Here is a 56914-nt window from a genome sequence, read left to right as displayed (position 1 = left end):
CTATTTGCCCCAGTGGAACCTCATCGTCGGCCAGATGCAATTCGACATGTTCCACGCCTACACGGTCGATGAGCACACCCACCGGCTGCTCAAGAACATCCACCAGTTTCCCAATCCGGCCAGCCGCCAGACCCACCCGCTCTGCCACGAGGTGTTCACCCGGCTGCGCAAGCCGGAGCTGCTCAGCATCGCCGCCCTGTTTCACGACATCGCCAAGGGCCGGCGCGGGGATCACTCAGAACTCGGCGCCGTCGATGCGCTGGAGTTCTGTCAGCTGCACGGCCTGGATCGCTACGAGAGCCGGCTGGTCGCCTGGCTGGTGCGCCACCACCTGCTGATGTCGGTCACCGCCCAGCGCCGCGACATCTACGACCCCGAAGTGGTCACCGACTTTGCCCAGAAGGTGCGCGACGAGCAGCATCTCGACCTTATCTACTGCCTGACGGTGGCCGACATCTGCGCCACCAACGACACCCTCTGGAACGACTGGAAAGGCACACTGCTGCGCGAACTCTACTTCGCCACCCAGAAGGCGCTGCGCCAGGGGCTGGAAAACCCGCCCGACATGCGGCTGCGCATTCGCGAGAACCAGCGCCAGGCCAAGCAGATCCTGGCTCAACGGGACGTACCGGAAGAGGCCATCAACCAGCTGTGGAGCGACTTCAAGGCCGACTACTTCCTGCGCCACAGCCCGGAGCAGATCGCCTGGCACTGTCGCAAGATCATCGAGCATGGCGACAACCCGGCCCCGCTGGTGATCATCGGCAAGCATCCGACCCGGGGGGGCAGCGAGGTGTTCATCTACTGCCGCGACACTCCGAATCTGTTCGCCACCGTGGCCTCGGCGCTGGATCAGAAGAACCTCAACATCCACGATGCCCAGATCATGAATTCGCGCAGCGACTATGTGCTGGATACCTTCGTGGTGCTGGAGCCAAGCGGCGAGCCCATCAGCCCCAACCGCACCGCCACCATCAAGAAGGCTCTGGAGAAGGCCTTGCAGGAGCCGGGCAAGCTGGTACTGCGCAACAAGCCGCTGTCACGGCGCCACCGCCAGTTCAGCGTACCAACCCGGGCGGTGTTTTTGCCCCACAAGGGGGAGACCCGCCACACCCTGCTGGAGCTGACGGCGCTGGATACCCCGGGGCTGCTGGCCCGCATCGGTGCCGTGTTCCAGCAGTGCGGCCTGTCGCTCCATGCCGCCAAGATCACCACCATAGGCGAGCGGGTAGAGGACTTCTTCAGCCTCACCACTCTCGCGGGCGAACCCTTGACCAAGGACGAGCAGCTCGCGCTGGAAGAGCGGCTGGTAAATCAGCTCAATCCCCAGGAGTCGGCCGATGAGGAGGGCAGCGACAAGCCGGCGAAAGGCCTCACAAGGCGCCTTTCATCATCCTGATTTATCAAGCAGAACAAATGGTTGGACCACTCAAGCACAATAAATCAGCGTTCCCCCGAAGAAATCGGCTTGAGCCCTTAAAAACAATTGGAAAAGTGTGATACAACAAACGGAATTTTTTAAAGGAAACCTGTCATGACCGAGTTGCAACAGATCATCGAAGCGGCCTTCGAGCGCCGTGATTCCATCACTCCCGGCTCAGTCGATGCCGCCACCAAGGCCGCCATCCTGCAAGCCATCGACCTGCTGGATTCCGGCAAGGCCCGTGTCGCCGAGAAGATTGCCGGCGAGTGGGTGGTACACCAGTGGTTGAAGAAAGCGGTACTGCTCTACTTCCGCATCAATGACAACGGCATCATCAAGGGCGATGATGCCCAGTACTACGACAAGGTTCCCCTCAAGTTCTCCGACTACACAGCCGAGCAGTTCAAGGAAGCGGGTGTGCGCGTGGTGCCGCCGGCAACTGCCCGCAAAGGCTCCTTCATCGCCCCCAATACGGTGCTGATGCCCTCCTACGTCAACATAGGCGCCTTCGTTGACGAAGGCACCATGGTCGACACCTGGGCCACAGTGGGCTCCTGCGCCCAGATCGGCAAGAACGTACACCTCTCCGGCGGCGTCGGCATAGGTGGCGTACTGGAGCCGCTGCAGGCCAACCCGACCATCATCGAAGACAACTGCTTCATCGGTGCCCGCTCAGAAGTGGTTGAAGGGGTTATCGTGGAAGAGGGCTCCGTCATCTCCATGGGCGTCTTCATCGGCCAGTCCACCCGCATCTATGATCGCGAAACCGGCGAAATTCACTACGGTCGCGTACCGGCGGGTTCCGTGGTCGTCTCCGGCTCCCTTCCCTCCAAGTGTGGCAAGTACAGCCTGTACGCCGCCGTGATCGTTAAGAAGGTGGATGCCAAGACCCGTGCCAAGGTAGGGATCAACGCCCTGCTGCGCTCCATCGACGAGTAATGGCCAACTGCTTGCTGCAAGGGCGCCTCGAGGCGCCCTTTTTTATGATTGCATCGACACCCTGATGATAGGAATGTCCTGCGGCCCAGGCTGTCGGTAACAGCGCCCTGCTGCGCGCCATCGATAAGTGATCGACCAGCCATCATGGTAAAGGGGCCTTTTGGACCCCTTTTGATTTTGGCGCCCCTGTCACAGGCAAGCCACACAGACTCGGTTAAGATAGATGGGTCAGGATCGTTTCAAACCGAGGAAGCCCGATGTACGAGAATCTGAAGAGCCTGGGGATCCAGGAACCCACCTCAGTGGACAGCTATACCCTGCGCCAGGAAGCCAATCACGACATCCTCAAGATCTACTTCAAGAAGCAGAAAGGCGAGTTCTTCGCCAAGAGTGTCAAATTCAAATATCCCCGCCAGCGCAAGACCATGCTGGTCGACTCGGGTACCCATGAGTACAAGGATGTCACCGAGATCAACGCCAATCTCAAGTACGTGGTGGATGAGCTGGATAACCTGACCCAGGGCGTACACGTGCAGGCCGACCCGGACATCAAGCAGAAGATACTGCGTGACCTGCGCCACCTGGAAAAAGTGGTGCAGAACAAGATCTGTGAAATAGAGCGGGATCTGGAGAAGTTGTAAGCCCGATCCGGCAGCAACGAGGGCGCCCGTCAGGCGCCCCTTTTCTTTGTGCGGGATCCGCATGCCATGGGCGGGCCAACATGTGGTGAGGGAAGCAGGCCATAAGTTGCCCCCGCCCCCATCCCTTTGGATCAGAATGAGCAACTCGACGGACCCGGTCCCTGCCCGTCATTCCCCTGACACTCGCCCAGCAAAAAGGGAGGCTTTCGCCTCCCTCTTCAAGAACTCTGATATTCAGGCAACAGGATTAGTTGCTCTTCATCCAGATATCCATGTCGGTTTTCAGGTTGTCAGACTTGGTACCGAAGATGGCTTGTACGCCGGAGCCAGCAACCACCACACCGGCGGCGCCCAGCTTCTTCAGACCAGCCTGGTCAACCTTGGCCACGTCTTTCACGCCAACCCGCAGACGGGTGATGCAGGCATCCAGAGAGGCGATGTTCTCTTTACCACCGAAGGCAGTGACCAGGGCAGCGGACATCTCGTCCTTGCTTTGGCTGACGGTCTCTTCAGCAGTCTCGTCTTCACGACCCGGAGTTTTCAGGTTCATGGCACGGATTACGAAGCTGAACACTACGTAGTAGATGACCGCGTAGACCAGACCCAGACCCACCAGCAGCAACATGTTGTCGGCACGGGGTGATTGCACCACGAAGTCGATGAAACCGTTGGAGAAGGTGTGACCGTGTACCACGCCCAGGGAGTTGGTCAGCACATAGGCCAGACCAGCCAGTACGGCGTGAATCGCGTACAGCACAGGAGCGATGAACAGGAAGGAGAATTCAATCGGCTCGGTGATACCGGTCAGGAAAGAGGTCAGGGCGGCAGAGGCCATGATACCTACGATCTTGGCGCGGTTTTCCGGCTTGGCGGCGTGAGCGATGGCAAACGCAGCAGCAGGCAGACCGAACATCTTGAACAGGTAGCCACCGGCCAGCTGACCGAAGCCGTTACCGGCAGCGCGGGAAGCGTCATCGGCAGTCAGGAAGCAGGTCATGATGCCGTGAACAGTTTCACCGGCGCCGTTGACACAGGTACCCGCCTGATAGAAGAAAGGCACGTTCCAGATGTGGTGCAGACCGAACGGGATCAGGGAGCGCTCAACCACGCCGTAGATACCGAAGGCCAGTACCGGGTTCTGGTTGGCAGCCCAGTCGGAGAAGGCACCGATGGCGGAGCCAACTGGCGGCCAAATCACGGACAGGATCACACCCAGACCGATGGACACGAAACCTGTGATGATGGGCACGGCACGCTTGCCGGCGAAGAAGCCCAGATACTCTGGCAACTGGATCTTGTAGAAACGGTTGAACGCCCAGGCAGCCACACCACCGGCGAGGATACCGCCCAGTACGCCGGTCTCGATGGTTTCAACACCCATCACAGGTGCCATCACCTTCAGAGTAGCGGTCATGATGCCGTAGCCAACGATGGCTGACAGACCGGATACGCCGTCGTTATTGGTAAAGCCGAGGGCAACACCCACTGCAAACAGCAGGGCCATCTGACCAAATACGGAACCACCAGCTTGCTCCATCAATTGGGAGACAATTTCTGGCAACCAGCTGAAGTGAGCGGCGCCCACCCCCAGCAGAATACCTGCAACTGGCAAGACCGATACTGGCAGCATCAGCGCCTTACCGACCTTTTGCAGATTAGAGAAAGCATTTTTAAACATGTGTGCGCTCCTGAATGAATTGTCTTCCCGTAAACGGTTCAGTCCAATTGATAGACGATCACGAGCATCATCTTCATCGGCATGAATTCGATTGGGGGTTGTTTATTTTGACCTGTTGAATATAACCCAGCAGATCGGAAATTTCTTCCATCAGGCGCAAGGGAATAAAAAATTTGGAGGGGAGATCACAAGATAATTCTGAGGGGAAATTCGGGGAGGTTTCAGACATATTTCGGCATTTTCATGCTACGCCATAAATATGAAAAGTGCTGTTTCGCATTGTATTTTAACCAATCATAGCAATGCCAAAAGAAACGCATTGTAACTTAATGTAACCATTTGCTGTTTTTTCTATTTTAGAATACCGATTAAAAAGGCCTCCAACAAGGGAGGCCTCAAATAAATATTATCTTTTAAAGGCTGGGCAATATTCAGTCTTTCTGCGAACGCTTGACCGCGTCAATAAAGACGGATTTCGCCTTGGTCGAGCCGGCACGCTCGGCCTCATTGACCAGTTGCATCGCCTTGTCGATATCACCGGCTTTCACCGCTTTCTCGATCTGGGACTGATAGAAGGCCTCGGTTTCGGTCAGCATGGCGGGTGCGGGTTTGCTGGGCACAGCAACGGCTGCAGCCGTCACAGTACCAGCGGCCACGGCGGCGGTCGCCGGTGCGGCCTGGCTCATCGCCACCTTGTCTGCATACTCGGGTTTGAAGACGGCCTCAAGACCCTGCCCCTTGGCCATGTCGACGACTTCGATCTGCACAAGGCCCCATGGGGAGTGCGGGATCACGGGATCCTTGATATCCGGCTCAACCGTGCTATTCGCACGGGCGAACGCCTTGGAGGGATGCAATATGGTGGTACTGCCCGCCAGCTGGTTGGCCGGGGCATAGACAATCATGTAGGTTTCAGCCGCCAGGTTGCCCGGCATGCTGCGATCGACAAACACCTTGCCTTCGATGCGATCGTTGTCCAGCAGATGGGCTGGCTGGTAGCTGAATACCGACTCACCCAGCACGCGAGTCACCTTGAACTGGGCATCCAGCATGATGACCTGAGGCACCAGTACTGTCTTGCTCACCTGGGAGGCGACCTTGATGGCCAGGTTGCCGGTGTTGGTGGGCAGGCGATAAGCCGCGAAATAGCTCATCCCCTCGTCAAACTGAAAGCTGGGTTGCTTGCCATCGAGAGCCAGCAAGGTATCGCCTTCCGGCAGGCTCACATAATTGAAATCGTTGAAAGCAGCGCAGCAGCTGGTTGCCTGTGAGAGCGCCTGCTTGGCCTGTTCGGCATTACTCAGGATGGATGCGTGATCCTGCACGGGGATCAACATGCTACCGGAACAACCGGCCAACAGCGCAGTAACCACGGCTGCGATAGACATCTTTACCAGTTTCATTCTTCTTATCTCCATAACCCGGTTGCCGTTACCCGGCGAAACAAAACTGCCCCCATACGGGGGCAGTGACTAACTTAACTGAAAGAAGTGCTTACCACCAAGCTTCCGCTTGAACACCGAAGTTCCAAGTGTCGTCGGCAGTACCGTTATTAAATGCATTGCCTTTCATCTCTTGCTTGTCTTGCGCAAGATAGGAAGCAAATACTCGGATTTCCGGGCGTGCCCAGAAGCTGGAGCCAGCAGACCAAGCCTGAGACAAGGTCAGCTTGTAACCAGAATCCTCAAGGGAAGAACCGTTGGTGGACTTGTTCTTGTCCTTGAAGTAGCCGCCTTCGAAGATGGTCTTGTTGAAATCATCCCACTTGTACATAGGGCGAGCAACGACAGACATGGTTTCCCATTTATCATTGCCAACCCACATCTCGTTGCCTACACCGTAGACCAGCTGATGGCCCATCTCCCAAGAGTTACCCATCGGGATCACACCATGGTTGATGATACGGAAACCATCGGCGCCATCTTTGGCTTCAGCACCATACCAAGAGCCATCGCCCCAGAAGGCAAATGTCTTGGAATAACCTTCAGTACCATACTGCAGCACAGTTTTGTTGAAGCCACCCAAGATACCCTGAGTCAGCTCGGCGGTGAGCATGACACCATCTTTGGCATTCTTATATTGTGCATTAGTCGAATCTTTTTGGGCATCAGATGGATTAGCAATGGCGTAATCGACCCCAACTTCCAGTGAACCGTCTTGCCACAGAGGGATACCTGCATAGCGCAGATCCAGAGTGTTGACGTTCATTTCATCATTGTAAGTCCACCCATCATTGGTACCGCTACGATCATTACGGACCCAAGCGAAAGAGACCTTGCCAGGACCGGCCTGGATGCCTTCGATACCGGCACCGGCACCAGAGATGTTCCAGTAGTAGAAGTCTGAGATGTGGATGTCGTGACGTTGGTAGTAACGCTTACCGGCCCACAGGGTGGCTTCCGGTGCGAAACCCAGCAGCCCCTTGGCCTGCACGTTAAATTGACGCAGCGCAAAGGTTGCGTCTTCCTTATTTTCACATCCATCCAATGTAGTACCATTGGCAGAGGTACATTTGAATTTAGACTCAGTAGATTCCCAATCATTGGAGCCATTGGAAGTCATTGCCACCATAGAATCAACATAGAAGGTCTTACCATCTTTGTTGAAAACCTCAGAGCCCAATTGAATTTCACCATAAGTGTCAGCCTCATTGCCTAGGCGGCCTACTTTCTGCTTAGCATTATCTGACAAACCAGTCTGCATGCTGCCATCGGTAGAAACGCCAACACCTGAACGGAAGTAGCCGTGGAAATCAACGGCGAAGGCGGCTTGGGAAGCCAGGGCTGCGGTTACTGCTGCAGCGATCGGGAGCCACTTTGCTTTCATTTTCATTTTCCTTATTCCCGCTGAGAGGAGTGTGATCCTGAATATCCAAGTTCTTATCACCATAAAAACGTTTAGGTGATAACCGAGGCCGATTATAGGTAGCCAATTTCGGGACAAACATGAGCTGATTCACAAAATGGCGACAAATCGCCCACTCCACAGCGGAGAGGGTTTTATAGGGCATAATAAGCAATAAATTAGCAATAACTCACCAATTAAAAACACAAACAAGCAAAAAACATAGCTTGAAATCGCTACCAAACATTAATTCGCTTCGCTGATTAAGTTGAAAATGCCCAAATCAATGACAAAAATATGACTGAAATCGCTTTCAATGCGGAACTTTTAATTTTCTTGCATGTCGGTCATGACAGAAATAAATGCTCGGCCAAACGAAGGGATGCCAGAAAAATAACCGGATAAAAAGTGGGAAATATGGTCAGTTGAGACTGGTCTGGCCCGGAAATAAACATCCCCCATGGGCAAACCAACGGGGGACAAATAAAGAACACAAGGAGGGGAAAACTAGAGTGTATTTTCCCAGCCGGTTAGCCAGGCCAGCGCCACTTTTTCCGGTTCATCGTCGACGGTGGCATCTATCTCCAGACGGGGCAACAGAGCCCTGGCCCCCAGCTCCTGCAACAGGCCGTCAAGCTGACGGCCGGCACCGCAAAAGTGCTCATAGCTGCTGTCACCCATGGCGATGAGCGCATAACGCCACCCTTTCATATAGGGAGCCCGATCGGCCAGGGCGGCGGCGAAGGGTTGCAGATTGGGCGGAATATCGCCCTGCCCCGTGGTGGCGGTGATCACCAGCAGGAAGCGGGAGGCGTCCAGGTCTTCCAGCACGGCCTCATCGAAGATCTGGCACACATGTCCGGCCTGCTGCAACTGCGCTGACAGCGTCTCGGCAACCAGCATGGCCGCGCCATAAACGGTTCCCACCACTATATCTATCTGAGCCATAACGGATTCCTTTGACTGGCGTGGCTTTACAGCATGCCACAACCCGGTCGAAGGCGACACCCGACCGTGAGTGAGCAGGCCAGGTGAAGATCAGTAGTCGCTCTCGCTGGCGGGCCAGCCCAGCTCGGCAAACAGCTGCAAGACGTCCGGCCCCAGCGGCGCCTGGATCCGCAGCGGGACTTTGAGGATCGGGTGCTCGAAACTGAGTCTGCGGGCCACCAGCAGCAGGCGTTCGCACCCCAGCTGCTCGCGAAAGAAGCGGTTGTGGCGGCCATCACCATGGCTGGTATCCCCCACTATGGGGTGGAACAGGTGGGCCAGATGGCGGCGCAGCTGATGCTTGCGACCGGTTTTCGGGAACAGCCTGACCAGGCTGTAACGACTGGTGGGGTGCTTCTTGGAAACCGCATGGGGCAACTCGACCTGGTGCAGGCGATGAAATGCGGTGACCGCCTCCTGAGCCGGACGATCCGGGGAGCTCATGGCATCGGCTATCTTGTCCAGCTGCTCCTTGAGGGGGTAATCGATCACCCCCTGTTCCGGGGCCCAGCCCCGCACCAGCGCCAGATACTCCTTGTGCACCCGACGGGCGGCAAACGCCTCGGTCAGGGTGCGGGCAACCGCAGGATCGAGCGCAAACAGCAGTACGCCCGAGGTAGGGCGATCGAGGCGATGCACGGGGTAGACGTGGCGGCCGCCGATGAGATCCCGGGTCATCTGCATGGCGAAGCGGGTCTCGGCCTTGTCGAGCCAGCTGCGGTGCACCAGCAGGCCCGACGGCTTGTTGACCGCCACCAGCCAGTCATCCTGATAGAGAAGAGTCAGCTTCATCACGCCGCCGTCTTTAGTACGGCAACCATTGGGGCTACCGCCAGCCGGCGTTTCCTTCTGATAGGGCAGGGTCAGTTGCAAGGCGTTCTCTTCCTTTGCCTGCTCACTCATCATTGCTCAACCACTTTGCCGGAGAGCAGCAGATCGAAGCGGGCGATCAACCGCAGCAGGGCTTCCACGTCGGCCAGCTCTTCTTTGTAGACTTCACTCGCCATGGGATAGAGGGAGACGCTGGTGGGCAGCGGCGCTTGCAGCATGACCAGTTGCTCCATGCGCGGGATCAGCACGAACTGCAGCCACTGATCGAAGCTCAGGGTATCGACACAGAACGGCAGCTCGCTCGCCAGGGCCTCTTCACCCGGATGCTCATCTTGCCAGCGCTCCAGGCGCTGCAACTCGGCGGTGAGTTCACCCAACAGGCCGGCTACCAGCAAATATTGATTCATCTCGTCGTCCTCTTGCTCATGACCACATACCGGTCAGCCTCCCCGGTAAAACGGGCACAGGCTGGCCGGGCTCATCAAAAAAGGGCGCTACTATACACCGTCCCCCTCCCCCTCTGCCATGTTCCATTGGCAGGCTGGACGCAGAGCCGAGCCCCCACAGGCTATCTGATGCAACCGCTTTATACAGATTGACCCGCAGCGCCCTTCTCAGCTTGTAACAAACCCCCTTGGCACCCCCACTGACTACCTGATGCAACCGCTTTATACAGCTTGACCCGCTGCGCCTGTAATAAAGCGCTCTTGGTACCCCTGCTGGCTATCTGATACAACCGCTTTATAATCGGCCCGCATCACCCTTAGCCGGATCACATCATGTCTACCATCAACACGCTGACCGAGTTTCTGACCCAGGCCGATACCCAGTTTCAACTGTTCGACATGGGCCGCCAGGTGCGGCCGCTGGCGAGCGATACCTTCGTGCGCATCGAGCAGCAGCAAGAACCCTATCCCTGGCCCCTGCAACAGCACGCCTGGCTCGGCGTCCATTTCTTCCAGCCGGCGGAGTCCAGACACTATCTCTGGTTCCTCAAGTTTGCGCTCGATGAGCGCGGTCTGCTCATCGGCAGCGGCCCCAAGCTCTTCATGGATCAGGTGGTCGAGACCCTGGGCTACAAGCTGACCGGCGATCTGGATGAAGAGAAGGCCCAGCGACTGGCCGACAACCCCTACACCTTCCGCCCGGCCGAGGCCAAGATGGCCAGCCTGCATGCCAAGCTGGCCCGCCAGCTGGAACAGGCCCCTTCCGCCTACTACGACGCCCTGTGCCACTATCTGGCGGCACCAGGTGATGAAGGCTGGCAGGCGCTGGGCCTGCAAGGCTTTGCCGACATGGCCGAGCGGCTGCAGGACGAGCGCAATCTGGCGCTGGTGTGCAAGGCGTTGCCAAGGCTGCCCCAGGCGCCGCTCTACGCCCTCTGCCAGAGCCTGGAAAATGTCCCGCTACCACCGGCCATGCAGGGTGCCCTGTTCGAGCGCATCGGCAAGGAGCAGGAGAGCGCCGAGCCCAACCCGGAAACCCTGGCCTACCTGTGCCGGGCGCTGGCCACTTGCAACGGCAATGCCATGCGCACCAACAAGCTGCTGACCCTGCTGCAAACCCAGCCGAGCCCGGCCCTGCTGCTGGCCATCGCCGGTCGCCTCTGGCCCGATCTGAAGGAGCCGAGCCTGCTCGGCCTGTTCCTGGAGCAGCTGGCGCTGCAACCGACCCAGTTCTTCAATCAGGTGTTTGCCGAACTGGTGACCCTGCCGGCCCTGCGCGATGATATGCTGGCCAGATTGCGGGATCCGGCGCGCAGCGATGCGCTCGGTCAGGCCATAGGCCGTCTGTTTGCCGCGGCGTAACATCTGATGGAATAACGGCCGGGTGGCTCGCCACTCGGTCCACACAAGGCCACATCACAAGGAAGGAGCCCTCGATGGGTGAAATGCTCGGTATCTTGCTGCTTATCCTCATCGGCGCTGCCTTCTGGCATCAGCGCCGCCAGGCCGAACTCGCCTGGCAATACATGCGCCGCTACTGCCAGCATCACGATCTGCAATTGCTGTCGCTGGCGCGCAGCCACCGTGCGCTGGCCCATCAGCCACTGCGACTGTTGACCTACTACGAGTTTGAATTTTCCAGCGATGGCGAGAGCCACTATCAGGGACAGTTGCGCATGCAGGGACTGCACATAGTCGGCGTCGATCTGCCACCCCATCGCATGCCATCCCAGTAAGCCAGCCAGCGCGACTCCCGCTGGCCCCAGACCACCTCAGGCCAGCTACCCCGCATCGTGCCCATGCCATCGCAATAGCAAGCCGGCACGGATCCGGGCCTATAATTTTCAGGAATGTCCCCTGGGAGAGATGAGATGGAATTCCTGACCCACGACCTGTCCGCCCTGTTTGCCCAGCTGGGTCTGGCCAACGACGAGCTGAACCTGCACCGCTTCATTCACGAACACAGGCTGGACAATCAGACCCTGCTGCCCGAGGCCGCTTTCTGGACCCAGTCCCAGGCCAACTTCCTGCGCGATGCGCTCTGGGATGATTCGGACTGGTCGGAAGCCATCGATCAGCTGGATGTGCTGCTGCGCCAGACCGATTGAGCCTCCTCCTCTCGCCAGCCCGCTTTCCAGACGAAGGCGGTTTGGTTAAGCTCTGTGCCCCGTCCAGCCCGTATCACCGTCATCCTGCGCAGGAGCCCCCATGTCCGCCCAAGAGATCATCCGCATTGCCAACGAACTGGCCGCGAAGGGGATCGCCCCCTCCACCGCCATGGTCAAGGCTCGCCTCAGCCAGCCCGTGCCCATGGCCGAGCTGCTGAAAGTGCTGAGCCAGTGGAAACAGCAACCCCAGCCCACAGAATCATCCGAGGCCACCACGCCTGTGGTTGCCAAGCCCGAGCTGGCGGCCGATGCCGTCAGCCTGCAGCAGTTGAGCGAGCAGCTCAACCGGCTCGAGCAGAAGGTCGATCGCCTGACCGCCCTGCTGCTTCAACGCCAGCCGGACTGAGCCCCCATGTACATTCTCGAACTCAGCTTTGAATGCTATCGCGATACCTCCCTCGGTGAGGCCGAGCGGGCCATAGTCAACTATCTGGACATGCTGCGCTATCAGGGCCAGATCCTTGGCCGGGAGTTTCCCACCAGCATGCAGCAGGGGCAGTTCATCAGCCGGGTGGTCTGCCCCGAGCAGGACAGCCTGCACCCGGACAACCAGAGCGAACAGGTGGCACTGGCTGAACAGCAGCTCAATCAGGCGGGACTGCTCGCGCCAAAACTCCAGCTGCAAGGGGTGGATCTGCTCTCCGACAGCACGGATCCTTGCGGCCATACCGACGAGCGGCCAAGCTGGATGCTGCTCTACACCAGCTTCCTGCACACCTGCTCGCCACTGCGCTGTGGCGACCACTTCGCCCCCATACCGCTCTACCGGCTGCCGGCCATCGCCAACGGCGACCACAAGCAGATCATCAAGTGGCAAGAGGATTGGGAGGCGTGTGATCAGCTGCAGATGAACGGCTCCATCGCCGAACACGCGGCATTGCACGAAATCGGTGAGGTAGGCAGCCGTCTGCAACGCCGTGGCAGCGATCTCGGCAAGCGGCTGGAGGCCCTGAGCGGCATTCCTACCTATTACTACCTCTATCGGGTCGGCGGGCTGAGCGCCGCCGAAGAGAAGGCTCGCCCCTGCCCCGGCTGTGGCGGTGAATGGGCGCTAACCGAACCGCTGCACGAGATCTTCGACTTCAAGTGCGATCCCTGCCGGCTGGTCTCCAACCTCTCCTGGGACTTCAAGGACTAGGTGCCACGCCAGCCGTGATAAAGGGACAATGAAAAAGAGCCTTGCCACACGGCAAGGCTCTTTTCGTTCGGGTTTGTGCAAGGTCCCTTATTGCGGCAATGTCTCCAGCCGCGCAAGAAAATCGGGCAGGGAGGGCGCCAGCGCCAGACGGCGACCCGAGTCGAGCCACTCCAGCCACACCTGACCACTCTCGTTATCAAGGGAAATAAGCGTCATCTCGTTGCGGGTGGTAGCGATGAAGATAGATGGCGCACGCTTCAACTTGCGCAGCATCAGCAGGTGGCCGATGAGGTTCTCCCTCAGCAGGTCCAGATCCGCCTCGTTCCACGGCAGGATCAACTCAAGGCGCAACCCCTTGTAGGAACAAGGGATGGGGCGGCTGAACCAGTGGCCAAACAGGGCAAGGGCAGCGGGATGCAGCACCAGCTCCAGCGCATCGGCCATGGCCGTGAAGTCTGCGGGCTCACTGCGCTGCTGCGGACGCCAGGCGACCCGTCCCTCTCTGGGCTCATCCAGCTCGCAAGGGGAGCGCCAGTCAGCCTCCCATTCACACAGGGGCAGTCCCCGCCTTGCCTCGCCATCACGCTGCCAGCGTAAAAAAAAGTGTTCCAGGGCAGACAAGACTTGATCCGACATCGAAATTCCCCACAATTGCTGCCAAAGTCCGCTATTGCACCATCAAAGCCGTGAGCAGACAAGGTGAAGCGCGAGACGTCGCCACTGGGTGGCTATTCTCCCGCAACGCCGACCTGGGGCAAGGGCCCCAGCCGCTGCCAGCGCAATGGCCCATTCAACGTCCGGATCATCAAACACATGAGCAAACAAGAGAGATACGCAGGTGCCAGCGCCTTGCAGGGGCTGAGCCTGGGCCAGCAGTCCGCCTACATCAGCCAGTACAGCCCGGCCCTGCTGCAACCGGTACCGCGCAGCCTGAACCGCGACGACCTCGGCCTGACCGGCACGCTGCCGTTCCTGGGTTGTGACATCTGGACCCTGTACGAGCTCTCCTGGCTCAATGCCAAAGGCAAGCCCATGGTGGCCGTCGGCGAGGTCTCAGTCCCGGCGACCAGCGCCAACCTCATCGAATCCAAGTCGTTCAAGCTCTACCTCAACTCCTTCAACCAGACCCGTTGCGACTCGCTGGAAACGGTACAGGCGCTGCTGGTCAAGGATCTGAGTGCCTGCGCCGGCAGCGATGTGAGCGTCACCCTGTTCCCGCTGACCCAGGCGCCCCACCACATTGCGACCCTGCCGGGGGAGTGCATCGACGAGCAAGACATAGAGGTGGACTGCTACGAGTTCGATGCCGAGCTGCTGCAGGGGGCAGCGAGCAACGAGGAGGTGGAAGAGACACTGCACAGCCACCTGCTCAAGTCCAACTGTCTGGTGACCAGCCAGCCGGACTGGGGATCCGTGGTGATCCACTATCGCGGCCCGCGCCTCGATCGGGAAAAACTGCTGCGCTACCTCATCTCGTTTCGCCAGCACAACGAGTTCCACGAGCAGTGCATTGAGCGGATCTTCACCGATCTCAAGCACTTCTGTCGCCCGAGCCAGCTGACCGTCTATGCCCGCTATACCCGCCGTGGCGGACTGGATATCAACCCGTTCCGCAGCGACTGGGAAGTTCCCCCCGCCAACCTGCGCCTTATCCGCCAGTAAACGCCGGGCGCAGTTGACGGGAAGGAGCCTGGATACCGAGCCCCTCCTCTATCTCTGCCAGTAAACGTCGAACGCGGCAGACAGGAAGGGCTTGATACCAGGCCCCTTCCCCTGTCACTGCCAGTCAACGCTGGACGCGGCTGACAACAAGGGGCTTGGATACCAGACCCCGTCCCCCATCCCCGCCAGTAAACGCTGGACGGGCAGGGGGGGGCTTGGATAACATGCCCACACCCCTGTGCTGTCCTTAATCCAATGAATCAACTGTTTTTTCTGGCAATGATGATGTCCTCCCTGTCGGCTCCTGATCTGGATCTGGCCAAGGAGCAGTTGTCTATCGATCTGCAGCAGGCCCAGACCCTGGTGCTCACCGATCCTGCCAGATGTGTCCAGATCACCTCGGCCTTCCTGACACGCACAGCCAATAATCCCAAGCAAATCATCAGCAATCGCCAGGAGTACGGCTATCGCGAGCCATTGCTGAGCTATGGCACGGCCGCCCAGGCCACAGGTGCTCACCTGCTCAAGGGGGAGTGCCTGCTGCAACTGGGCCAGTTCCAGGCGGCACAGAAGTCGCTCGATCAGGGCATCGCCATGGCCGCCAAGGAGCAGCAACTGGAGTTGCAGGCTCACGGCCTCTATCTCAAGATCCGCAGCCAGAATCTGCAGGATCACTCCCATGGCTCCAGCGCCGGCCTGCTCGGCCAGCTGGAGACCCTGCTCAGCAATCCCAGCCTCAAAGAGAGCCAGCTGCAGGTCTACAGCCGCTTGCTGCGCACCAACGCCAGCATAGAGGCGCACCAGTTCGACGAGGCCAAACGCCAGCTGGCCGAGGCTAGGCGCTGGGCGAACAAGACCAAGGAGCCGCTGGCCAGCGCCTGGGTCAGCGCGGTGAGCGGCGATCTCTACCATGCCCTCAGGCAGCCCCAGCTCTCGCTCGGTGACTACATAGACGCCCAGCAACAGGCCAGGGGACTGCAGGATCCCCTCTTCCTCGGGCTGCTGTCGAACCAGATAGTGAACCTCTATCAGGCGGAGCAGGAGCCACAGAAGGCGCTGCAATACGCCAATGAGGCCGCCAACTACTTCCATGCCCTCGGCAACCCCTCCCTGCTCAGCGATGCGCTGATCGTGCTCGCCCGCCTCAACCGGGATCAGGGCGAGATGAACATGGCGCTGGTCTACTTCTTCAATGCGCTGGATCTGCTGGACGAGGGCAACAATCGCACCCGCATCGCCAATCTCAAGTACGAGATAGGCAAGACCTATCTGCAAACCGGCAACCTGACCCTGGCCCGCAACTACCTTACTGCGGCCCGCCAGTCCCACGAGCTGGGCGACGACAAGGAGCCGCTGATCGACACCCTGCTGCTGCTGGGTGAGCTGCACCTCAAGCAGAAGGAGGGCGGCATCGCCATCCTGCAGCTGGAAAACGCGCTCGCGCTGGCCAACCAGATCGGCGATGCCCAGCGCCAGTTCGAGATCTTCCGGCTGCTCTCTGTGGCCTACGAACAGAAGGGCTACCTCAAGCAGGCGCTGGACAGCTACAAGAATTTCCACCAGCGCAGCGAGCAGGTGCGCCAGCAGCAGGTCGATCTGGAGCAGGAGGCGATCCGCGACAACTATGTCCAGGTGGAGCGGGAGCAGCAGATCAAGGAGCTGGAACAACAGCTCGATACCAGCCGGCATCAGCAGGATCGCTACCTCTGGTCGAGCGTCATCACGGGCCTGCTGCTGACCCTGTTCATCTATCTGTTCTTCACCCTCTGGCTCAAGCTCAGGGTCGCCCGCCTGCAAGGCAAGCAGCTGGGTGAGGCCATCTTGATCGAGCCGCGCACCGGCCTTGCCAACTGGCAGCGGCTGATGAGCCGCTGGCCGCGCGAGATGGCCAGACGCCAGCAAAAATCAGAACGCTGGTATCTGAGCGAGCTGCCCACCAGCGAATTTGACGACAAGCTGCACTATCTGCTGTTTCGGGTGCCCTTCCTGGTCAACAGCCTGGAGCAGCACGGCTATCAGGTGAGCCGCGAGATAGAGCAGGCCTTCGGCAGCTATGTCAACGGGCTGACGCCGCAGGATGGGCGCATCTACGATCTGCGTGAAGGCCACCTGCTCTACGTGGTGCCCCAGCGCCATGTGGAAGACCTGCACCGGCTGGCCCAGGATCTGCTCGCGGCCTTTGCCGCCTTCCCCTGCCAGCACCCGCTGGATCGCCACATCAGCCTCGGCATCGTCAGCCACCCCTTCCTGCCCAAGGCGGCGACCGCCCTCGATCACCACGGCCTGTTCGATCTCTGTTATCTGGCACTGGCCGGAGCCATTCAGCTCAGTGAAAAACACCAGCAAAGTGTCTGGCTGGAGCTGGCCGCCATCGATTGCCAACAGGCCGCGTTTTTTAATGGGGATGTGTGGCAATGCTGCTTGATGGCAATTGACAAGGGACTGGTAAAAGTAAATTCTTCTCATGAAAAGCAATGGGTTAATTGGCTTCGACTTTCACGGACGAAAGCGCCGGATGACCAATGACGATATAGATAATCAACTGGGTCTGGAACTGGGTTCGACCGCCGTTGCTATCCAACACAAAAACGATAATGACAACAGGGCGACCTGAATAATGAATGATATCGCTGCCGTAGCAGGACAATTGGCCAGACTCAGGGAATCCCTTCAGCAAAAGCAGCTGGAGCTCGACGGCATCGTCTCTTTCTCCGACACCGAGCGCGCCCGCAACATCCAGTTCATCGGCAAGTTGATGCAGGCCTGTCGCGGCCACGATCGCGAGCTGGACAACAAGCTCGCCAAGCTCAAGCAAAAACTCGATGGCAATCCGCCGCTCTCCGCCCTCGACGCCGATCTCGCCGTCATCGAGAAGCTGTTGCAGCAGCACGGCAACGCGCTGGAAGAGTCCATCACCCTGACCAAGTCCGCCATCGACCTTGGCTCCAAGCAGCTCAAGTCCATCAAGGGCTTCCCGGAGGATACCCGCAAGTCCCTCAAGGAGTTTCTGGCGAGCCCGGATGGCTATGGCATAGGCGATCATCAGAAGAAGGTGATCCGGCTGCTGGAGTTCTACCAGCAGGCCATCAAGATCCAGCTGCTGCCGACCCAGCCCCTGCTGGCGCAGGCCCCCGTTGCCAGCACGCCGGCCGTGGCCATAGCCGAGCTCTCGTCCCCCGAGCCAACCATCCCGTTTGATGCCAAGACCCACGCCCACATAGCCGACGAGTTGCAGCGGCTCATCACCGAGCTGGACTTTGCCGGTGCCGTCGGCGAGAGCCTGGCGGATATCCGTCGCCAGCTGCTGAGTGGCATCACGCCGCCGCTGCTGGCCGAGATCTGCCTGCAGATCATCGAGCTCATCATAGAGGGCACCCGCGAGGAGCGAAAATCCTCCCAGGCGTTTCTCAGCACCCTCAACGAGAGCCTCTCGGCTGTGCATTTCAGCTTCACCGAATCCCTCGACGAGGGGCGCGCCCTGCAAAGCGCCACCCAGGATACCCGTCAGGCCATCGACAAGGAGCTGAAGGCCATCGATCATACCCTGGCCAGCCACGACTCCCTCGATGAGCTCAAGGGCGCCATCTCGGGCCACATGGGGGCCATCAACCTGCTGTTGCAGGACAGGGAAGCCATGGCCGCCCGCGAGCGCCACCTGCTCACCCGCCTCTCCACCATGGAGGCCAAGCTGCGGCTGATGAAGGAGGAGACCGCCGAATACAAGAAGCGCCTTACCATCCAGAAGCACAAGCTGTTCCTCGACAGCCTGACCCAGGTGCACAACCGGGCGGCCCTCGACGAGCGGCTCGAACTCGAATACAAGCGCTGGTTGCGCTACAGCACGCCGCTGTGCCTGGCCATCATCGACATAGATCACTTCAAGAACATCAACGACAACTACGGCCACATGGCCGGTGACAAGGCGTTGAAGGTGGTTGCCAAGGCGCTGCAGGGGGCTCTGCGTGACACCGACTTCATCGCCCGCTTCGGTGGTGAGGAGTTCGTGGTGCTGCTGCCGAACATCAACCCGGACAAGTACCAGAAGCCGCTGGAGACCCTGCGTCAGACCATCAAGAGCATTCCGTTCCGTTTTCGCGATGCCAGGGTCGAGATCACCATCTCCATCGGTGCCACCCTGTTCCGGGAAGGGGATCACACCACGGATGCGTTCGAGCGGGCCGACAAGGCGCTCTACAGCTCCAAGAACTCGGGCCGGGATCAGGTCAACCTGGCCTGATGGCAGGCTAAAAAAGCAGCAAACGCACTTCTCCCCTATTCCCCTGCCCCACCGCTTACATCTACTATCAAATTCAAGGGATGCCACAGGGCATCCCGTTTTCTCCCCAGGGAAAAGCACAACGATAACAAGCGAGTGAAAGGGGAACCTATGATTACGCATATCAATCCTGTCGGCAGCATGGACTTGCTGTCACAACTCGAGGTGGATCGCCTCAAACAAACAGCCTCCAGCGATATCTATCAACTGTTTCGCAACTGCTCGCTGGCAGTGCTCAACTCAGGTAGCCATACCGACAGCTCCAAAGAGATACTGGAGCGCTTCAAATCCTTTGATATTCATGTGATCCGGCGCGAGCGCGGGGTCAAACTCGAACTGTTCAATGCCCCCGAACACGCCTTTGTGGATGGCGAGATCATCCGCGGCATTCAGGAGCACCTCTTCTCCGTGCTGCGCGACATCCTCTATGTCTCGACCCAGCTGGAGTCGAACCGGCTGGTCAACCTGACCAGCTCCACCCACATCTCCAACGTGGTATTCGCCATACTGCGCAACGCCAAGGCGATCCTGCCGGGCGCGGATCCCAACCTGGTGGTCTGCTGGGGCGGCCACTCCATCAACGAGATCGAGTACCAGTACACCCGCGCGGTGGGCAGCGAGCTGGGGCTGCGCGAGCTCAACATCTGCACCGGCTGCGGCCCGGGTGCCATGGAAGGGCCCATGAAGGGTGCCGCCGTCGGCCACGCCAAGCAGCGGGTGCGCAACGGCCGTTACATAGGCCTGACCGAGCCGTCCATCATAGCCGCCGAGCCGCCCAACCCTATCGTCAACGAGCTGGTGATACTGCCGGACATAGAGAAGCGGCTGGAGGCCTTCGTCCGTCTGGGCCACGGCATCATCATATTCCCGGGCGGAGTCGGCACAGCCGAAGAGCTGCTCTACCTGCTTGGCATCATGATGCACCCGGCCAACGAGCGGCAGCCCATGCCGATCATCCTGACCGGTCCGAAGGAGAGCGCCGATTACTTCCGCGCCATCGATGACTTCGTCAAGGCGACCCTGGGCGAGCCTGCCACCAGCCTCTACCGGATCATCGTCGGCGATGCGCCGGAAGTGGCCCGGGTGATGAAGGAGGCGATGCCCAAGATCCGCGAATATCGCAAGTCGGTCGGCGATGCCTACTCCTTCAACTGGTCCCTCAAGATCGAGCCCGAGTTCCAGCTGCCGTTCGAGCCGGATCACGCCAACATGGCCAGCCTGGATCTGCACCGCAACCAGCCGCCCCAGCTGCTGGCGGCGAACCTGCGCCGAGCCTTCTCCGGCATAGTCGCCGGCAACGTCAAGGAAGGGGGCATTCGCGCCATCGAGAAGAAGGGTCCCTTCAAGCTGCACGGCGACAAGGAGCTGATGCACCTGATGGACAAGCTGCTGGAGAGCTTCGTCAAGCAGCAACGGATGAAGCTGCCGGGCAGCCAGTACGTGCCCTGTTACGAGATAGTGCGCTAAGGCTGGCATCGCGATACGAAAATAGGGGGCGCATTGGCGCCCCTTTTTTACCGGCCTCTGGCCCGCAAATGCCATCAATCCCCCATCAGGCCGGCCTGTTTGTTACAATGGCGCGTCTCGACCGCCAAGAGTGTCCCATGTCAACTATCAGGCCGCACCTGCTCATCATAGATGCCCTCAACCTCATCCGTCGTCTGCATGCGGTGCAAGCCCAGCAGGCGCTGACCCCGGCCCAGGCGCTGATCGCCACCCGTGCCAACCTCATCAACACCTGCCGCAAGCTGCTGGCCGGCAGCGAGCCGACCCACGCCATAGCGGTATTTGACGGCGAGGTGCACAGCTGGCGCAAAGAGGTCTATCCGGCCTACAAGGAGGGGCGAACCCCCATGCCGGTCGAGCTGCGCGAAGGCTTGAACAGCTTGCAGGATGCGTTCTGGGAGTGCGGCGTGGATGCCCTGCTCTCCCAGACCGACGAGGCGGATGACCTGATCGCCACCCTGGCCACCGGCATTGCCCAGCACGGGGCCAGGGCCACCATCATCTCCACCGACAAGGGATTTTGTCAGCTTATCTGCCCGCAGATCCAGATCCGCGACTACTTCAACAAGCGCTGGCTGGATGCCGCCTTCGTCGAGCAGCAATACGGGGTGGCGCCGGCGCAACTGGTGGATTTCTGGGCCCTGACCGGCATAGCTGGCTCCAACATCAAGGGGGTGCCCGGCATAGGCCCCAAGACAGCGACCCAGTTGCTGCAACAACATGGCAGCTTGTCGGCCCTGCTCGCAGCCTGCCAGCAGGAGGGTGCCGGCAAACCCTTGCTCAAGCTACGCCAGCACCAGGATGAGGCCCTTCTGGCCCAGCGGCTGGTGCAGCTGCAGCGGGACATTCCGCTGGGGTTCAACCTGCGGGAGATACGCTATCCTCCTGTGCCAGACAGCGAGGCCTGACGGGCCTCCACCATGCTCCAGCAATCCTGCCAATCATGACGGGACTCACCCTTGCTGTTGACAAAAGCAGATAGAATGTAAAGAAACATGGAGGGTTAGGTGTAGAAATGGTATAAAACGGCCGAATCCTCCCCCTCTGTTCCCTAGAAGTGGATACCTCTCATGTCAAAAAGAAAAATTACCGTCATCCCGGGCGACGGCATTGGCCCCAGCATCATAGAATCCGCCATCCAGATCCTGACCCACGCCGGTTGTGACTTCGAATACGAATATGCGGATGCCGGTCTGGTCGCGCTGGAGAAGCACGGCGAGCTGCTGCCCCAGGCCACCCTGGATCTGATCGAGAAGAACAAGGTCAGCCTGAAAGGCCCGCTCACCACCCCGGTCGGCGGTGGCTTCACCTCCATCAATGTCTCCCTGCGCAAGAAATTCAACCTCTACGCCAACGTCCGCCCCGTCATCTCCTTCAAGGGCACTCGCAGCCGTTACGACAACATCGACATCATCACGGTACGGGAGAACACCGAGGGCATGTACTCGGGCGCTGGCCAGAAGCGCAGCGATGACAACCAGAGCGCCGAGGCGATGAGCATCATCACCCGCGATGGAGCCGAACGCATCGTCAAGTTCGCCTTCGAGCTGGCCCGTCAGGAAGGGCGCAAGAAGGTCACCATCATCCACAAGGCCAACATCCTCAAGTCCACCTCGGGCCTGTTCCTGGAAGTGGCCCGTGAAGTGGCGGCCCGCTATCCGGATATCCAGAGCGAGGAGATGATCGTCGATGCCGCCTGCATGAACCTGGTGATGTACCCGGAGCGGTTCGACGTCATGGTCACCACCAACCTGTTCGGCGACATCCTCTCGGATCTGTGCGCCGGTCTGGTGGGTGGCCTCGGCATGGCGCCGGGCGCCAACATAGGGGATGGCGCCGCCATCTTCGAAGCGGTGCACGGTTCGGCACCGGATATCGCGGGCAAGAACATCGCCAACCCGACCTCGGTGATCCTCGCCTCCATCCAGATGCTGGAATATCTGGGCATGCAGGACAAGGCTGAACGCATCCGGGAAGCGGTGCGCGCCACCATAGAATCCGGCGATCGGGTCACCCGGGATCTGGGGGGCACGGCCTCCACCAGCGAGTTCACCCAGTCCATCATAGAACGGCTGTAATCTAGTCTAATGTATTGATTTTAAAGGGGAGCCTCGGCTCCCTTTGTTTTATCTCGCGGCGCGCTATCCCCCTCATCGATTGGCTACTATGTTCAATAGATAAGGGATAAGGAGATCCATTATGCGCGCTATTTTCAGCCTGCTGCTCATCAGCAGCAGTGTCATGGCAGTAGACAGACCGGTCGACAATGCCTGGAAAGAACTACCGGCATCCGGCACCCAGCAAGCCAGCCAGGTCTGGCGCTCCACCATGGATACCAACGAGCTGCTCAAGGCGCCCAAACCGCTCTCCTTCGGGGTGGACATAGTGACCGACAGCAATGGTAACAGCCAGGTCACCCCCTATCAGAAGCTGAACCTGACCGCCGAGAAGAGCGTGAGTCTCTCCTTCGAGCAGCACAAACCCAGGATCAAGTTCAAGGCCGGTGGCATGAACACTTCCATCAAGTTGCGCGGCAACGGGGTCAAGCTGGAGTTCAGCCCGACCGATCGATCCATCCCCCTCGACATAGAGCTCAAGCTCACCGACGGCGAGTCCTCCCTGCGCTTCGACTATCGCTTCTAGGCCTGCATAAACGACAGGACCGACAGCATCTCTGCTGTCGGTCCTGTTTTCCGTTCACGGCAAGGCGCCGGACGTCAGTCCTTGGCTTCCAGCTTGGAGACCCAGTACTTGTTGTAGACGTGTACCGTGATCTCTTCGCGATCGTGGTAGAGCTGCTTGGCCTGGATGACAAAGGCGTTGTCGATCTCCTTGAGCAGGCCGCGCAACACCTCTATGTTGTGCACAGCTTCGGCGTAACGCTTCTTCATCGGCAGCTTGAGGTTGAACACCGCCTCCTGGCAGTCGTTCTCGCGGAACCAGTCGGCAATCATGTGAACAACCCGTGCCGGCTTCTCTACCATGTCGCACACCAGCCAGTAGATGTTCTTCTTGCTGGGACGCCACACAAAACCGTCGTCACGCAGGTGCTTCACCTGGCCTGTATCCATCAGGGAGGGGGCCATGGTGCCGTTATCCACCGCGGTCACCATCATGCCGCGACGCACCAGCTGATGCGTCCAGCCACCCGGGCAGGCACCCAGATCGACCGCCTTCATGCCGGAGGTGAGACGCAGGTCCCACTCTTCCCGTGGCACGAACACGTAGAAGGCCTCTTCCAGCTTGAGGCTGGAGCGGCTCGGGGCATCCGGCGGGCAGCGCAGACGCGGGATGCCCATGTGGAATTCGGAGTTGTTGAACGAGTAGGAGTAACCGATCAGCAGGTGATCGTTGGCCATGAAGAAGGCGTGGAACACCGGACGGTGCGGCGTCTCCTTCTTGGTCAGCAACTCGTTGCTGCGCAGCGCCTGACGAAGCGGCACTGTGAACTTGCGGCAGAAGGCCGACAGCTCTTTCGCCTCGTTGGTGTCGGCTGTCTCCACCCGCAGATCGCCGCAGATGGTATAGCTGGCGGCCGCCTCCAGGATGGGAGAGATCCGGTCGGAGAGATCCAGATCCTTCAGCTCATGGGTCACCACCAGCATCTGGCGGATGAAGATGAGCTCCTTGAACGGCAGCTTGCGGGCCAGCAGATCGGCCTGCTCCTCGTCATACAGCTCGAATATCACATAACCGCTGTCGTCCTTGACCCGGGCGAAACCGTAACACTGCATGTTACTGGCACGTTCGGTGATCTCTGCCGCCGCCTCTTTCTCAAAACCGGGGCGGCAATAAAGCAGCAGATTATTCATTTTTTCCTCCAAGACGACAGCCAGCCCATATCAGAGCCGCCCATCCCAACATAAAACAGAGGCCACCGGCCGGGGTAATGAGCCCCAGCCCCTTGCTGCCGAGCAGCACCATGGCGTAAATACTGCCGGAAAATCCGAGGATCCCCAGCACAAATGCGAAGCCCGCAAAGGTGATCACCTTGCTGCGCACACCGCACCAACCCAGCACCAGCAGGGCCAGTGCGTGAAAAAACTGATATTGCACGGCTGTGTTGAACGCCGCCAGCAGCGAAGGCGTGATGCCGCTCGCCGCCAGGCCGTGGGCACCGTAGGCCCCCAGCAGGGTGGCCGTCAGGCCAAACAGGCCCGCCAGCACCAACCAATGCCGCTGAAACTCTCGCTGGATCTGCATCCTTGGCTCCTCCTTGTCTCGCTCACCAGCGTCAGGCCTCAGCCCGAGTGGCAGCGATAAAGCTCTTTATCCGATCGGCCGCCTGTTGCAGGTTCTCCTGCTCGCTCACCCCACTCGCCTTTCGCGGTTTGAAGCCATGGTCACCATCGGTCAGCCAGTGGACCGATACGTGGGGTGAGAAGGGAAAATCTGCCAGTTCGGCGCGCGTGCCGAAGGTATCGCGCTCCCCTTGCAACAGCAGGGTCGGCGTCTTGATCTGCTTGAGCACTTCGCCCCGCCAGCTGTCGGGCTTGGCCGGGGGGTGGAAAGGATACCCGAGAATGAGCAATCCTGCAGCATTCATCTCGTCCTCTCCTTCGCGATACAGCTCTGCCGCCATGCGTCCCCCCATGGACTTGCCCGCCAGAAACAGTCTTGGGTGGGCAAACTCGCGGGTCATCTGACGCCAATGGTCGAGCAACACGGGCGCTCTGTCCGGCGGCCTGCGCTTGCCATCCTGAGCCCGCTTGCTCATGTAGGGGAAGTTGAAACGCACCACCTCGATATCGGTGCCCGCCAGCAGGCGTGACAGCTCGGCGAGAAAGGCGTGTTCCATGCCGGCACCGGCGCCGTGGGCCAGCAAAATGCGAACGGGGGCATCGCTTGCCCCCTCCCTTATCACCTCAGTCATGACGTCCTCTCTCACGCAATCACCTCAGTGCCTCATGCATCGGCGAGCCGTGCCCGGCGACGGGCCTCCTCCTGCTCCACCAGCTCCAGCATCCAGTCGCGAAAGGCCACTATCTTGCCCTGATCCGACTGCTGCTCCTGGCACACCAGGTAGAAGGCGTTCTTGCTCACCAGCACCTGTTCGAACGGGCAGATGAGCCGGCCCGCTTCGATCTCGGGCTGGGCCAGCACGCTGTGGCCGAGCGCCACCCCCTGACCGTGGATCGCCGCCTGGATCACCATGGTCGAGTGGCTGAAGATGGGCCCCTGATTGACGTTGGGGGCATCTATGTCGAGCTGGCGAAACCAGGCCTTCCAGTCACGGCGGGAGGTATCGTGCAGCAGGGTATGACGGGTCAGATCATCCGGGGTGCGCAGCGGCTTGGGGCCGGTCAGCAGCAGCGGCGAACAGACGGGGATCAGGTATTCGGTGTGCAGCTTGTCGGATCTCAGCCCGGGCCAGTTGCCACGGCCGTAGTAGATGGCCACGTCCACATCGTCGGTCAGCGACCCCTCGTCCATGTCCACCGCCTTGATCCGCACATCTATGTCCGGATGGCGTTCGCTGAACTTCACCAGCCTGGGCACCAGCCACTGGATGGCAAAACTCGGCTGCAGAGAGACGGTGAGCGCCCCCTTGGCGCTGCGGGCCAGCAGCTTGTCGGTCGCCTCCGAGATGGAGCTGAAGATGTCCTTGATGTCGAGGAAGTAGCCCTGCCCCTCTTCGGTCAGCAGCAGCGAGCGGTTCTTGCGGCGAAACAGCTTGATGCCGAGATACTCCTCCAGCGCCTTGATCTGGTGACTGATGGCAGCCTGGGTCACGAACAGTTCTTCCGCAGCCCGGGTGAAGCTTAAGTGACGAGCCGCGGCTTCGAATGCTTTCAGTGCATTGAGCGGGGGTAAACGACGAGACATGAGACCAGCCGACGATGAGTTTTTCTAATGGGCCGCATTATAATTTGTCGGTTGCGGGCCGACCAGTGAATAAACATAATTCGCTTCGCAATCCGTTGTCATATGGCTCACTTTTTCTCTTCCATGTTGGTTTACATGTGATTTTTGTGAGTCAGTGGTCTGCGATTGTGGTGTTGTGTTTCTTCCTCTGCGGGAAGAGGGGCTTAAATCGGACCGATTTAACCCAGTCTGTCATCTGAATGTGTTTGGCGCCTCCGGTTGGATGGCGCCTTTTTTCTTATCCCTATACCTTGAACTGCCCCACCAGCTGCTGCTGTTTGTCCGCCAGCACCGACAACTCGCGCCCGTTTTCGGCGGAGGTCGCCGCCTCGGCCCGTATGGTGTGGCTCACATCGCGAATGTTGCTGACGTTGCGATTGATCTCGTCCGCCACCCCGCTCTGCTCCTGCGCCGCCCGGGCAATCTGCTCGTTCATCTGATGTATGGTCGCCACCGCATGGATGATCTGCTCCAGCACGCTGACCGACAGATCCACCTTTGTCAGCGTCACATCCGCCTGGCTGTGGCCCGTCATGATCGCCTTGACCACGGCCTGGGTACCGGATTGCAACTGCCCTATGAGGGTCTGGATCTCGACGATGGCGTTCTGGGTACGCCCCGCCAGATTGCGCACCTCGTCGGCCACCACGGCGAAGCCACGGCCCTGCTCACCAGCCCGCGCCGCCTCGATGGCCGCGTTCAGCGCCAGCAGGTTGGTCTGCTCGGCGATCCCCTGGATCACCACCAGGATGTCGTTGATGTTCTCGCTGTTGGCGGAGAGCCGCTCCACCACCGGCTTGGCGTCGCTGATCACCGCCATCAGCTTGCGCATCGCCTCCTGGGTATCGGCCACCACGTACTTGCCCTCCTGCGCCGAGGTATCGGCCTGGTTGGCTGCCGCCACCGCCGAGTTGGCGTTGCCCGCCACCTGCAGCGCGGTGGCGCTGAGCTCTTCGAAGGCGGTCGCCACCAGATCCACCTCCTGATACTGGGCCTGCATGCCGGCGCTGGTGCGCTCGGCAACCTGGGCCGCCTGCTCAGCGCTGGCGCGGGTGCCGGCGACCGTGTCTATCACCTGACTGATGGTGGTCTGCAACTTGTTGAGGAAGCTGTTGAACCACTTGGCCAGCTCACCAATCTCGTCATCGCGATGCAAGTCGATGCGCTGGGTCAGGTCCCCCTCCCCGGTGGCTATGTCCTTGAGGCGGGCCACCACAGCGCGGATGGGCGCCACTATCTGATGAGCCATCAGCCAGATGCAGAGCAGCCCGATCGCCGAGATCACGCCGCCTATCACCAGCTGGGTGACCACGCTGCGATTGGCCTGGCTGGAGAGATCCTCTTGCAACTGACGGGCCGAGGCCAGCACCACACTGCGAGGCAGCTCGATATAGATGCCCCATGTTTGCGCCGTGCCACGCATCCTGACCGGCACGAAGGTTTGCAGCAAAGAACCGTCCGGGCTCCAGCGGGTCATGGTCTGCCCCTGGCCGAGCCAGCCGGTCAGATCGCCGGCCAGCGCCTGGTATTGCTGGCCCAGCGGGCTGCCCAGGGTCACGTCAAAACCATCCACCCCGGCGGCGCGCCCTTCGTGACTGACCAGCAGCACCTTGCCCTGACCGTCATAGAGCGCCTGATCCATCTCTTTGACCAGGTTTTGCAAGGTGGCCAACGAGATATCGACCCCGACCATGCCAAGCAGGGTCTCCTGCTCCAGCAGGGGGACTGTCACCGAGGTCATCAGCACCTTCTGCGACCCCACATCGTCGAGATAAGGTTCGAGCAGACAGAGCGCCTTGCTGCGGATGCTGCAGCGATACCATTCGTTCTCCACCCCGCCGGCCGCCGTCGGACTCTCGTCCGCCAGCACGGATTCGTTTTGCACCTCGGGTTCTATCTTGCCGTCGACCCGGGCCCAATAGGTGGAGAAGCGCCCCTTGTCGTTGGCCCCAAGCGCACTTGAGCCATGGTAGTTGCTGTCTTCCCCGTCGAGCTGATCCGGCTCGAACACCGCATAGACACCGAGCAGATTGGCCGAGGAGGCCGCCGCATCGTGCAGTTGCTGATTGACGGCGCCACGCAGTGTCTCGGAGGAGCCGAAGTTGTCGGCCGCATTCTTGCGCTGGAACAGGATCCCCTGCGCCAGCAGGGTGGTGCGGAAATAAGCTTCATCCAGATAACTGGTGACCTTGGCCGCCTGCTCGGATCCCATCGCCTTCATCCAGTTTTCGGCCGAACGCTGCGCCTCCTCAGTGGTGGAGGTCAGCACCTGATCCTGCATCCGGGCGGCGCTATAGAGAGAAGAGGCGACCAGGGCACCGGCACTGGCCAACAAACAACAACCGGCGATCAGGGTAATGCGCCCCTGAACAGAAAGAGAACTCATGCCACCATTCCTAACTTCGTACAGATGTGCTCAGTGTATCGGTTTTGGAAACAAAAACTTAACCTATCAGGCGAAATCCAGGCTGAGCTGGTTAACTTCTCCGTCACGGGGCAGCCCGACCACCAGCCCGAGCAACCGGATCGGCTTGCCCTGTGCCCGCAGCAGCCCCTCATGGAGCAGATCGTGAAACAGCTCGGGCTGATAACCGCCACGACGATAGACTGTGGTCTGCTGAAAATCGGCAAACTTGAGCTTGATCCCCTGCCCCATCAGCGCCTCTGCCGGGCAAGCCTTGGCAAAGCGCAGCTCCAGCTCGGGAATGAGCTGGCTCAGCACCTGCCAGCAGGCGGCCTCATCCAGCACGTCGCTGGCCAGCGTAGTCTCCACGCCTATGGTCTTGCGCACCCGCTGGGCCTGCACGGGCTGATCGTCATGGCCCCAGATCCGCCCCGTCAGCATCTCTCCCAGCTTGCCGAATCGGGCGATCAGCTCCTCGCTGCTGAGCACTCTCGCATCCTCGCAGGAGTAAAGCCCCTGGGACTCCAGCCGATCGGCCGTCTTGCGCCCAATCCCCGGCAGCTTGGCCAACGGCAGCTGGCGCACGAACTCATCCACCTCATTCGGCTTTATCACGAACAGGCCGTCGGGCTTGCGCTGCTCCGAGGCCAGCTTGGCCAGAAACTTGTTCGGTGCCACCCCGGCCGAGGCGGTCAACCCGAGCTCGGTCACTATGGCGTGACGGATCTCGGCCGCCATCAGGGTGGCACTGCCGCCACAGCAGGGGCTGTCGGTGACGTCGAGATAGGCTTCGTCGAGGGAAAGCGGCTCCACCAGCTCGGTGTAGCGCAGGAAGATGGCACGCAGCTGGCGGGAGATCTCCTTGTAGAGCGCCATCCGGCCGGGGATGAGCACCAGCGGCGGGCAGAGCTTCTTGGCCAGGCCGCTCGGCATGGCGGAACGCACCCCGAAACGGCGCGCCACATAGTTGCAGGTCGAGATGACGCCGCGCCTGTCTGCCGAGCCGCCGATGGCCAGCGGCACCTCGCGCAGGGCCGGATTGTCCCGCATCTCTACCGCCGCGTAGAAGCAGTCCATGTCGATGTGAATGATTTTGCGCATACCACTGTACGGATAAACAGGTAACCTGCCTATGCTAACCCAGCGCTGCCGTTTCTGCCATCGGCATGAAGCGACGAACAGGCATAGACTCTTAAGGCACCATTCACCACCCCATGGGTCAAGGAGGACGAGATGAAAGCACTCTGGCTGGGATTAGGGCTGGGGTTCTGCCTGCTGTCGCAGCCTGGCAGCAGCAAGGACAACCCGACTGCCGAATGCAGCTGGCTGTATGACCGCATAGCGGCACTGGAAAAGGCCATCAAGCAGGGTGACGAGCTGGGAACACGGGAAGAACTGGCGCGCTGGCAGGCAGAGTTCAACAAGAAAGCCTGTCGCCAATACGACTACTGAGCACACCGCCATAAAAAAGCGGGCTGACCACAAGGTCAGCCCGCCTGTTATCCAGCATGGGTCCGAATACGACTTCGGCCCCCGACCCGCTCAGATGATCCGGTTGTCGATCAGCATCTTGCGACGGGCCTCTTCCTTGGCCATCTTCTTCTTGCGGTTGTCACAGGGCTCCGGACAATCGCACTCTTTCTCGATGCCGATCGTGCCCAGCCCACCGCAGGAACCTGAGATGGTCTTCTTCTGGAAGATGTAACCTATGGCCATGGCCACCACGACCGCCAGAAACACCCCGAAGGTGATCAAGAAAATCTGCATGCTACTGCCTCTTACTTTCTAACCAGATACTGTTTGAAGGCATCTGAATACGCCTCTTCAAAGCCATCGGCCGTCTTGGTGATCACGAAGATAGCCAGCCCGCGCTCCTTGGCATAGGCCAGGCTCTTCTCGGGCCCGAGCACCATGAACACGGTCGCCAGCCCGTCTGCCGTCATGCAGGAGGGGTGGATCACGGTCACCGACACCATGCGATGCTGGATGGGCTTGCCCGTCATGGGATCTATGGTGTGGGAGAAGCGCTGGCCGTCCATCTCGTAATAGTTGCGGTATTCACCCGAGGTGGCAACCCCGTTGTCACCGGCCACTATCACTTCCTGAACGGAACCGGCATTGGCGGTCGGCTTCTCGATGGCCACGCGCCAGGGGTGCCCCTTGCCGTTGACACCATTGATGCGCAGCTCACCGCCGATCTCCACCAGATAGTTGTGAGACCCCATGGCTTCCAGATACTCGGCCACCTTGTCCACCCCAAAGCCCTTGGCGATGGCGGAGAGATCCACGTAGAGATCCGGAATGTCCTTTTGCAAGGTATCGGCATCGGCGGAGGTGATCACGTGCAGATTGCCCAGACCTGTCTTCTGGCGGGTCTGGGTGATCAGCTCCTCGGACGGGATCTTGGTCGGACGTGCATCCGGCCCGAAACCCCACAGATTGACCAGGGGACCGACGGTCACGTCCAGCGCGCCGCGGCTCTCACGGCCCAGATGCAGGGATTCAGTCACCACACGCGCGGTATCGCGAGAGACCACCACTGGGGTCGAGCTGCGGTGCTGGTTGAAACGCGACAGCTCGGAGTCGGGACGATAGGTCGACATCTGGTCGTTGACCCGCTCCAGCAAGACATCGACCTCGGCCTGGAACTTGGCCGGATCCGTGATGACGTTGTCCGCCACCTTGATGGAGTAGTAGGTACCCATGGTGCTGCCGGTGATGTGGATCTCCGGCTTGGATTGGACCGTTTCCTGACCGCACCCAGTCAAGAAAAAGGCTAGCCCGAAGGCTAGCCAGGTCTTTACAACACTGTGCATTGATTAACCACCAAAGTCATCCAGCAAGATGTTTTCGTCTTCAACACCGAGGTTTTTCAGCATGTTGATGACGGCAGCGTTCATGACGGGAGGCCCGCACATGTAAAATTCACAATCTTCCGGCGCCTCGTGGTTCTTGAGATAGTTCTCGAACAAGACGTTGTGGATGAAGCCTGTGTAACCATCCCAGTTGTCTTCCGGCTGCGGATCAGACAGGGCGACGTGCCACTGGAAGTTGTCGTTCTCGGCGGCCAGCATGTCGAAGTCTTCGACATAGAACATCTCGCGCTTGGAACGGGCACCGTACCAGAAGCTCATCTTGCGATGGGTCTTCAGGCGACGCAGCTGGTCGAAGATATGGGAGCGCATCGGCGCCATACCCGCACCACCACCGATGAACACCATCTCGGCGTCTGTGTCCTTGGCGAAGAACTCGCCAAACGGACCCGAGATGGTCACCTTGTCGCCAGCCTTGAGGCTGAAGATGTAGGAGGACATCTGGCCGGGAGGCGCAGTCCAGTTGCTCGGCGGCGGAGTCGCGATCCGCACGTTCAGCATGATGATGCCGAACTCTTCCGGATAGTTGGCCATGGAATAAGCACGAATGATCGGCTCGTTGACCTTGGACTCCAGCTCGAAGATCTTGAAGCGATCCCAGTCCCCGCGATACTCCTCGGGGATATCGAAGTGCTTGTACTGCACATGGTGGGCAGGGGCTTCGATCTGGATATAACCACCGGCGCGGAACGGGACGCTCTCGCCATCGGGGATCTGCAGCTTGAGCTCCTTGATGAAGGTGGCCTTGTTGTCATTGGAGATGACGGTACAGTCCCACTTCTTCACCCCGAAGATCTCTTCCGGCAGCTCGATGTCCATGTCGCCACGCACAGTGACCTGACAGGCCAAACGCTCGCCATGACGGGCCTCGCCCTTGCTGATGTGATCCAGCTCGGTCGGCAGAATATCGCCGCCGCCGGCTTTCACCCGCACCTTGCACTGACCACAGGAGCCACCGCCACCACAGGCGGAGGAGACGAAGATACCGCTGCCGGCCAACACGCCGAGCAGCTTGCCACCCGCCGGGCTGGTGACAGCCTTGGCCGGGTCGCCGTTGATGCTGATTGTCACGTCACCGGCGGTCACCAGCTTGGACTTGGCGAACAGAATGACTGCCACCAGGGCCAGCAGGATCACGGTGAACATGACCACACCCAGAATAATTTCCATCTATATTTCCTTTCCGATTACAGGGAAATACCAGAGAAGGACATGAAGCCCAGCGCCATCAGACCCGCGGTGATGAAGGTGATGCCGAGGCCACGCAGGCCTTCCGGAACATCGGAGTACTTCATCTTCTCGCGGATCCCCGCCATCGCCACGATGGCCAGCATCCAACCGGCACCCGAGCCCACGCCATAGACCACAGACTCCACGAAGTTGTAGTCACGCTGCACCATGAAGGAGACGCCACCGAAGATGGCGCAGTTCACGGTGATGAGCGGCAGGAAGATACCCAGGGCGTTGTAGAGCGCGGGGAAATACTTGTCCAACGCCATCTCCAGGATCTGCACCAGCGCCGCGATCACCCCGATGAAGGTGATGAAGCTCAGGAAGCTCAGATCCAGGCCGGATACCAGGGCGCCATCTTTCAGGACGTAGTTGTAGATCAGGTTGTTGGCCGGCACGGCCACGGTCTGTACCACAATGACGGCGATACCCAGACCCATGGCCGTCTTGACCTTCTTGGACACCGCCAGGAAGGTACACATCCCCAGGAAGAAGGAGAGCGCCAGGTTTTCGATGAAGATCGAACGAATCAACAGACTCAGATAGTGTTCCATACCTTAATCCTTTGCCTCCACCTGCTTGGGATCCTTGGTGCGAACGCCCCAGATGATCAGACCAATGATGAAGAATGCACTCGGCGGCAGCAGCAGCAGGCCGTTAGGCACATACCAGCCACCATTGTTCACCAGCGGCAGCAGCTCGATACCGAACCAGGTGCCGGAGCCCAGGATTTCACGCACGGTGGCCACGGCCAGCAGCACGGCGCCGTAACCCAGACCGTTGCCGATACCGTCCAGGAAGGAGGGCAGCGGGGCGCTCTTCATGGCGTAGGCTTCGGCACGACCCATCACGATGCAGTTGGTGATGATCAGGCCCACGAATACCGACAGTTGCTTGGAGATGTCATAGGCATAGGCCTTGAGCACCTGGTCAACCACGATAACCAGCGAGGCAATCACCGCCATCTGGGCGATGATCCGCACGCTGTTCGGGATCTGATTGCGGATCAGGGAGATGAACAGGTTGGAGAAGGCGGTGACCGCGGTAACGGCCAGCGTCATCACGAACGCCGTCTTCATCTGGCTGGTAACGGCCAGCGCGGAACAGACACCCAGCACCTGCAAGGCGATGGGGTTGTTGCCGAGCACAGGCGTCAACAGCAATTTTTTCATTTCGCTCTTGTCAGCCATTGTTGATTTCTCCTGCACGAACCTTGGCCAGGAAAGGACCAAAGCCCTTGGGTCCCATCCAGAAGTCAAACGTGTGCTGTACGCCATTGCCGGTCAGGGTCGCGCCGGACAGGCCATCGATGTCATGCTCGGAACCAGCCGGAGCATGCCCCTTGATCACCCGCAGTGCGGGCTGACCGTCTTGATCGAACAGCTTCTTGCCGACGAAGAGTTCACGCCAGGCCGGATTCTCGATCTCGCCGCCCAGACCCGGTGTTTCGCCGTGATCATAGTAGGTGATGCCCTTGATGGTTTGACCATCGGCCGCGACCGCCACGAAGGCGTACATGGTGGACCACAGACCCTGGCCGTAGACCGGCAGTATGATGTTGTCGACCTTGCCTTCTGCATCCTTCGCGAAGAACACCGGCACCAGCCTGGAGATCTGACGCAGGCCAGCCTTGTCGTCGGCCGGGGCCAGACGGATGTTCTTGGCCGGATCCTTCGCCGCCAGCTTGGTGTCGAAGTTGTCGGCATCGCCGTCAACGAACTCACCGGTGGTCAGGTCGACCAGGCGCGCTTCAATCTTGTTGCCATACAGCTGGGCCAGATCACGCTTGGCCACGGAGCTGACATCGACACCGGCAACGGACAGGATGTTGCTTTGCTTGTCCAGCGCCCTGTTTTCCAGCTGAGCCGGGCGCAGCCCCACGGCGGCCACGGAGACCACGATGGAACACACCAGACACAGACCGGTCACCACGGTGAGGGTACCGATGGTTGAGTCTTTATTAAACGCCACGTGCGATCCTCCGCTTGATGTTCGCCTGCGCCACGAAATGGTCAAACAAGGGGGCAAACAGGTTAGCAAACAGAATGGCCAACATCATGCCTTCCGGGAACGCGGGGTTCACTACCCGGATCAGCACTACCATGACGCCGATGAGGGCGCCGTACCACCACTTGCCCTTGTTGGTAAAGGCGGCGGAGACCGGATCGGTCGCCATGAAGGCCATACCAAAGGCGAAGCCGCCCAGCACCAGATGCCAGTGCCACGGCATGTTGAACATGGGGTTGGTATCGGAACCTATGACGTTGAACAGCAGGGAGGTTGCCACCATGCCGATCATCACACCGGCGATGATGCGCCAGGAGGCGATTCGCATGTAGACGATCATGGCCGCACCGATGAGGATCATCAGGGTGGAGACTTCACCGATGGAACCCGGCAGGTTCCCCAGGAAGGCATCCATCCAGCTGATGGCTTCGCCGGTGGCACCGTTGATCAGCGCCATCTGGCCGCCCTGGGCCCACTGGCTCAGCGCGGTCGCGCCTGAATAGCCGTCAACGGCCACCCAGACGGCATCGCCGGAGATCTGGCCCGGGTAGGCGAAGAACAGGAACGCACGACCCGCCAGGGCCGGGTTCAGGAAGTTCTTGCCGGTACCGCCGAACACTTCCTTGGCCAGCACCACGCCGAAGGTGATGCCGAGCGCGGCTTGCCACAGGGGCAGCTCGGGCGGCACTATCAGGGCGAACAGGATGGAGGTCACGAAGAAGCCTTCGTTGATCTCGTGCTTGCGCACCATGGCGAACAGCACTTCCCAGAAGCCACCGACCAGGAACACGGTCAGGTAGATGGGCAGGAAGTGCGCCGCACCGATCAGCATCTTGCTGCCGATGCCGGCCACGGCCGGATCCAGCGAGGCACCCAGCAGGGTCGCGATGGTGTATTGCCAGGTATCGGCACCGGCCGCGCTGCCCAGATGGGCGATGGCGGCGATGGACTGGTTGCCGACGTTGTACATGCCCCAGAACATGGCCGGGAACACGGCCAGCCACACCATGATCATCATGCGCTTCAGATCGATCGCATCACGGACGTGGGCGGCATTGCGGGTCACGGACCCGGGGGTATAAAACAGGGTATACGCCGCCTCGAACAGGGCATAGTACTTGGAGTACTTGCCGCCCGGCTCGAAGTGATGTTCCAAATTTTCAAGAAGTTGCTTGAAACTCATCGCTTAACCTTCCAGTTCTATCTTGGCCAGGCACTCACGCAAGATCGGGCCGTACTCTGTCTTGCCGGGGCAGACGAAGGTACAGAGCGCCAGATCTTCCTCATCCAGCTCCAGGCAGCCGAGCGACTGTGCGCTGTCGGTGTCGCCGGAGACCAGATCCCGCAGCAGCAGGGTCGGCAGGATGTCGAGCGGCATCACGCGCTCATAGTTGCCAATAGGCACCATTGAGCGATCACTACCGTTGGTGGTGGTAGTGAAGTTGATGAGTTTGCCCTTCATCAGATGAGAGAGGGTGGTACGGGTGATGGAGAACTTGTCGGCGCTGGGATTGACCCAACCCAGGAACTCTTTCTCACGGCCTTCGCCCAGCACGCTCACCTGATTGTGGTAACGACCCAGGTAGTCATGGACCCCTTCGGCCTTGGCACCACTCAGGATGGAACCGGAGATGACACGGTTTTCATCCGCGCGCAGCTCGTTGTTGGTCAGCTGGCTGATGCAGGCGCCCATGCGGGTGCGCAGCAGGCGTGGCTTGACCACGTTCGGACCGGCCAGGGCGATCACCTTGTCGGTGAAGATCTGACCCGTGGTGAACAGCTTGCCGTAGGCGATCACATCCTGATAGTTGATGTGCCACTGCACCTTCTTGGCGCTGACCGGATCCAGGAAGTGGATATGGGTGCCAGGCAGACCGGCGGGATGCGGGCCAACAAACACGGCTTCCTTGACTTGCGCCAGGTTGGAGTGCGGCAGACTGCCTTCACCCTTGCAGACGTGGACGCTGCCATCGGTCAGGCGGCTCAGCACGCTCAGGCCATCGAGGAAGGCCTGGGCCTGTTCCTTGATGATGAGCTCGGCATTGGCAGCCAGCGGGTTGGAGTCCATCGCGGTGACGAAGATGGCACGCGGGGCAGAGCCCACTGCCGGCACCTTGCTGAATGGACGGGTACGCAATGCGGTCCACTGGCCTGATGCGACCAGGATCTCCTGCACCTTGCTGCGCTCGAGCTGTGCAAGCTCGGCAGACGCAAAGTGTTCAAAGGTCACCTGCTCGTCAGAGCCATCGATGTCGATGACGACAGATTGCAGAACACGCTTGGCACCACGGTTGATCTCAGAAACCACACCGGTGGCAGGGGCCGTGAATTTAACGCCGGGATTCTTCTTATCTTCGAAGAGCTCCTGACCTTTAATGACGCGATCACCTACTTTGACGAACATAGTAGGACGCATCCCCACGAACTCTTCGCCGAGTGTAGCAACACGGGTGATGGCCGGGCCATCGTAGATTACTTGCTCCGGAGCACCCAGCACGGGGATGTCCAGTCCTCTTTTAATTGTAATCATACTCACTTGCACTACCGTTAAGGGAAGACAGGTTGGTTAGCGCCGAGAAATACATCACGACGAGTTGTTGAATGAGCCCGTTCATGTTGCGAAAAAATGTCGAAGAAACAAACAAATCAGCAACATACAGGGTCATTCAAAAGCGCCTGAGTTTAGCACTTATGGCAAGTTTACTGCCATGCAAAATGGGGAAAATCCCCGCTCTATCACAAAATCATCGAAATTTAATCACGCCGATTTCTTCACTAAACCTCAGGATTTGCCTCGAGTTAGCCATTAATACCTCAAAATGGGTAATGGCGTTTATGTTCGAAAATAGATTAGAAATTTTGATGTCTGGGCGGGAGAGCGACGCCACGAGCCAGGACTCGGGGCGCCGCCAAAAAACGTTTATTAATTGTTAACTAATCGAGGATTGAGTAATCAACTCGTCAATAGCCTTAGGCCGGGCCATTCTTGCTGACGCAACTCGGGGTCGTCGGCGCCTGTTCCCGTTGCTGCCACTCCTGCTCCGTATAGGTATGCAGCGCCAGTGCATGAATGGCACCCGCCAGCTCGTCGGCCAGCACCCCATTGACCTGGCGATGGCGGGCCAGCAGTCGCTGGCCCTCGAAGGCCTGACTCACCACCACCACCTTGAAATGGCTCTCTGAGCCCGGCGCAACCCTGTGCATGTAGCTTTCGTTGATCACCTCCAGGTGGCTGGGGGACAAGGCAGCGGCCAGCTTGGCCTCGATCTGTTGTTGCATGGTCACGAGCAAAACTCCCAAAATGGATGTCCGGCCATTGTAGCCAGGGTTGGCAGTATGACGAAATCGTCCGGCACGGGAAAAGAGGCGCGGTTTTGCCCCTCGCCCGGTGCCGCCGGGCTGGTGAAATTCTCCGCCCCCGCTAGAATAGCGCCACTTTGCGCCCCGCCGGCGCCTGTTTTATGAATCATCTGGACGCTTCGCTTATGCAAACCCTTCTCGACACGGCTCATTGTCGTCTGACCCTGTATCGCTATCCACGCCAGAGCCAGGATCCGTTGCAGGCCTGGGATGCGGCAGACGAGTACCTGATCAATACCCTGGCAGAGGCGCCACTCGAGCAGACCGGCCCCGTCATCATCATGAATGACGGCTTCGGGGCCCTGGCCGCCTACCTGCACGGCCATGCCCCCGTCTGTGTGAGCGACTCCCATATCAGCGAGCGGGCCACCCTGGCCAACCTCGCGGAGAACGGGCTGGATCCCCATGCCATCACGCTGCAGGATGCGCTGGCGCCATTGCCTGCAGCCCCCATGCTGGTGGTGATCAAGGTCTCCAAGTATCAGGCACTGCTGGAACAGCAACTGCTGGCCCTGCGCCAGGTGGCAACCCCGGCCACCCGCATCCTCGCCGCTGGCAAGGCCAAGGACATTCACAGCTCCACTCTGGCGCTGTTTGAAAAATACCTGGGGCCGACCCGCACCTCGCTGGCCTGGAAGAAGGCACGCCTCATTCATTGCACCCCGGCCGGTACGCCCGCCGAACGCCCCGTGCTGGCCAATCCCTTTCCCACGGTCTGGCCGCTGGAGGGCACCGACATGCTCATCCACAACCATGCCAATGTGTTTTCGCGCACCAGCCTGGATATAGGCGCCCGCTTTATGCTGGACAACCTTCCGTTCCATAGCGCACGACGCGTGATCGATCTGGGTTGCGGCAACGGTGTGCTGGGGCTGGCGCTGCTGGCGCGGGATGCCGAGGTGGAGGTGACCTTCATCGACGAATCCCACATGGCGGTCGCCTCGGCGCGGCTCAACGTCGAACACAATCTGCCGGATGCCCTGCCCCGCGCCAGCTTCATGGTCAACAACTGTCTCGATGGGGTGGAAGTCGGCTCGGCGGATCGGATCCTCTGCAACCCGCCCTTCCATCAGTTGCAGGCGATCACCGATCATATCGCCTGGCAGATGTTCAGCGATGCCCACCGGGTGTTGCCCCAGGGGGGCGAACTCTGGATAGTAGGCAACCGTCACCTGGATTATCACAACAAACTCAAGCGCCTGTTTGCCAATGCACAAGTCGTTGCGTCAAACAGCAAATTCGTTATTTTGAAAGCCATCAAACGCTAAACAGAAAGATAAAGGAAACCCATGATGAAAAAGTCACTCTTGCTGCTGGCCGCCCTGACGCTGGGTGGTTGTGCGACTCACTGGCCGGAAACCGCCCTGCTCAACCCGCAGGTGATTCCTTCCAATCAGCAGTACTACTCGGGCAACCGCATCACCCTGGAAGGGGTCGACAAGCGTGAAGCCGCCTACGTCTTCTCCATCAAGAAGAAAGAGAAGGCCGCCGTGCTGGTCAACAGCGAGCAGCCGCTCAACAACCTGCTGGCCGAGAAGCTGGCCGAAGGCCTGCGCAGCCAGGGGCTGGAAGTGGGCAACAGCGGTACCACCAACCTGACCCTGGCCATCTCCAGCGCCTCGGTCACGGTGGAAGAGAAAACCTTCACCTATGTCACCAAGTCCCGCGTCAGCCTGCAGGTGATGGCCGACTTCCAGGGCAGCAAGCTGACCAAGCAGTTCAACATGTCCTCCAGCAAGGAAGGCCCGGGCGAACCGACCATGGCCGAGCTGGAATCCATCCTGAACCAGCAGCTGGGCAGCCTGCTGCAACAGATCATGGCGGACAATGCCCTGCGTGGTTATCTCAAGGGTCAGCCGAGCTGAGCGAGGAGAGTCAAATGAAAAAACTCTGGTTACTGGCCATGCTGATCGCCCCGCTGGCGTTCGCCGGCCCCAAGGTCAGGATGGAGACCAACCACGGCAACATAGTGGTGGAGCTGGCCTCCAAGCAGGCGCCGCAGACGGTGAAAAACTTCCTGCGCTACGTGGCTGACGGCAGCTATGACGGCAGCCTGTTCCACCGGGTGATCCAGGACTTCGTGGTGCAGGGGGGCGGCTATAACCAGCAGTTCCAGCAACTGCCGACCCTGGATCCCGTGGTCAACGAGTCCAAGGGCGGCCTGCCCAACAAGCGTGGCAGCATCGCCATGGCCCGCACCCAGGCCGTGGACAGCGCCACCCGCCAGTTCTACTTCAACCTGACCGACAACAACAACCTCAACGCCAATGCCGGCGCCGGTTATACCGTGTTCGGCCAGGTGGTGCAGGGCATGGAGGTGCTGGACAAGCTGGCCCAGGTGCAGACGGGTTACAGCTCCATCCTGCGCGCCAACGACGTGCCCACCAGCCCCATCATCCTGAAGAAGGTGGTGTTGCTGGCGGAGAAATAACGCGGGCCGGATCACATTCCGCCGCGTCTTTGCCCGGGTCACCGGCGTCCCTTTCTATACTCTGGCCTTGCCCCATGTTCCCGGGGTATGGCCCACATGAGGAGAAGGAGGTTCCGGTGACCTGCAACGAGTACCTAGCCCAACACACAGTCCCGCTGGCCCAGGCGGTTCGTCACTTTCTGGCACGAGAAATCTCCTATCAGCAGTTGGAGGATCTGAGCTGGCAGCTCCTCTCTCACTGGCAAGACTTGCCCCATATACCCGCAGACAAACAACCGGCCACCGATCGGGAAGGGGTGTTCTGGCACCTGCTGTACAGCCTGCATCAGTGGGATGAGCAGCAGATCATCGCCGACGTCTGGCTGCGCCTGCAGCTGATGGAATGCGCCAACTATCTGACCACAGAGGGCCCCTGTCCGCGCCACTGCATGGGTTCGCGCCCCTGAATCCAGACCCGCCACGCTCGGCTTGCCTTGGCTATCCCCCCCGAACCTGACAAAATGGCGCAATTTTCCCAGAGGAGTCAGGTATTTGAACACTGTCCGCACACCGAGCTGGCGAGACTCGCTCGCCGTCTACCTTGAGACTCGGGTTCTCATACTGTTTGCCATGGGTTTCTCGTCCGGCCTGCCTCTGCTGCTGGTGTTTGGCACCCTCTCGTTCTGGCTGCGCGAGGCCGATGTCAGCCTGACCGACATCGGCTACATGAGCTGGGTGGCGCTGGCCTATGGCTTCAAGTGGCTGTGGTCGCCGCTGGTTGACCGGATGCCGCTGCCGCTGCTCTCCCGATGGCTGGGACGGCGCCGCAGCTGGATGCTGCTCTCCCAACTGATGATTGCCCTCTCGCTGGTGGGCATGGCTTATTGCGATCCCAAGACCCAGCTCGCCCAGCTCGCCCTGTTTGCCCTGCTGGTGGCATTTTGCTCCGCGACGCAGGACATAGTCATCGACGCCTATCGCATCGAGTCGGCGCCGGAGCGGTTGCAGGCGGCCATGGCGGCCTCCTACATGACGGGTTACCGGCTGGCGATGATCATGGCCGGCGCGGGGGCACTGGCGCTGGCGGCCTGGCTCGGCAGCAACAGCGGCTATGACTACCGTGGCTGGCAACTCACCTATCTGCTGATGGCGGGGCTCATGTCCCTCGGCGTCATCACCACCCTGATCTGCCACGAACCGGACATAGATCTCGCCGGTCAGAACGATCAGCAGGAGGCACACAAGGCGCTGCTGCTCTCCCGTGGCTGGCCCACCTCGCTGGCCGGCATCGGCGCCTGGATCTACGAGGCCATCTGGTGTCCGTTTGCCGATTTTTTCCGCCGTTACGGCGGCTCGGCCATGCTGATCCTGGGGCTCATCGCCTGCTATCGCATCTCGGATGTGGTGATGGGGGTGATGTCCAACAGCTTCTACGTGGACCTGCAGTTCAGCAAGACGGAAGTGGCCACCATCACCAAGGTGTATGGCGTCATCATGACGCTGGTGGGGGCCGCCCTGGGGGGCGTGCTGGTGATGCGCTTTGGCACCCTGCGCATCCTGTTCCTCGGCGCCCTGCTCACCGCCAGTACCAATCTGCTGTTCGCCCTGCTCAATGAAGTGGGCCACAACCTGGAGCTGCTGACCCTGATCATCTCGGTCGACAACCTCAGCGCCGGCATAGCGACAGCCGCCTTCGTGACCTATCTGTCGAGCCTGACCAACGTGGCCTTCTCCGCCACCCAGTACGCCCTGTTCAGCTCCGTCATGCTGCTGATGCCCAAGCTGCTGGCGGGTTTCTCCGGGCGTTTCGTCGAACAGTTCGGCTACAGCACCTTCTTTATCGGCACCAGCCTGCTCGGCATTCCTGTGTTGATCCTGATCTTGCTGGTTGCCAAACGAGGAAGAGATTTGCTCTCGCAACAGGATAAATAGCAAGCGTTTGCGTGAAATTGGGGGTGATTAGATTCACACTTCCGAATAAAGTTCCCCGGCTCTTGTTTCTCCGATGAATTTATTTGGCTAGAATCCCTTCCGCTCCTTGTGGGCAGGCTACGGAAAACCTCAACTAACGCACAAGAGACCAATAAAATGGCCAAATTTACCAAGACTCTGATCGCTGCCGGTCTGCTGGCTGCTGCCGCCACCCCGGCCTTCGCTGCTGACTACAGCGGTGACATCCACAAGAACGATTACAAGTGGATGCAGTTCAACGTCATGCACACCATCGACCAACGTCCTTTCACCACAGGTGAAGAGGACTACAACGACACCTACTTCGAAATGGAATTCGGTGGTCGCTCCGGCCTGTTTGACCTGTACGGTTACGTCGATGTGTTCGACATCTTCGACTCCCGTCACAGCAACAAGCACAATGGTCAGAACCTGTTCATGAAATTTGCGCCGCGTATGTCTCTGGATGCGCTGACTGGTAAAGATCTCTCCTTCGGTCCGGTGCAAGAGGTGTACATCGCCTCCCTGAACAATATCGGCGATAAGCAGATGGAGAACATGATCGGTCTGGGTGCTGATGTACAGGTGCCTTGGTTCGGCAAAGTCGGCATGAACCTGTATGCTCGTCATTCCACCGAAAACCAGTTCTTTGTTGAAGAAGAGGGTGAATGGAACGGTTACTGGTTCGCCATGAACTGGTTCAAGCCTTTCTACACCTTCAGTAACGGAAGCTTCGTCTCCTACCAGGGTTACTTGGATTATGCCTTCGACATGGACACCCACAACCGTGCCGACCGTACCAGCGACAACCTGGCGACCTTCCACGGTATCTACTGGCACTCTGACCGCTATGCAGTGGGTTATGGCCTGAAGTACTTCATGGATGCCTACGGCACCAAAGATGGCTCCACTTCCTACGACACTACCCCCTGGAAGAGCTCTGGCTTCAGCCACTACTTCTCCGTTACCTACAAGTTCTAATAGAACGGGTAATGCGGATACAAAAAACCGGAGCAGCTGCTCCGGTTTTTTTATGGCTCTGTCATCGAACCTTTTACTGTTGCACCGCGTGGCGGTCGCACAAGGGGGGAGGGCCGAACCCTCCCGCCCATTATCAATCGCGGAAATTCTGGAACTGCATCGGCTGACCCAGCTCGGCACCACGTACCAGCGCCATGGCCTCCTGCAGATCGTCACGCTTCTTGCCGGTGACGCGCACTTCATCACCCTGAATGGCGACCTGCACCTTGATCTTGGAATCCTTGATCAGCTTCACCAGCTTCTTGGCGATCTCTTTCTCGATCCCCTGCTTGAACTTGACGTTCAGGTGGAAACGCTTGCCGGAGTGAACGCTGTCGCCCACGTCCATTGAGCTGTTCTCGATGTTGCGCTTGAGCAGGGCTGCGCGCAGGATCTCGACCATCTGCTTGAGCTGGAAGTCTGCATCGGCCTCCAGCTTCACTTCTTCCTTGTTCAGCTCGAAGCTGGCTTCAACACCACGAAAATCGAAACGGGTCGCCAGTTCACGATTGGCGTTATCGACGGCGTTCAACACCTCGTTCATTTTGACTTCAGAGACAATATCGAATGACGGCATGTCAGGGCTCCTCATGTTGCGCTATAAGGGGGCAAATCTACCAGAAAACCGGCAAATTTGCTGATTTCGATGGGGTTGCTCTGCTAGAATCCCCTGCGCACAGGAATGGCGAGACCCGTTAGTGTCCGCCACGCGACATCTTCACTTATCCCCGGCGGGCGGTTGACCGGAATGCAACCCCTACCTTGATTGAGTCTCTCCATGCCAAGCGGATTACAGAGTTCCCGACTGCCCTCCTCCCCCCAATGGTCACTGCTGGGCTGCGGCGCCCTGGGTGGCGTCTTCGCCTCCCTGCTGACTCTAAGCGGTCAACCTACCCGCGTCTTGCTGCGCGATCGTCACCGTTCGACCCTGCATCCCGGGATCGACTTCACCTCGCTGGAGGGCCATACCCAGCTGATCGCCATCGAACGCGGTTTCATCAGCCAGCCCGGCCAGATCAAGCGTCTGCTGGTGATGACCAAGGCTGGTCAGGTGGTATCGGCCCTGACGCCGCTGGTGGGCAAGCTGGCGGCAGGCGTGCCCATAGTGCTGCTGCACAACGGCATGGGCATAGCCGAGCAGGTGGTCCAGCTGTTCCCCCATAATCCTGTCATCGCGGGTGTCACCAGCCACGGCGCCATGCAAAGCGGCCACTTTGTGTTCCGCCATACCGGCAAGGGTGAAACCTGGCTCGGCCCGGTCAATGAGGCTGCCAAGGCCCATGCCGCCCTGGCGGACGACCTCGGTGCCGCCCTCGGTCAGGCCGGTTGGGATGAGCAGATCCTGGCTCGCCAGTGGCAAAAACTCGCCATCAACTGCGCCATCAATCCGCTGACCGCGCTCTATAAACTCAAGAATGGTGAGCTGGCCGGCCCCCGCTTCGCCGATGTCCTGCAACAGATCTGCGTGGAAGTGGCGGACGTGATGCAGGCCGAAGGCCAGCCCACCAGCAGCGATGAGCTGCTGCGCCGCGCCATGACGGTGGTGGAGCTCACCGCCGACAATTACTCTTCCATGTATCAGGACATGGAGCTGGGCCGGGAGACCGAGATCGAGGCCATCACCGGCTTCCTGCTGGCCAGGGCCGCCCGGCACGGCATCGCAGTACCGGTCAATCAGGGCCTCTATCAGGCCATCAAAGAGAAGAGCTGAGCCTGGCGAGATCGCGGGCAACTAAGGAGTGCAGTATGACAGTACTGGTATTGGTAGCCCCCGGCTCGGAAGAGATAGAGACGGTCGCCATCGTCGACACCCTGGTGCGCGCCCGCATCGAGGTGCTGCTCGCCTCCTGCTGTCCGGCCGGTCTGCGCCAGATCCGCGCCTCCCGTGGGGTGCAGCTGGTCGCTGACTATCATATTGACGAGCTGGCCAGCCGTGACTTCGAGGCCATAGTCGTGCCGGGCGGTTTGCCCGGCAGCGAAGCGATCCGCGATACGCCGCTCGCCATAGACCTGCTCAGGGAGCAGGCGGCGCTCGGCCGCTGGCGGGCGGCCATTTGCGCCGCCCCCGCAGTGGTGCTGCAACACCACGATCTGCTGGGGGATGCCAGCGTCACCTGTCATCCGGGCTTTCAAGCAAGCCTGCCCGCCGCACACTTGAGTAAGGCGCGGGTCGTGACGGATGAGGCTCATCGCCTGATCACCAGCCAGGGGCCTGGCAGCGCAATCGAATTTGCCCTCGAAATCGTGCGGGTGCTGCGCGGGGACGACACAGCCCTCGCGGTGGCCGGCCCCATGGTGATGCCTCCCTCCGTCATGCCATGACCCCTGTTGCCATCGCGGATGCCCTCTCGTCATGACAGAGCGCCCCTTGCCTGCCGGCAAGGGGCGCTCTGCTATTGGCCGGGCGCAACTCGAACTGCCCCCCCTTGCTCGCTAGCTCAGCAACTCGGGTCTGAGCTGCTCCATCAGCAGGTGGTTGTCACTGTAATCCACCGGTATGGCCACCACGGCTGGTCCCACGACCGCCATGGCGGCGCGCAGGGTCGACCGTAGATCCTCGGCGCAGGTGACCGCAAACCCGGCCGCCCCGAAGGACTCGGCATAGGCCTTGAAGTTGATGGGCCCGAAGCTCACCCCCGAGCTGCGGCGGTATTTTTTCTCCTCCTGCATCGCCACCATGTTGTAGCCGTTATCGACCCAGATGATGTGCACTATGTTGGATTTGAGCCGTACCGCCGTCTCCAGCTCCATGCTCGACTGCATGAAGCTGCCATCGCCGGACACCGAGATGATCTTCTCCCCCGGCCGCACCATGGCCGCACCTATGGCCCAGGGCAGCGCCACCCCCATGGTCTGCTGGCCGTTGGAGATGAGCACCTGGCGCGCCCGGAAGCTGTAGAGGTAGCGGGCAATCCAGATGTGGAAGCTGCCCATGTCCACGCACAGGGTCATGTCCTGCCCTATGATGTCCTGCAGCTCCTTGACGATGCGCAGCGGATGGATGGGCATGCCCCCCAGATGCTGGGCATGCAGGGTCAGCTGATGGCGCTGGGCCCGGATCTCCCCGAGCAGGGCGGCGATGGCGGGATCCCGTGCCAGCGGCTGGTTCAACATCTTGGTCAAGCAATAGAGATTGGCGCTGATGGAGCCCACCAGCTCCACCGCCGGGCAGTAGCTGCTGTCGATCTCCGCCGGCAGGGCATCTATGTGCAGCAGTTGCCTCTCCCCCGTGCCGTTCCACAGCACAGGGTCATATTCGATGGGGCTGTAACCGATGCAGATCACCAGATCCGCCCCCTGCAGCAACCTGTCCCCCGGCTGGTTGTTGAACAGCCCCACCCGACCGGCAAAGTCATCGAAATGGTGAGTATCCACCACGCCGGCCGCCTGATAGGTGCCCGTCACCGGCAACCGGCTCTTGTCCAAAAAGGCGCGCACCGCGAGGGAGTTTTCCGGCCGGCTGGCCAGCAGGCCGAGCAGCACCACGGGCTTGCGGGCTTGCGCCAGCAGGCTCAGCGCCCTGTCGATGCCCGCCTCATCGGCGGCACCGGGTTCGGGAATGGCTCTGGGCACCAGGATGGCGCCATCGGTCGGCTCGTTGATGATGTCCATGGGCAGGCTGACAAAGGCAGCTCCGGGACGACCCAGCTCGGCGGACCGAAAGGCGTTGGCCATCACCTCTGAAAGGGCGGATCCTGTGCCCACTTGGGCGCTGAACTTGGTGACGGGGCGGCACAGGCTGACGGTATCCAGGCTCTGGTGAGTGAGTTTGAGGCCGTCGGCCCGCCGCACCGCCCCCCCCAGCGCCACCATGGCGTCCCCTTCCGAGGTGGCGGTCGCGAGGCCTGTGATCAGGTTGGCGCAACCCGGGCCCGAGGTCACCAGCGCCACCCCGGCCTTGCCGGTCAGCCGGCCCACGGCGGCGGCCATGAAGGCGGCGTTCGCCTCGTGGCGCACCACTATGGTGTCGATGGGGGAGTCTTCCAGCGCATCGAACACCCTGTCTATCTTGGCCCCCGGAATACCGAATACCTGCTTGACGCCCTGTGCCTCCAGGTGGCGCACCACCAGTTCGGCCCCACAGCCCCAGTGTTGATTTTCCATGAGAATAACTCCTTGTAAGCGAAGGGATTAGCCTTCGGCAGCGCGGATGGCGCGGTCCAGATCGGCGGGATTGAGGTCGGCCTGTTGAAAGGCAGGGTTGCGTGGCAGTTCTATGTTGAGGTGCTGAACCACAGACAACTGCAGCTGGCCGTGGCCCATGGCGTAGTCGAGGATGTGACCACCGCCCTGGCGATCCTGGGTGATGAAGTGCTCGTGATAGCCGGCCACATTGATCCCCTGCACGAAGGGCGGGCAGCGAAAGCCGACCAGGGTGCCGCGCCGCTGGCTGAACGAAAACAGCGGCTGGGCCTCTATGGCTTCCAGCATGGGCTTGTAGGGCGGGGTCTGGCAGGGCACGGTACGCACCTGCGCCTGTTCAAACAGGCCGTCGAGGCGAAAGGCGACGAAGACGTTGTCGGTGCCCACCAGCTGATCGATCCATTGATGGATCTCGTCGCGGCTGAGGGGGTGATCGAAGCGGCGCTCCAGGCAGGGGCGAAAATGCGTCATCACCGCAAACGGGGTTTTCTGACCTGCTTGGGCCGGACGGGCCGAGCCGTCGGCCTTGAGCTGGTGGATCTGGCGCTCGAACGCAATCAGCTCGCCATCGAGCCGGTTGAAGGTGCCAAGGCCAAAGTCGCCGTGGCGCAGCAGATCGGCCATGGTGGTCTCGCCCTCATAGACGCCGGCCAGCAGGGCGCTCATCAAGGAGCTCTGATAGACCTCGCCGCCCCCCTGACGGGCCTGCCAGCGGACAAACTGCTGGCTGATCTCGATGGCACAGTCACACTGTGTATAGGTTTCCATTTGGATTTAACCTCCAATCCTGTTAGGTTGGCAAATCAGGATTCAATAGTGACCAAGATCACAGTTTGATACCAATATCCAAACCCATCAGCTTCGAGACGTACCAGATATGGAATTTCGTTACCTGCGCTACCTGGTAGCCGTGGCAGAGAAGCAGAGCTTTACCAAGGGAGCCGAGGCGCTGGGCATGGCCCAGCCACCCCTCAGCCAGCAGATCCGCAAATTTGAACAGGAGGTGGGCACGCCGCTGTTTCACCGGCTGACCCGCAGCGTGGAGCTGACCGAGGCGGGACTGAGCCTCTATCAGGATGCCAAGGGGATACTGTCACAAACCGAGCAGGCCATGCAGAAGGCCAGACGTATCGCCCGTGGTCAGCTTGGCTCCCTGCGCCTGGGCTTTGCCGGCTCCACAGTGCTGCACCCGAGCGTGCTGCAACTCATCCACGACTTTCGCCAGGCCTGGCCCGAGGTGAGCCTGCATCCCATCGAGAACAGCATGCCCAACCTGGTGCGCGACCTAGTGAGCGAGGAGCTGGATGCCGCCATCCTGCGCCTGCCGTGCAGCAGCAGCTCGGCACTGACCCACCACCTCATCGATGAGGAGGAAATGCTGATCGCCCTCCCCCCACATCATGTGCTGGCAGGCAGTGGCGCCATCGCCATCGAGGCCCTGGCGGCGGACCCCTTCATCCTGTTCCCCCGCGAGCTCGGGCCCGGGCTGTACGATGCCATCACCCAGCGCTGCCAACGGGCCGGCTTCAGCCCCCGTCTCGGCAGCCAGAGCCCGCAAGTGATCTCCACCGTCGGCATGGTGCAGGCCGGCTTCGGGGTCGCCATCATCCCACGCTCGGTGAGCGAGCTGCACCCCCACGGCGTCAGCTATCACCCCATCGCCGATGAACCGCTCACCACCCGCATCAGCCTCGCCACCCGCCGCCATCCCCGCCAGAAGAGCCTGCAACACCTGATAGGGTTGATCCCGCACCTGCCTTGAATCAATGTCATGCAGAACTTGATGATAAAGAGAGGACGCTTTAGAGACAGGGGCTGGCTACAAGAATGTGCAGAGTCTCTGTCAGCATAAATTTCCTGTAGGATAACGATACTGTTCCACTTTAGCACTCACATGGAGCCATACAACCAGCTCGCACCAAAGGTTGCTCTATGGCAATCAAGTCTATGGTGTGCCCTTTAGGTGAGTAGGAAAATATAGCTGTGCTTGCCACTGGGCATGGCCAGCGTCCATCCAGCCCTGAGGTACCGAGCGTATAACTGTCAGACTTGCACCAGGCTTGTTCACCAGTTGCTCAAACACGAGAGTTCTTCATTGACAGGTCAATTTGACCTTTTCTTGCCCCAAGTCGATTGCAGCAACCATTTATCTTGCCCCGAGCATTTTAAGATATTGAACAGCACGGCAAATCTAAATCAATATCAACAAGCGAGAACCTCTTGAAAATTATTTGGTAAGCTCATCTAGCCTTCTTGGTACGCCTACATCCAGAGAACTGTGAGGGGCTCTATTTAATGAAAGAATAGTTTTGAATTCTCTATATTATCGGCAATTTAATATTGGCAGCAAAGATGCCAAGATTTTGTTTAAGTCATTTTTATAGCAGTAAAAACTTGCAAACCCTGAGTAACCAAATGGGATGGTTTCGAATTGAACGAAGGCTGTATTACTTACTACCTTAATCACATTGGCTTTATTTTTATTGAACAATGTGTATTCTACACTTTCCTCCTTTTTGAAATCAGTGAAGAAAATTACAAAGAGTGCCATACCACCAGAGCCGACCAAGGATAACGGCCCTAATACGGCTACCGCCATAACACATACAAGTACACCCAACCAAGCCAAGCCCCGGACTATTTTATAGACTATTTCAGGAATGGCATCCTGATAAATAACAATAAGCCCCTCAGTTGTAAGGCGGTAATGGTAATCTTTATCAGCCATCACTAAATAGCGTAGATAAGGTGTCATCACTATGGACATACCGAGCATCATATAAGCAAAGCCTCAATCGTTATCATCGACTAATAGCGCCCCTCCTCCCCCTATAATAATGGTCATGAAGCTCACACTCATTAATATCACCTACCAAGCGAATGGTGTTGGAACTCGAATATCCCATTCATGTAGCGTCGGAGCCTCGCGAACCCTTTTTTGATTAGCATCGATAATGCGTTGTTGCTCTTCCTGCGGTAGCTGATGGAAAGGAGTCTCCTGCTCATTCGTGTCCATGACTTCGTTTGTCTTGTCCATTATTTATTCCCTTGCTTGCCGACCACCAACGCGGGCATTGTACCCAGATCGCCGCTGCTACTATTCAATGTGACAGGACCGCCGCTGCTACTGCTGTCCTTAAAAATAAACTCCCGCTGAATCATACCCCCGAGATAACCCAGTTCCAGTTTGATGGCCGAATTGGTATCAACCCCCAGCGGCAGGGAATAGACCATGTCATCCCAGCGCCCGCGATATGTCTCCAGCGTTCTGGGCTGCATGGCGGCCTGATAGCTGGCCAAGTCCTCTTTAGTGTGTACCGGCACCATTTGACTGACCCGAGCCAGAGGTTGGCCGATAGTGCTTAGCCCAATGGTCAACTCCCGTAAGAGGTTAGCCACCAAGTACTGAAATTTGATCAACCAGGAAGATGGCTTGCCCCTGATGGATTACAACGGTAGAAATTTCACTACGTAAAAATTGACGACCTGCTCTATTTAACAGAACAGGTCGAATAAGTCATTGAGGCTATTTGGTTAAATTCCAGGGTGACCTTTTATATATTTCACACTCTCAATGAAAACCTGAGACTTTATTAAGTCCGTAATAAGTTCCATATCCTCGACTCTACAATAAACTATACGACTGAACGCTGACTTAAATGGTACAGATTCAAACCGCAAAGCTCTATGTCTCTTCGAGATGGTAAAGACGTGTGGCCACTCTTTGTGAAATAGAGTGAACTCCTCAAAAATTTCACTCTTAAAATCAGTGAAAAATACCGCAAAGAGCGCCATGCCACCTGCACCAACCAGTGCTAATGGCCCCAATACAGCCACCGCCATCACGCAAACCACCACCCCAAGCCAAGCCAAGCCACGCACTATGGTGTAGGCCACTTCAGGAATGGCATCATGATAAGTGACGATTAAGCCTTCTGTCGTCAGCCGGTAATGGTAGTTTTTATCCGCCATCACCAAGTAACGTAAATAGAGCGTCATCACTATCGACATACCGACCATCATATAAACAAAAGTCCAATCATTATCTCCAGCAAACCATACCGCCGCACCTCCAAATAGCATCATCGAGCCAACGACTGTTAATATTATTGGCCATGCAAATGCTGTAGATACCCGGATATCCCATTCATGAAGAGTTTGTGCCTCACGCACTCTTTTTTGATTGGCATAGATAATACGTTGTTGCTCTTCCTGCGGCAGCAGATGAAAAGGGGTCTCTTGCTCGCTGGCCTCAGCTACTTCATTCGTGTTGTTCATTATTCATTCCCTTGCTTACCAACTACTAGGGCGGGCATAGAACTTAATTCACCGCTGCTGGAATTCAAAGTGATAGGTCCACCACTATTGCCGTTGCCCTTGAAGACAAATTGCCGCTGTACCATGCCACCCATATATCCCAGCTCCAACTCGATGGCACTATTGGTATCGACCCCCAAAAACAAGGTATAGACCAGACCATCCCAACGTCCACGTTGTGTCTCCAGCATCCTGGGCTGCATGGCTGCCTGATAGCGCGCCACATCCTCTTTGGAGCGTACCGGCACCATCTGGCCAGCACTGGCAAGTGATTGAGAAGTGACATTTAACCCTATAGTTTGTCCTCGCAAATGGGCGGGGAGCGAGAGTTGCAACTGCCACTGGGGGCGACCAGTGTCCATCCAGCCTTGGGCCGGGGAGCGCACCACCGTCAGGCTGGCGCCCGGTTTATTGACCAGCAATTCAAAGCGAGCCAGTTCGTCTTCTGCGGACCAGTTAGCGGGTTGCTTGCCCCAAGTGGATTGCAGCAACCATTTCTCCAGATCCGAGCGTTTGAAGATATTCAGCAGCACTGTCAGTACCAGATAGGCCGCGCCCAATACAAATAACCCAACCGCCATCCAAGGTGCAAAAATCGCTGCTATGGACGAGCCACCCAACCCATTGATACCTAAGAACACAAGCTGAGTAAAAAAGATCCCCCCCTGGCCTAGCAATACGACCGCTTTCATCTGCAGGAGTGTCTTTTCCATGCTGCTTATCAAAGGATCCTTGCTGGCCTGCAAGGTATCCCACATCTCTGCCCCTGCTGCAGCCAGACCCAGACTAGAAAACGCCACCATACGCCAAGTGAAGGCTTTAACCAAAACCGCATGATCACCTTCTTTAATCGCATTTTTAATGGAAAGAGACCGGATTGGGCTACCATCCTGAGCCGCTAGTGGCTTTAGCTTCTCCCACGCAGCCCCCTGATAGAGCGCAGCTATGGCATTGCCCGTCCAGGCGAAGGTCGAGCCCAACTGCATATTTGCCCGTTCTCGGCCGATGGACTGGGCGTTTTGCGCCGTCCCTGCGATGACCACACTCAGATTCCAGAGGTTGAGCAGGGCCACCAAGCCACCAAAGGCCGCCAGATTTGGGACTCTCTCGTTCATGGCAGTGATGCGTTGATTCACTCCACTGCGCACACTCGCAAGATAGTCGCCGATATATTGCCTGGCCTGCTGCTGGTAGAGATCGCCTTTCAGTTTGACCAGCATGGGCATCTCGCTGGCAATCAGGGTATCCAGCCGTTGCTGCAGGGTTTTTAGCTGGCCATTGATGGCTTGCACCGTGGTATTGCGCCCGGGTGGTGGCGAGCTGATGGCCGACATCTCTTTTACAATGGACCAGGCCCTCTGCTGGAAACTGTTGTGGAGCATCCGATAGCCGCGGTTGACCTGCAGCGGCTGGTCGCCGAGCAACGACTCCAGCAGCACCAGCCTCAGATTGCCTGCAAGGCTGTTCTTCCAAGCGTGGGGCAAGATAGCCGCCATGATCTGGGCGTGAGCCCCCTTGGCCATGGATTTCCCCGCCACCTTCATGGCCTCGATCACGGCTTCGGCAGTCTGGAACCAGGATTTCTGCTTGAGCCTCTCATCCCCCAGTAGCGTTTCCAGATCGGCCGTTCTACCAAAGAGGGCCGTCATGTCGCCAGACGAGGTGCTGAGCCAGGCATTGTCTACCGTCTGTTCGCTCAGTCCCTTGTACAGCGCAATATCAAAACCATAAGGGGCCAGCGCCAGTAAGTTGTCACAGCTCTTTTCGCCAAGCAGTTTTTCCAGCGCTTTTTTCCTGGTCTCAGTGCTGCAACTGAGGGAGAGCGCCTGCCCAGCCTCGGCAAACAGGGTCTGCAGATAGGCTTGTCCCTTGGCAGTTCTGTTGTCCAGACCAAAGGGCAGCGGATCGGCCTTGAGGCGGGTCACGCCATTGAACAAGTCCTCATGGGCCCGACCCAATGCCAGTTCCAGCTCATTGAGTGGCACCTGATACTGCTTGATAAACGCATTGAGCCCAGTCCAATTAACCTCATCCTGGAAGGCGGCGCGCTCTTTCCACTGACTTACCTGCTTATGGGATGGGTTGAAACCATATTGTTCCCGCAAGATTTTCAGCTTGGCATCGGCTCTTTTCACCATGGGGGAGTCGAACCTCACCACGCCAGGCTCTGCCGTCATGTTCTCCGTGTCGGCGAGGTAGCGATCCCCCAGGTAATCATCCAGCGCCTCTTCAAAGGCCTGGATCCTAGCGACATTGCCCCTGACGGAGGCTGGCAAGTCTTTCTCATCGAGTCGCACCCTGGCCAGATTGCGCGTCACCTCGGCCATCATCAGCTTGTGCGTGTTTGCCTTGCGCAGTTTCTCATCTTCACCCATCAAGGCTTCCCGCTTGGCCAGCAGTTGATTGACCTTCATGGAAAGGTCGGCAAGATCGGCCAGCGGATCCTCCAGAGCGACCACCATGGCACTTTGAGGGTCTGGCATTCCCGCCTTGTAGGCGGCTGGTGAACCCGCAGACTTGTGTGCCAACAGTTTGATCCCTTGCTTATCCTCTTCGGCTGGCTTGGCAAGGGGGGTACAAGATAGAACGAACCCCTGATTCGGCAGACCCAAATCTGCAACCTTGTCGAGCGAATCGGGCAGGCCGCAATGGGAGGCCTTCATGGTGCTGGCGAAGCTGCCCAGCTTGACTTGTCGCATCCAGGCACTGCACAAACCACTGCTCTTTTCCATCTCTTTTTTGATGCGCCCGGTCCAACGCTGTGGAGAATAAATGAGGGAGAGAGTGTGGCTCGCCGGATAAAGCAGATGACCCTTGCTCCCCTTGCTCTGACTGATGAAGGTCGCGCCCTTTATTTCATATTCATCGAACGTCTTGGCCTGTTCGTCATAAACATAGAACCAACCATCACGCAGCTGACGCAAGGCATAGCCGCTCTCTTTGAACTTGAGCGGTGCTACAAAGCCAGCACCTGCGGGTAATGGATGAGGCTGCTTCTGCGGTGGAGCAAAAGGCTCATCGAGGGCGTAGCGTACCGGTACTATGGCAATGTTCTTGTTCTTGAGTGGACACACGCCAGCCGGGCTCTTGCTGTTGTTGGGACTTGCACACTGGGCGGCTTGATTGGGCGTATTCATGCGTCTTGATCCTTTTTGCTCAATGCTTCCGCCAGCTCAGCGGCTTGCTCAATACGTTGCGAGGGAGTTTGTGCCGAAGGCTGAGTGATCAACGCCTTGATCCGGGGATATTCATCCTGCTCAAACCAACCACTGCCGAGGTAGCCAAGCACATTGAAAAACAGCAGCAAATCCCGCTCACTCTCGAATCCCTTGCCATAAGCCCATTCTGCCCAATAGGCAATCCATGCAACAGGCTCAATTTGTTCCTGCAAACGAACCGGGAACCAATTGCCCATATGTTGCCGGATCACATCAAGGGTGTGCAGCCAGCTGACTTCCCCCAAGCGAGCCCACTGCGCATCCGAGAGTCTGAGACGTTTGCCAACCGGCTTCCCCAGCTCAGGTGACGCTCTCTTGTACCACCACACTTGCTGGTTGGCTTGTCGTACCGGGATCCAGACCTGACTCATCCCCAACCAGAGCCAGGGTTCATCATCTACGAACAACCGCCACATGGTTTCCGGCATGGCCAGCTTGAGCAGGATCCGGCTGCCATAGGGGCTTTCAACTTCGATCAGCGCCCTCAATCGTTCGGCCAGGGGCAACAAGGCAAGCCGGGACGATAACAGGTAACCCCATGATGGTTCACGGTTTTGTATGAACCAGTCCAGTAGGTTTGGCGTCGCGCAAACCAGACAGGGGCTCGCTTCTCGCAGGCTGTCCCAAGGTGCATAAAGGTAAATGGGCTGATAAGCGGGAATATCATCCTGTTCAAACAAGACTCGCTCTAATTCAGCGATACGAGCACCATCAAGCAACAGATAGAGTTGTTCACTACTGACCAGATCGATATCGGGAGCGGATACGATGGAGGTAGCAGCCATCAACTGCCACCCTCTTGCCTGGCCAACTGCTCGCAAATTTCACACACAGGCTCGGCCGATTTTAACGTCGCAATCTGACGTGCGGGGTCGATGGGAGGAGGCGGTGCCACCACCTCAACCGCCTCCGGTTGGATCGGCATCTGGCCACCCCAACCAGAGCCAGAACCCGGGCTGCCACCCGAGTTCATCTTGATGGAGCCACCACTGAGGGTCACGCCACCAGCATCAATCTTCACAAAGCTGCCACCCACTTTCAGGGTCAGCTCGGCGCCCGCCTCCATCACGATTTTCATGCCCGCCTTGTGATGCACTTCGCTGCCCGCCTCAACCAAGAGGGACTGGCCAAGCTTCTGGTGCAGTGAGGCATCGACGGTGAGTGAATAATCGGCCTTGATCTGGTCGCGCTTCTCACCTTCCACGCTCAGGTGGTCGTTGGCCTTGATGCGGGTCACCCGCTCGTTGTCGATATCGGTGTGCTGGTCATGCTTGATATGCCAGGCCGCGTCGTTCTCGATAAGCACGTTCAGGTCTTTCTGACCGTGGATGTAAATCTCTTCCTTGCCCGCCTGGTCTTCAAAGCGCAGCTCGTTGAAGCCCTCCCCCTGGTGGGTTTCGGTGCGCAGCACGGTGCGGGTCTTGTTGGCCGGCAACTCGTAGGGCGGCCGGTTGGTGGCGTGATAGGTGCGACCGGTCACGATGGGTTGGTCGGGGTCCCCTTCGAGGAAAGAGACGATAACTTCATGGCCGATACGCGGGATGGCCATCATGCCGTATTGGCCGCCGGCCCAGCCCT

General features: G+C 59.0%; 57 protein-coding genes (1 of these 57 cut by a window edge). 25 read left to right on the top strand and 32 right to left on the bottom strand.

From position 1 onward, the window contains the following. From glnD to AACW87_RS05195, 3 genes are all read left to right on the top strand, one after another. On the top strand, positions 1 to 1399 hold the 3' portion of the coding sequence (gene glnD / locus AACW87_RS05205; protein ID WP_241324384.1) for a bifunctional uridylyltransferase/uridylyl-removing protein GlnD. Its footprint begins 1289 nt before the window's first position; 1399 of the gene's 2688 nt are visible here — the last part of the coding sequence; its start codon lies beyond the left edge, outside the window; its stop codon occupies positions 1397 to 1399. A gap of 135 nt (positions 1400 to 1534) precedes the next feature. Continuing rightward, positions 1535 to 2362, top strand: coding sequence for a 2,3,4,5-tetrahydropyridine-2,6-dicarboxylate N-succinyltransferase (gene dapD / locus AACW87_RS05200; protein ID WP_042867191.1), 828 nt, complete (start codon positions 1535 to 1537; stop codon positions 2360 to 2362). 257 nt (positions 2363 to 2619) lie between these two features. After that, positions 2620 to 3003, top strand: a complete 384-nt coding sequence (locus AACW87_RS05195) for a DUF3461 family protein (protein WP_241324383.1) — start codon at positions 2620 to 2622, stop codon at positions 3001 to 3003. 247 nt (positions 3004 to 3250) lie between these two features. Here AACW87_RS05195 and ptsG read toward each other — a convergent pair whose 3' ends face one another. The 6 genes from ptsG to AACW87_RS05165 form a co-directional block, all read right to left on the bottom strand. After that, positions 3251 to 4681 carry a PTS glucose transporter subunit IIBC gene (ptsG, locus tag AACW87_RS05190; protein WP_043134475.1) on the bottom strand — a complete coding sequence of 477 codons (1431 nt, stop codon included), beginning with the start codon at positions 4679 to 4681 and terminating at the stop codon, positions 3251 to 3253. A gap of 431 nt (positions 4682 to 5112) precedes the next feature. Next, positions 5113 to 6084, bottom strand: a complete 972-nt coding sequence (locus tag AACW87_RS05185) for a MalM family protein (protein ID WP_241324382.1) — start codon at positions 6082 to 6084, stop codon at positions 5113 to 5115. Between the two features lie 91 nt (positions 6085 to 6175). Further along, the gene (locus tag AACW87_RS05180; RefSeq protein WP_339385728.1) at positions 6176 to 7507 is read right to left on the bottom strand and encodes a maltoporin; all 1332 of its coding nucleotides are present in this window, start codon (positions 7505 to 7507) and stop codon (positions 6176 to 6178) included. Between the two features lie 525 nt (positions 7508 to 8032). Next, positions 8033 to 8473 (bottom strand): flavodoxin, encoded by a 441-nt coding sequence (locus tag AACW87_RS05175; protein ID WP_241324379.1) that lies wholly within the window; start codon positions 8471 to 8473, stop codon positions 8033 to 8035. 90 nt (positions 8474 to 8563) lie between these two features. Then, the gene (gene truC, locus AACW87_RS05170) at positions 8564 to 9418 is read right to left on the bottom strand and encodes a tRNA pseudouridine(65) synthase TruC (RefSeq protein ID WP_241324378.1); all 855 of its coding nucleotides are present in this window, start codon (positions 9416 to 9418) and stop codon (positions 8564 to 8566) included. Continuing rightward, complete coding sequence (locus AACW87_RS05165) at positions 9415 to 9750, bottom strand: YqcC family protein (RefSeq protein ID WP_042867184.1); 336 nt, start codon at positions 9748 to 9750, stop codon at positions 9415 to 9417. The genes truC and AACW87_RS05165 overlap by 4 nt, the downstream gene beginning before the upstream one ends. A 372-nt stretch (positions 9751 to 10122) precedes the next feature. Here AACW87_RS05165 and AACW87_RS05160 point away from each other — a divergent pair, with 372 nt between their 5' ends. The 5 genes from AACW87_RS05160 (at position 10123) to AACW87_RS05140 (ending at position 13095) form a co-directional block, all read left to right on the top strand. Continuing rightward, the gene (locus AACW87_RS05160) at positions 10123 to 11151 is read left to right on the top strand and encodes a DUF3549 family protein (RefSeq protein ID WP_241324376.1); all 1029 of its coding nucleotides are present in this window, start codon (positions 10123 to 10125) and stop codon (positions 11149 to 11151) included. 74 nt (positions 11152 to 11225) lie between these two features. Further along, positions 11226 to 11525 carry a DUF3301 domain-containing protein gene (locus AACW87_RS05155; RefSeq protein WP_043134468.1) on the top strand — a complete coding sequence of 100 codons (300 nt, stop codon included), beginning with the start codon at positions 11226 to 11228 and terminating at the stop codon, positions 11523 to 11525. Positions 11526 to 11660: 135 nt separating this feature from the next. Further along, positions 11661 to 11897: a DUF2789 domain-containing protein gene (locus AACW87_RS05150; RefSeq protein WP_043134467.1), complete on the top strand. Its 237-nt coding sequence runs from the start codon at positions 11661 to 11663 to the stop codon at positions 11895 to 11897. 100 nt (positions 11898 to 11997) lie between these two features. Further along, positions 11998 to 12303, top strand: a complete 306-nt coding sequence (locus AACW87_RS05145; RefSeq protein WP_241324375.1) for a hypothetical protein — start codon at positions 11998 to 12000, stop codon at positions 12301 to 12303. A gap of 6 nt (positions 12304 to 12309) precedes the next feature. Next, positions 12310 to 13095, top strand: coding sequence for a Zn-ribbon-containing protein (locus tag AACW87_RS05140; protein WP_042867179.1), 786 nt, complete (start codon positions 12310 to 12312; stop codon positions 13093 to 13095). An 87-nt stretch (positions 13096 to 13182) separates the two neighbouring features. Here the strand turns inward: AACW87_RS05140 and syd are convergent, their stop codons facing one another. Then, positions 13183 to 13731: a SecY-interacting protein gene (gene syd, locus AACW87_RS05135; RefSeq protein WP_241324373.1), complete on the bottom strand. Its 549-nt coding sequence runs from the start codon at positions 13729 to 13731 to the stop codon at positions 13183 to 13185. 177 nt (positions 13732 to 13908) lie between these two features. On the opposite strand from syd, the gene queF reads away from it, so the two are divergent. From queF to AACW87_RS05100, 7 genes are all read left to right on the top strand, one after another. Beyond that, positions 13909 to 14757 carry an NADPH-dependent 7-cyano-7-deazaguanine reductase QueF gene (queF, locus tag AACW87_RS05130; protein ID WP_241324371.1) on the top strand — a complete coding sequence of 283 codons (849 nt, stop codon included), beginning with the start codon at positions 13909 to 13911 and terminating at the stop codon, positions 14755 to 14757. A 255-nt stretch (positions 14758 to 15012) separates the two neighbouring features. Further along, positions 15013 to 17283 (top strand): hypothetical protein, encoded by a 2271-nt coding sequence (locus AACW87_RS05125; protein ID WP_241324369.1) that lies wholly within the window; start codon positions 15013 to 15015, stop codon positions 17281 to 17283. Between the two features lie 91 nt (positions 17284 to 17374). Further along, the gene (locus tag AACW87_RS05120; protein WP_241324368.1) at positions 17375 to 18994 is read left to right on the top strand and encodes a GGDEF domain-containing protein; all 1620 of its coding nucleotides are present in this window, start codon (positions 17375 to 17377) and stop codon (positions 18992 to 18994) included. Between the two features lie 150 nt (positions 18995 to 19144). Beyond that, on the top strand, positions 19145 to 20500 hold the full coding sequence (gene ppnN / locus AACW87_RS05115; RefSeq protein WP_011705076.1) for a nucleotide 5'-monophosphate nucleosidase PpnN: 1356 nt from the start codon (positions 19145 to 19147) through the stop codon (positions 20498 to 20500). Positions 20501 to 20637: 137 nt separating this feature from the next. Then, positions 20638 to 21447, top strand: a complete 810-nt coding sequence (gene xni, locus AACW87_RS05110; RefSeq protein WP_241324366.1) for a flap endonuclease Xni — start codon at positions 20638 to 20640, stop codon at positions 21445 to 21447. Between the two features lie 162 nt (positions 21448 to 21609). Beyond that, positions 21610 to 22617 (top strand): isocitrate dehydrogenase, encoded by a 1008-nt coding sequence (locus AACW87_RS05105; protein ID WP_241324364.1) that lies wholly within the window; start codon positions 21610 to 21612, stop codon positions 22615 to 22617. 121 nt (positions 22618 to 22738) lie between these two features. Next, positions 22739 to 23182, top strand: a complete 444-nt coding sequence (locus AACW87_RS05100; RefSeq protein WP_098984775.1) for a hypothetical protein — start codon at positions 22739 to 22741, stop codon at positions 23180 to 23182. 74 nt (positions 23183 to 23256) lie between these two features. Here AACW87_RS05100 and rlmM read toward each other — a convergent pair whose 3' ends face one another. From rlmM to dinB, 6 genes are all read right to left on the bottom strand, one after another. Beyond that, a complete protein-coding gene (rlmM, locus tag AACW87_RS05095; protein WP_043134451.1) occupies positions 23257 to 24351 on the bottom strand; it encodes a 23S rRNA (cytidine(2498)-2'-O)-methyltransferase RlmM in 1095 nt (364 codons plus the stop codon). Beyond that, positions 24344 to 24742: a DUF423 domain-containing protein gene (locus tag AACW87_RS05090; RefSeq protein WP_043134447.1), complete on the bottom strand. Its 399-nt coding sequence runs from the start codon at positions 24740 to 24742 to the stop codon at positions 24344 to 24346. Before AACW87_RS05090 ends, rlmM begins: the two co-directional genes overlap by 8 nt. Before the next feature lie 31 nt (positions 24743 to 24773). Further along, positions 24774 to 25412, bottom strand: coding sequence for an alpha/beta fold hydrolase (locus tag AACW87_RS05085; RefSeq protein ID WP_241324363.1), 639 nt, complete (start codon positions 25410 to 25412; stop codon positions 24774 to 24776). Between the two features lie 32 nt (positions 25413 to 25444). Beyond that, positions 25445 to 26365, bottom strand: a complete 921-nt coding sequence (locus AACW87_RS05080) for a transcriptional regulator GcvA (protein ID WP_043134445.1) — start codon at positions 26363 to 26365, stop codon at positions 25445 to 25447. 283 nt (positions 26366 to 26648) lie between these two features. Next, positions 26649 to 28790, bottom strand: a complete 2142-nt coding sequence (locus AACW87_RS05075; protein WP_241324361.1) for a methyl-accepting chemotaxis protein — start codon at positions 28788 to 28790, stop codon at positions 26649 to 26651. Positions 28791 to 28856: 66 nt separating this feature from the next. Further along, a complete protein-coding gene (dinB, locus tag AACW87_RS05070; protein WP_241324359.1) occupies positions 28857 to 29909 on the bottom strand; it encodes a DNA polymerase IV in 1053 nt (350 codons plus the stop codon). 132 nt (positions 29910 to 30041) lie between these two features. Here dinB and AACW87_RS05065 point away from each other — a divergent pair, with 132 nt between their 5' ends. Further along, positions 30042 to 30260 (top strand): hypothetical protein, encoded by a 219-nt coding sequence (locus AACW87_RS05065; protein ID WP_098984779.1) that lies wholly within the window; start codon positions 30042 to 30044, stop codon positions 30258 to 30260. Between the two features lie 90 nt (positions 30261 to 30350). Here the strand turns inward: AACW87_RS05065 and nqrM are convergent, their stop codons facing one another. From nqrM to AACW87_RS05020, 9 genes are all read right to left on the bottom strand, one after another. Next, positions 30351 to 30575 (bottom strand): (Na+)-NQR maturation NqrM, encoded by a 225-nt coding sequence (gene nqrM, locus AACW87_RS05060; RefSeq protein WP_042867164.1) that lies wholly within the window; start codon positions 30573 to 30575, stop codon positions 30351 to 30353. Between the two features lie 11 nt (positions 30576 to 30586). After that, positions 30587 to 31624 (bottom strand): FAD:protein FMN transferase, encoded by a 1038-nt coding sequence (locus AACW87_RS05055; RefSeq protein WP_043554759.1) that lies wholly within the window; start codon positions 31622 to 31624, stop codon positions 30587 to 30589. A 3-nt stretch (positions 31625 to 31627) separates the two neighbouring features. Further along, positions 31628 to 32851: an NADH:ubiquinone reductase (Na(+)-transporting) subunit F gene (gene nqrF / locus AACW87_RS05050; protein ID WP_043134436.1), complete on the bottom strand. Its 1224-nt coding sequence runs from the start codon at positions 32849 to 32851 to the stop codon at positions 31628 to 31630. Positions 32852 to 32868: 17 nt separating this feature from the next. Then, on the bottom strand, positions 32869 to 33465 hold the full coding sequence (gene nqrE / locus AACW87_RS05045; protein WP_005330713.1) for an NADH:ubiquinone reductase (Na(+)-transporting) subunit E: 597 nt from the start codon (positions 33463 to 33465) through the stop codon (positions 32869 to 32871). Between the two features lie 3 nt (positions 33466 to 33468). Continuing rightward, positions 33469 to 34101 (bottom strand): NADH:ubiquinone reductase (Na(+)-transporting) subunit D, encoded by a 633-nt coding sequence (locus AACW87_RS05040; RefSeq protein WP_042654098.1) that lies wholly within the window; start codon positions 34099 to 34101, stop codon positions 33469 to 33471. After that, a complete protein-coding gene (locus AACW87_RS05035; RefSeq protein WP_033132102.1) occupies positions 34094 to 34882 on the bottom strand; it encodes a Na(+)-translocating NADH-quinone reductase subunit C in 789 nt (262 codons plus the stop codon). Before AACW87_RS05035 ends, AACW87_RS05040 begins: the two co-directional genes overlap by 8 nt. Then, positions 34872 to 36101, bottom strand: a complete 1230-nt coding sequence (locus tag AACW87_RS05030) for an NADH:ubiquinone reductase (Na(+)-transporting) subunit B (protein ID WP_241324358.1) — start codon at positions 36099 to 36101, stop codon at positions 34872 to 34874. The genes AACW87_RS05035 and AACW87_RS05030 overlap by 11 nt, the downstream gene beginning before the upstream one ends. 3 nt (positions 36102 to 36104) lie before the next feature. Further along, positions 36105 to 37448, bottom strand: a complete 1344-nt coding sequence (locus tag AACW87_RS05025) for a Na(+)-translocating NADH-quinone reductase subunit A (protein ID WP_241324357.1) — start codon at positions 37446 to 37448, stop codon at positions 36105 to 36107. A 440-nt stretch (positions 37449 to 37888) separates the two neighbouring features. After that, the gene (locus AACW87_RS05020) at positions 37889 to 38197 is read right to left on the bottom strand and encodes a BolA family protein (protein ID WP_042867323.1); all 309 of its coding nucleotides are present in this window, start codon (positions 38195 to 38197) and stop codon (positions 37889 to 37891) included. A 206-nt stretch (positions 38198 to 38403) separates the two neighbouring features. On the opposite strand from AACW87_RS05020, the gene AACW87_RS05015 reads away from it, so the two are divergent. From AACW87_RS05015 to AACW87_RS04990, 6 genes are all read left to right on the top strand, one after another. Then, a complete protein-coding gene (locus AACW87_RS05015; protein WP_241324355.1) occupies positions 38404 to 39546 on the top strand; it encodes a methyltransferase in 1143 nt (380 codons plus the stop codon). A 24-nt stretch (positions 39547 to 39570) separates the two neighbouring features. Beyond that, the gene (locus tag AACW87_RS05010; RefSeq protein ID WP_241324353.1) at positions 39571 to 40143 is read left to right on the top strand and encodes a YajG family lipoprotein; all 573 of its coding nucleotides are present in this window, start codon (positions 39571 to 39573) and stop codon (positions 40141 to 40143) included. Between the two features lie 14 nt (positions 40144 to 40157). Beyond that, on the top strand, positions 40158 to 40709 hold the full coding sequence (locus AACW87_RS05005) for a peptidylprolyl isomerase (RefSeq protein ID WP_042867155.1): 552 nt from the start codon (positions 40158 to 40160) through the stop codon (positions 40707 to 40709). A gap of 116 nt (positions 40710 to 40825) precedes the next feature. Beyond that, entirely contained in the window at positions 40826 to 41155 is a 330-nt protein-coding gene (locus AACW87_RS05000) for a hypothetical protein (RefSeq protein WP_241324351.1), read from the top strand. Positions 41156 to 41240: 85 nt separating this feature from the next. Beyond that, positions 41241 to 42620: an AmpG family muropeptide MFS transporter gene (locus AACW87_RS04995; protein WP_241324349.1), complete on the top strand. Its 1380-nt coding sequence runs from the start codon at positions 41241 to 41243 to the stop codon at positions 42618 to 42620. A 156-nt stretch (positions 42621 to 42776) separates the two neighbouring features. Further along, positions 42777 to 43619, top strand: a complete 843-nt coding sequence (locus tag AACW87_RS04990; protein ID WP_241324348.1) for a nucleoside-specific channel-forming Tsx family protein — start codon at positions 42777 to 42779, stop codon at positions 43617 to 43619. Positions 43620 to 43752: 133 nt separating this feature from the next. On the opposite strand, the gene AACW87_RS04985 is transcribed toward AACW87_RS04990, so the two are convergent. After that, complete coding sequence (locus AACW87_RS04985; RefSeq protein WP_005311958.1) at positions 43753 to 44235, bottom strand: YajQ family cyclic di-GMP-binding protein; 483 nt, start codon at positions 44233 to 44235, stop codon at positions 43753 to 43755. 201 nt (positions 44236 to 44436) lie between these two features. On the opposite strand from AACW87_RS04985, the gene AACW87_RS04980 reads away from it, so the two are divergent. Both AACW87_RS04980 and AACW87_RS04975 read left to right on the top strand, forming a co-directional pair. Beyond that, entirely contained in the window at positions 44437 to 45369 is a 933-nt protein-coding gene (locus AACW87_RS04980) for a ketopantoate reductase family protein (RefSeq protein WP_043134421.1), read from the top strand. 35 nt (positions 45370 to 45404) lie between these two features. Beyond that, entirely contained in the window at positions 45405 to 45980 is a 576-nt protein-coding gene (locus tag AACW87_RS04975) for a DJ-1 family glyoxalase III (RefSeq protein WP_241324347.1), read from the top strand. Between the two features lie 111 nt (positions 45981 to 46091). On the opposite strand, the gene alsS is transcribed toward AACW87_RS04975, so the two are convergent. Both alsS and budA read right to left on the bottom strand, forming a co-directional pair. Then, positions 46092 to 47762: an acetolactate synthase AlsS gene (gene alsS, locus AACW87_RS04970; RefSeq protein ID WP_241324345.1), complete on the bottom strand. Its 1671-nt coding sequence runs from the start codon at positions 47760 to 47762 to the stop codon at positions 46092 to 46094. Positions 47763 to 47789: 27 nt separating this feature from the next. Continuing rightward, positions 47790 to 48569, bottom strand: a complete 780-nt coding sequence (gene budA, locus AACW87_RS04965; protein WP_241324343.1) for an acetolactate decarboxylase — start codon at positions 48567 to 48569, stop codon at positions 47790 to 47792. A 109-nt stretch (positions 48570 to 48678) separates the two neighbouring features. On the opposite strand from budA, the gene AACW87_RS04960 reads away from it, so the two are divergent. Continuing rightward, positions 48679 to 49563 carry a LysR family transcriptional regulator gene (locus tag AACW87_RS04960; RefSeq protein ID WP_241324342.1) on the top strand — a complete coding sequence of 295 codons (885 nt, stop codon included), beginning with the start codon at positions 48679 to 48681 and terminating at the stop codon, positions 49561 to 49563. A 561-nt stretch (positions 49564 to 50124) separates the two neighbouring features. On the opposite strand, the gene AACW87_RS04955 is transcribed toward AACW87_RS04960, so the two are convergent. The 7 genes from AACW87_RS04955 to AACW87_RS04925 form a co-directional block, all read right to left on the bottom strand. Continuing rightward, complete coding sequence (locus tag AACW87_RS04955) at positions 50125 to 50568, bottom strand: hypothetical protein (protein ID WP_241324340.1); 444 nt, start codon at positions 50566 to 50568, stop codon at positions 50125 to 50127. A 102-nt stretch (positions 50569 to 50670) separates the two neighbouring features. Next, positions 50671 to 50838 (bottom strand): hypothetical protein, encoded by a 168-nt coding sequence (locus tag AACW87_RS04950; RefSeq protein ID WP_241324338.1) that lies wholly within the window; start codon positions 50836 to 50838, stop codon positions 50671 to 50673. Beyond that, entirely contained in the window at positions 50838 to 51128 is a 291-nt protein-coding gene (locus tag AACW87_RS04945; protein WP_241324336.1) for a hypothetical protein, read from the bottom strand. Before AACW87_RS04945 ends, AACW87_RS04950 begins: the two co-directional genes overlap by 1 nt. 207 nt (positions 51129 to 51335) lie before the next feature. Continuing rightward, a complete protein-coding gene (locus AACW87_RS04940; RefSeq protein ID WP_241324334.1) occupies positions 51336 to 52079 on the bottom strand; it encodes a hypothetical protein in 744 nt (247 codons plus the stop codon). Beyond that, positions 52079 to 55255 carry a T6SS effector BTH_I2691 family protein gene (locus AACW87_RS04935; RefSeq protein WP_241324332.1) on the bottom strand — a complete coding sequence of 1059 codons (3177 nt, stop codon included), beginning with the start codon at positions 55253 to 55255 and terminating at the stop codon, positions 52079 to 52081. The genes AACW87_RS04940 and AACW87_RS04935 overlap by 1 nt, the downstream gene beginning before the upstream one ends. Continuing rightward, the gene (locus AACW87_RS04930) at positions 55252 to 56121 is read right to left on the bottom strand and encodes a DUF4123 domain-containing protein (RefSeq protein WP_241324330.1); all 870 of its coding nucleotides are present in this window, start codon (positions 56119 to 56121) and stop codon (positions 55252 to 55254) included. The genes AACW87_RS04935 and AACW87_RS04930 overlap by 4 nt, the downstream gene beginning before the upstream one ends. After that, positions 56121 to 56914, bottom strand: a 794-nt coding sequence (locus AACW87_RS04925) for a type VI secretion system Vgr family protein (protein ID WP_241324328.1), incomplete at its 5' end; no start/stop codon positions are given. The genes AACW87_RS04930 and AACW87_RS04925, both read right to left, overlap by 1 nt.

The organism is Aeromonas sp. MR7 (genome assembly GCF_963899385.1).
Classification (GTDB): Bacteria; Pseudomonadota; Gammaproteobacteria; order Enterobacterales; family Aeromonadaceae; genus Aeromonas; species Aeromonas bestiarum.
Note: the sequence above shows the minus strand (reverse complement) of the source record. Positions and strands in the feature narration are given on the sequence as shown.

Bases quoted from the DNA above. Each gene is read 5' to 3' on its own strand.
- AACW87_RS05085 (WP_241324363.1), bottom strand. From the start codon at position 25,412: ATGACTGAGGTGATAAGGGAGGGGGCAAGCGATGCCCCCGTTCGCATT.
- AACW87_RS05030 (WP_241324358.1), bottom strand. From the start codon at position 36,101: ATGAGTTTCAAGCAACTTCTTGAAAATTTGGAACATCACTTCGAGCCG.
- AACW87_RS04985 (WP_005311958.1), bottom strand. From the start codon at position 44,235: ATGCCGTCATTCGATATTGTCTCTGAAGTCAAAATGAACGAGGTGTTG.
- nqrF (WP_043134436.1), bottom strand. From the start codon at position 32,851: ATGGAAATTATTCTGGGTGTGGTCATGTTCACCGTGATCCTGCTGGCC.
- AACW87_RS05015 (WP_241324355.1), top strand. From the start codon at position 38,404: ATGCAAACCCTTCTCGACACGGCTCATTGTCGTCTGACCCTGTATCGC.
- AACW87_RS05065 (WP_098984779.1), top strand. From the start codon at position 30,042: ATGAAAGCACTCTGGCTGGGATTAGGGCTGGGGTTCTGCCTGCTGTCG.
- AACW87_RS05180 (WP_339385728.1), bottom strand. From the start codon at position 7,507: ATGAAAGCAAAGTGGCTCCCGATCGCTGCAGCAGTAACCGCAGCCCTG.
- rlmM (WP_043134451.1), bottom strand. From the start codon at position 24,351: ATGAATAATCTGCTGCTTTATTGCCGCCCCGGTTTTGAGAAAGAGGCG.
- budA (WP_241324343.1), bottom strand. From the start codon at position 48,569: ATGGAAACCTATACACAGTGTGACTGTGCCATCGAGATCAGCCAGCAG.
- AACW87_RS04935 (WP_241324332.1), bottom strand. From the start codon at position 55,255: ATGAATACGCCCAATCAAGCCGCCCAGTGTGCAAGTCCCAACAACAGC.
- AACW87_RS04980 (WP_043134421.1), top strand. From the start codon at position 44,437: ATGCCAAGCGGATTACAGAGTTCCCGACTGCCCTCCTCCCCCCAATGG.
- AACW87_RS05100 (WP_098984775.1), top strand. From the start codon at position 22,739: ATGCGCGCTATTTTCAGCCTGCTGCTCATCAGCAGCAGTGTCATGGCA.
- AACW87_RS04975 (WP_241324347.1), top strand. From the start codon at position 45,405: ATGACAGTACTGGTATTGGTAGCCCCCGGCTCGGAAGAGATAGAGACG.
- AACW87_RS04945 (WP_241324336.1), bottom strand. From the start codon at position 51,128: ATGGTGCCGGTACACACTAAAGAGGACTTGGCCAGCTATCAGGCCGCC.
- AACW87_RS05120 (WP_241324368.1), top strand. From the start codon at position 17,375: ATGAATGATATCGCTGCCGTAGCAGGACAATTGGCCAGACTCAGGGAA.
- AACW87_RS05105 (WP_241324364.1), top strand. From the start codon at position 21,610: ATGTCAAAAAGAAAAATTACCGTCATCCCGGGCGACGGCATTGGCCCC.
- AACW87_RS04960 (WP_241324342.1), top strand. From the start codon at position 48,679: ATGGAATTTCGTTACCTGCGCTACCTGGTAGCCGTGGCAGAGAAGCAG.
- AACW87_RS05185 (WP_241324382.1), bottom strand. From the start codon at position 6,084: ATGAAACTGGTAAAGATGTCTATCGCAGCCGTGGTTACTGCGCTGTTG.
- AACW87_RS05010 (WP_241324353.1), top strand. From the start codon at position 39,571: ATGAAAAAGTCACTCTTGCTGCTGGCCGCCCTGACGCTGGGTGGTTGT.
- ptsG (WP_043134475.1), bottom strand. From the start codon at position 4,681: ATGTTTAAAAATGCTTTCTCTAATCTGCAAAAGGTCGGTAAGGCGCTG.
- AACW87_RS05155 (WP_043134468.1), top strand. From the start codon at position 11,226: ATGGGTGAAATGCTCGGTATCTTGCTGCTTATCCTCATCGGCGCTGCC.
- AACW87_RS05165 (WP_042867184.1), bottom strand. From the start codon at position 9,750: ATGAATCAATATTTGCTGGTAGCCGGCCTGTTGGGTGAACTCACCGCC.
- queF (WP_241324371.1), top strand. From the start codon at position 13,909: ATGAGCAAACAAGAGAGATACGCAGGTGCCAGCGCCTTGCAGGGGCTG.
- AACW87_RS04990 (WP_241324348.1), top strand. From the start codon at position 42,777: ATGGCCAAATTTACCAAGACTCTGATCGCTGCCGGTCTGCTGGCTGCT.
- AACW87_RS05195 (WP_241324383.1), top strand. From the start codon at position 2,620: ATGTACGAGAATCTGAAGAGCCTGGGGATCCAGGAACCCACCTCAGTG.
- AACW87_RS05125 (WP_241324369.1), top strand. From the start codon at position 15,013: ATGAATCAACTGTTTTTTCTGGCAATGATGATGTCCTCCCTGTCGGCT.
- AACW87_RS05175 (WP_241324379.1), bottom strand. From the start codon at position 8,473: ATGGCTCAGATAGATATAGTGGTGGGAACCGTTTATGGCGCGGCCATG.
- AACW87_RS05055 (WP_043554759.1), bottom strand. From the start codon at position 31,624: ATGCACAGTGTTGTAAAGACCTGGCTAGCCTTCGGGCTAGCCTTTTTC.
- AACW87_RS05080 (WP_043134445.1), bottom strand. From the start codon at position 26,365: ATGTCTCGTCGTTTACCCCCGCTCAATGCACTGAAAGCATTCGAAGCC.
- AACW87_RS05140 (WP_042867179.1), top strand. From the start codon at position 12,310: ATGTACATTCTCGAACTCAGCTTTGAATGCTATCGCGATACCTCCCTC.
- nqrM (WP_042867164.1), bottom strand. From the start codon at position 30,575: ATGCAGATTTTCTTGATCACCTTCGGGGTGTTTCTGGCGGTCGTGGTG.
- AACW87_RS05040 (WP_042654098.1), bottom strand. From the start codon at position 34,101: ATGGCTGACAAGAGCGAAATGAAAAAATTGCTGTTGACGCCTGTGCTC.
- alsS (WP_241324345.1), bottom strand. From the start codon at position 47,762: ATGGAAAATCAACACTGGGGCTGTGGGGCCGAACTGGTGGTGCGCCAC.
- xni (WP_241324366.1), top strand. From the start codon at position 20,638: ATGTCAACTATCAGGCCGCACCTGCTCATCATAGATGCCCTCAACCTC.
- AACW87_RS04930 (WP_241324330.1), bottom strand. From the start codon at position 56,121: ATGGCTGCTACCTCCATCGTATCCGCTCCCGATATCGATCTGGTCAGT.
- ppnN (WP_011705076.1), top strand. From the start codon at position 19,145: ATGATTACGCATATCAATCCTGTCGGCAGCATGGACTTGCTGTCACAA.
- AACW87_RS05020 (WP_042867323.1), bottom strand. From the start codon at position 38,197: ATGCAACAACAGATCGAGGCCAAGCTGGCCGCTGCCTTGTCCCCCAGC.
- nqrE (WP_005330713.1), bottom strand. From the start codon at position 33,465: ATGGAACACTATCTGAGTCTGTTGATTCGTTCGATCTTCATCGAAAAC.
- AACW87_RS05090 (WP_043134447.1), bottom strand. From the start codon at position 24,742: ATGCAGATCCAGCGAGAGTTTCAGCGGCATTGGTTGGTGCTGGCGGGC.
- AACW87_RS05160 (WP_241324376.1), top strand. From the start codon at position 10,123: ATGTCTACCATCAACACGCTGACCGAGTTTCTGACCCAGGCCGATACC.
- truC (WP_241324378.1), bottom strand. From the start codon at position 9,418: ATGATGAGTGAGCAGGCAAAGGAAGAGAACGCCTTGCAACTGACCCTG.
- AACW87_RS05075 (WP_241324361.1), bottom strand. From the start codon at position 28,790: ATGAGTTCTCTTTCTGTTCAGGGGCGCATTACCCTGATCGCCGGTTGT.
- syd (WP_241324373.1), bottom strand. From the start codon at position 13,731: ATGTCGGATCAAGTCTTGTCTGCCCTGGAACACTTTTTTTTACGCTGG.
- AACW87_RS05150 (WP_043134467.1), top strand. From the start codon at position 11,661: ATGGAATTCCTGACCCACGACCTGTCCGCCCTGTTTGCCCAGCTGGGT.
- AACW87_RS05025 (WP_241324357.1), bottom strand. From the start codon at position 37,448: ATGATTACAATTAAAAGAGGACTGGACATCCCCGTGCTGGGTGCTCCG.
- AACW87_RS05145 (WP_241324375.1), top strand. From the start codon at position 11,998: ATGTCCGCCCAAGAGATCATCCGCATTGCCAACGAACTGGCCGCGAAG.
- dinB (WP_241324359.1), bottom strand. From the start codon at position 29,909: ATGCGCAAAATCATTCACATCGACATGGACTGCTTCTACGCGGCGGTA.
- dapD (WP_042867191.1), top strand. From the start codon at position 1,535: ATGACCGAGTTGCAACAGATCATCGAAGCGGCCTTCGAGCGCCGTGAT.
- AACW87_RS04950 (WP_241324338.1), bottom strand. From the start codon at position 50,838: ATGGACAAGACAAACGAAGTCATGGACACGAATGAGCAGGAGACTCCT.
- AACW87_RS04940 (WP_241324334.1), bottom strand. From the start codon at position 52,079: ATGAACAACACGAATGAAGTAGCTGAGGCCAGCGAGCAAGAGACCCCT.
- AACW87_RS04955 (WP_241324340.1), bottom strand. From the start codon at position 50,568: ATGTCCATAGTGATGACACCTTATCTACGCTATTTAGTGATGGCTGAT.
- AACW87_RS05005 (WP_042867155.1), top strand. From the start codon at position 40,158: ATGAAAAAACTCTGGTTACTGGCCATGCTGATCGCCCCGCTGGCGTTC.